This is a genomic window from Mesorhizobium sp. USDA 3734, from assembly GCF_056279665.1.
Map to the genome: position 1 here is coordinate 7,417,559 of NZ_JBWCCW010000001.1, position 56,304 is coordinate 7,473,862.

Below are 56,304 nucleotides of genomic sequence, written 5' to 3' on the forward strand. Positions count from 1 at the left end.
ACAAAAGGAAACAGACGCCGATCAGCGACAGCGGGATGGTGATGATCGGCATCATCACCGAACGGAAAGAGCCAAGGAACAAAAGGATGACGACGACGACGATGGCAACCGCCTCGGCGATGGTCTTGAACACCTCTTCGATCGAGGCGCTGATCTGTCCGGTCGCGTCGTAGACGACCTCGATCGTCATGCCCTTCGGCAGCGTCTCCTGAATCTGCGGCACCAGCTTGGTGAGTGCGGCCGCCGTGGTCAGCGGATTGGCAGCCGGCGTCGGGAAGATGGCGAGGAAGGTGCCGGGCTTGCCGTTGAAGCTCACCCTGGTGTCGGTGTTCTCGGCGCCGAGCTCGACCCGAGCCACGTCGCGCAACCGCACCACGTTGCCGTCGGTCGAGCGCAGCGGCAGTTCGGCGAACGCCTCCGGTGTCTGCAATGTCGAGCGCACGGTGATCGATGAGACGACATACTCGTTCTGGGTGTTGCCGGGCGCCGACAGGAAGTTGGAATTGTTGATCGCCGTCAGCAGCTCGGAGGCCGTCACGCCGCGCGCGGCAAGCTTGATCGGATCGATCCAGACGCGCATCGAGTATTCCTGGGCGCCGAAGATCTGAACGTCGGCGACGCCTTCGACCGTCGACATGCGCGGCCTGATGACGCGCTCGATATACTCCGTCAGCTGCTCCTTCGTCATGTTCGGATTCTGCATCGAGATGTACATCATCGCGAACTGCTGGCCGGTGCCCTTGACGATGACAGGGTCCTTGGAGGCGTCGGGCAAGGTGCCGCGCACGCCCTGAACCTTGGACAGCACTTCGGTCAGAGCGACGTCGGGGTTGGAACCGAGCTTCATCTGCACCGTCACGGTGCTGGAGGACGGGCGGCTGGACGAGGTGACGTAGTCGATGTTCTCGGTCGAGGCGACGGCGCGGGCGATCGGGGCGGAAATGAAGCCCTGGATCAGATCGGCGCTGGCGCCTGGATAGGCCGTGGTGATGGTGATCGCTGTTTCGTCGACCTTCGGATACTGCCGGATCGACAGGTTGAAGATGCCCTGGAAACCCAAGAGCAGGATCATGCAGGCAAGGACCGTCGAAAGGACGGGCCGGCGAATGAAGAGGTCGGAAAAGCTCATTGCTGGTCGGCCTGCTTGTTCGCCGATTTGGTCGGGTCGATGGTGTTGTCTACAGCGACGGACATGCCGTTGAAGAGGCGGTTCTGGCCGGCGGTGACGACCTCGTCGCCGGCCTTCAGCCCCTCGACGATCTCGACCATGCCTTGATTGCGGCGGCCTGGCTTGACGAACACCTGCGACAGCACCAGCGCGGGCTTGTCGCCTTCCGCCGCCGGCTTGGCCGGATCGGCAGGCTTGTCCGCTGGCTTTGCCGCATCGGCGGCAGGCTTGGCTACATCAGCCGGCTTGGCGTCTGCCGGCTTGGCGTCCGCCGATTTGTCGGCCGCCGGCACGGCGGGTTTTTCTCCCGGCTTGGCTGCCTGCGCCGGGGCCGCCTCGGCAAGCTTCGCCGGCTGCACCACGAAGATGTAGTCGCCATAGAGGCTTGTCGTCAGTGCCGTCTGCGGCAGCGTCAGCACGTTCTGCTCTTCGGGCAATTCGACACGCACCTGCACGAACTGGCCAGGGGTCAGCTTGCCGTCGGGATTGGCGACTTCCGCCCTGACATTCACCAGCCGGCTGGACGAGTCGATCTTCGGGTCGATGCCGCGAATGGCGCCGGCAAACGGCCTGTCCTCACCGCCGAAGCCCAACCGAACCGTCTGGCCGATCTTGAGCAAGGCGAGTTGCTGTTCGGGAACCGAGAAATCGACCCGCATCGTGTCGAGATCCTGCAGCGTCACCACGGCGGTGCCGGGCGCCAGATATTGGCCGATGTCGATTTTCGGAATGCCCACGGTGCCGCCGAAAGGCGCCGTCAGCTGCTTCTGTTCGAGCACTGCCTGCAGCTTGGTGACCTGAGACGCCGAGGCCGAGGCCGCCGCACGCGCCGTATCCAGCGTCGAGTCGGAGCCGACGCCACGCCTCGTCAGTTCGATGGCGCGGGCCAGCGATGCCTGATCGAGCGCGGCCTGCGCTTTCTGCGCGTCGAGATCGGCGCGCTCGACGGCGTCGTCGAGCTGCAGCAGAACCGCATTGTCAGCCACTTTCTGGTTGGCATGGAAAAGGATGTCCTTGACGATGCCGGTGGTCTCAACCGTCAGGTCAACACCGCGCACGGCCTTGACCGTACCGATCGCCTCGACGCCCGGCGTCCAGGTCGAAGGCTTTGCGATGGTCGTCGACACGGTTGCCGCCGGCGGCTTCATCGATGCGAAATACTGCTTGATGCCGTTGTCGCGCAGGAAGTTGAAGCCGACGATACCGCCGACCACGACGACGAGCACGGCCAGAACCAGAACGATGATAAAGATACGGAGTATGCGCTTGAACAAGGAAGTCCCCTCAGTCGAAATCCGGCGCGAAGCGCGGACATCGGGACACATATCGACTGCGGGTCCCGATTTCAAATAGTGGCGGTCTTACTGTACCGTCTGGACGGTCTTGTCAATTGGGCCTAAGCTTGCGAAGGGAGGCGCCATGAGAGCCCAACGAACGAACTCGCGCGAGAAAATTCTCGCTGCGGCGGCCGATGTCGCACGGGAATCCGGGCCCGGCAGCCTGTCGCTGGAAGCGGTCGCCAGCCGCGCCGGCGTATCGAAGGGCGGGCTGCTCTACAATTTCCCGACCAAGGCCAAATTGATGCAGGGTCTGGTCGAAGGCTATCTGCGTGAATTCGAGCACGCGCTGGAATCCGCCCGCACGAACGACAAGGACGAAAATCCGCTCGCCGTCTACATCAGGCTGTCGGCCAATGATTGCGAGGAGAAGCAGCCGTCCGCGTCCTGGATCTTCTCGGCGATCGCCGAGGACCCCGATTTCATGACGCCGATAAAGACATTCAAGCGGCAGCTTTTCGAGCGGCTGAAGGGCGAGACGCCGGACCTTAAATCGCTGCTGGTCTGCTACCTCGCCATCGAGGGATTGCGCAGCATGAACCTCTTCGATTCGGATGTCCTGTCGAAAGACGAGCGAGAGCTGCTGGTATCGTCCTTGCTTGAGATTGCCAAATAGGCGTCGACTGCCACGCACTTCGGCTGAAAACATCCGAAGACATTGCGTTCGACATCGTCACACAGGGTTCATTGTGCGGACATAGCGTTCATCCCGGTTCTTTGCTGCGATGCAATAGGAGTGGGACATGGTGGATATAGTTTCTAGCGAGGCGGGCATTCCGAGACCGGATCATCCGCTGGATCAATCGGGCAGCGCGAAGTGGTTCCTGCCGGCCTTCGGCGTGCTGGTGCTCGTCGGCATTGTCTATGTCGGCTACGCGCTCAGCCAGGACTTGGCGGTGGCCAAGACCGTGCCATGGATCTTGCTTGGCATCGCCTTGCTGATCGCGCTCGGCTTCGAGTTCGTCAACGGCTTCCATGACACCGCCAATGCGGTGGCGACGGTCATCTACACACGCTCGATGCCGGCCGAATTCGCGGTCATGTGGTCGGGCGCCTTCAATTTCCTCGGCGTTCTCACCTCCAGCGGCGCGGTCGCCTTCGGCATCCTGTCGCTGCTGCCGGTCGAGTTGATCCTGCAGGTCGGCTCTTCCTCCGGTTTTGCCATGGTGTTCGCGCTGCTCGTTGCGGCGATCCTGTGGAATCTCGGCACCTGGTTCCTCGGCTTGCCGGCGTCGAGTTCGCACACGATGGTCGGCTCGATCATCGGCGTCGGCCTCGCCAACCAGTTCATGGCGCCAGCCGGCAGCGCCACCAGCGGCGTCGACTGGTCGCAGGCGACCAATGTCGGCGTCACCTTGCTGGTGTCGCCGATCATTGGCTTCTTCGCCGCGGCAATCCTGCTCTATGTGATGAAGCTGCTGGTGCGCAATCCGGCGCTCTACGAGGCGCCGAAGGGCAACACGCCGCCGCCATGGTGGATCCGCGGCCTGCTGATCTTCACCTGCACCGGTGTCAGCTTCGCGCATGGCTCCAACGACGGACAGAAGGGCATGGGCCTGATCATGCTGATCCTGATCGGCGTCGTGCCGACGGCCTATGCGCTGAACCGCACCCCCGACATCAACTACCTCGAAGCCTATAAGTCGGCTTCGGTCAGCGTCGAAACGGCGCTGGGCAAATACGCCAAGCCCGGTGTCACCGTCGCTGATGCCAAGGCAGCCGTCCAGGACGCCGTGCGCACCAGGACCTGGAGCGACCAGACGACGGTCGCGCTGCAGACCTACATCCACAACACGACGGCGGGCCTGCAGCCCTATGCCTCGGTCGAAACGGTGCCGACCGACCTGGTCAGCAACGCCCGCAACGACATCTATCTGATCGGCGAGGCGCTCAAGCTGATCGACAAGAAGAAGCTGCTGCCGATGGAGGCGACCGACCTGAAGGCGGTGACCGACTATCACAAGGCCGTCGACAACGCGACGAAGTTCATCCCGATCTGGGTGAAGGTCGCGGTCGCGCTGGCGCTTGGCCTCGGCACGATGGTCGGCTGGAAACGCATTGTCGTCACGGTCGGCGAGAAGATCGGCAAGAGCCATCTGACCTATGGCCAGGGTGCGGCGGCCGAACTCGTGGCGATGGTGACGATCGGCATGGCCGACCGGTTGGGACTGCCCGTGTCGACAACCCATGTGCTGTCGTCGGGCGTTGCCGGAACGATGGCGGCGAACGGCTCGGGCCTGCAATGGTCGACGGTGCGCAACCTGCTGCTTGCCTGGGTGTTGACGCTGCCGTGCTCGATCACGCTCGCCTTCGTGCTGTTCATCATCTTCCGCCAGGTCTTCTGAGCGGGCGACAAGAGTTCTCAAACAAAAGGCAGCGCCGGTCGCCGGCGCTGCCTTTTTCTTCGTTGTTTTCTTTGTTGTTCATTTCCGATGCCTCGGCGGGACAGCACCCCCCTCTGGCCTGCCGGCCATCTCCCCCGCAAGGAGGGAGATTAGCAGTCCATGCGTCCCGCCAGCTTTGAGCTGTTGGAGATTGGCGAAGGCCCAGGTGGCATCGATCTCCCCCCTTGCGGGGGAGATGTCTGGCAGGACAGAGGGGGTGTGAAGGAACTCGGCGTCAGATGATCGACACCGGAGAAGCCTGACCTTAAGTCGGATCTTCGCGATGCAGGTCGTGGATGGCGACACCGTCGACATTGGTCGGCATGGTCAGCCACTGGCGATGGCGCAAGGTGCGCTGCGTGTCTTCCAATCCTGTCTCCCAATGCTCGCGCATCGAGGTGCCCGAGAACTCATAGTCCTTGGCGTGACCCTCATAGCCTTTGTGCTGGTAGATCAGATGCACGATGTTGACAGTGCCGGCGTCCGAATAGTCCTCGATCAGCGCTTCCTCGGCCGGCGTCCGCAACTCCTTCGGCACCCGTTTCAGCGCATCGAGCAGGCGCATCTTGAGGCCATGGATGCGTTTGAAATTGTCGGTGTTCTGCCGCGTGCGGCTCGAATACATGATGTCCTTGTGGCGCGACAGCACGTCCGGCATGCTGCGCGGCAGGACGCCGCGCGCGCTGAACAGGTCGACCTGGAAGACCAGCGAAGAACGGTCCTCTTCCTGGTCGAGCAGATATTGCAGCGGCGTGTTGGAGACGATGCCGCCGTCCCAGTAATATTCGCCTTCGATGCGGATCGACGGGAAGGCGGGCGGAAGCGCGCCGCTGGCCATGATGTGCTCCGGCTCGATGCGGACCTTGTCGGTGTCGAAATAAACGAAGTTGCCGGTCCGGACATTGACTGCGCCGACGCTCAGCCGCTTCTTGCCATCGTTGAGGATGTCGAAGTCGATCAGGCTTTCCAGCGTCTCCTTCAATTCGGCGGTGTCGTAGAAGCTGGTGGCGCCCTCGGCGCCCGGCTGCTCCATCCATGGATTGGGACTGCGCGGCTTGAAGAAGCCTGGCTGCCCCATGACCATGGTCATCCACGAACTGGTGCGATTGCGAATGTCGCGGTAGATGTCGCCTTCGGGCGTATAGGCCCAGATCTTGCGGCCTGAAATCGTCTGCCAGAATTGCTCGAGCCGCTGCAGCCGGCGGCTCGATTCATTGCCGGCGATGATCGCCGCATTGATGGCGCCGATCGACACGCCGGAAAGCCAGCTCGGCTCGCAGCCGGCGTCTGCCAGCGCCTGGTAGACACCGGCCTGATAGGCGCCGAGCGCGCCGCCACCCTGAAACACCAGCGCGATGCGGTCATACTGCGCCGAGATTTCCGCGATGGTGGCGGTGGCCTCCTTCTTGCGATTGCGTTCAAGCACGAATTTTCTCCGGCTGGTTTGTGCTGGCCGCGGACAGGCTGCGATCGCCGAGGTAGTCGTGAACCACCTCGCCCAGCCCCAGCGTCAGATCGGCTTTGAAATGAACGGCGGAGACGATGTCGAGCACCGGCAGCTTCGCCACGTCGGCCATGACATGGGGCCGCAGATCAAGTGCCGCGGGCGCCGTCCAGGCCTCCTTCAATGTGATGTCGGTAAGGTAGTAGCGGACCAGCTCGCAGATGCGTGGGCTTCCGTCGACATGCGGGATGATCTTGATCAGGAAGTTGGGAGCGGCCAGCGCGGCGAGCACGGAATCGTGGTCGGCCTTCCGATGCTTGTAACCCATGGTGCCGGTGGCGCACAGAACGCTGCCATAGTGCAGCGTGCCGACGATCACCTCGCCTTCATGGACGATCTTGGGGTTGGCGAGCTTCTTGGGAAAGCCCCACAGTTCGCGGCCGCCGGCGATCGGCGCGTCGTCGTCGAGATACATCGAATGGACGTAGGCGCCGTGCTCGCCCTTGTAGCGCACCGGGATGACCTGGCCTGTCTCGGTGTAGTCGCCGAAGCCGGTTGAATCCGGCATGCGGATGAATTCGTACTTGACCAGCGGCTCGTCGATTTCCAGCGGCTCCGGCACGACCGCCTCGAGGGCCTCACGTGTCGTGCGGTAGGTGATGATGACATATTCGCGGTTGAAGAAACGGTACGGCCCGGGCGGGAAGGATGGGTTGGTGAGCGGCATCGCATAGGCGCGCTTCACGACATCGGCGATTTGCAAGGCGGGTGCCCCATTCGGTTCAGGAATGACTGCGCGAATGCGCTCCGGATTATGTTGCACGGCACCATGACAATGCCGTGTCAGCCGCCTGACAGCCCTTCCAACAGGCCCGTGGGCGCCGTCGCCACCCTGTAATCGCACCGACATATGGCTGTGGCAGTGTCATGGTGCGGCGCACAAAACCGCCCCGTTCATCCCTCCCACCTCTTGCGAGATCATCATGGGTTTCCTGTCTTCAAAGAACGCCCTCGTCACCGGCTCGACCAGTGGCATTGGCCTGGCCATCGCCCGCGCCTTTGCCGCCGAAGGCGCCAACGTCACCATCAACGGTCTCGGCGATGCGGCTGCCATCGAGCAGGAGCGGGCCGGCATCGAGAAGGATTTCGGCGTCAGGTGCCGCTACTCCGATGCCAACATGATGGACGGCGCGGCGGTGAGCGCCATGGTGCACGAGGCCGAGGCCGCGTTCGGCAGTCTCGACATCCTGGTCAACAATGCCGGCATCCAGCATGTCGCGCCGATCGAGGAATTTCCGGACGACAAATGGGAAGCCATCATCCGCATCAACCTGCTCGCCGCGTTCTACGCAATCAAGGCCGCACTGCCCGGCATGAAGGCGCGCAAATGGGGCCGCATCATCAACACCGCGTCTGCGCATGCGCTGGTCGCGTCGCCGTTCAAATCCGCCTATGTGTCGGCCAAGCATGGCATATCCGGCCTAACCAAGACGGTGGCGCTGGAAGCAGCGCTTGACGGCGTTACCGCCAATGCGATCGCGCCGGGCTATGTCTGGACGCCACTGGTCGAAAAGCAGATTCCCGACACGATGAAGGCGCGCGGTATGACCGAGGAACAGGTCAAGCATGATGTGCTGCTCGCCGCCCAACCGACCAAGGAATTCGTCACCGTCGACGAGCTTGCCGCGCTGACGCTGTTCCTGTGCTCGGACTCCGCCAAGCAGATCACCGGCACGACCTTGCCGATGGACGGCGGCTGGACCGCACAGTAGAGCGTAGTCGAGGCGTTTCGTTTGCCGGCTGATGTCGCGGCGCGCCAGCAAGAGGTACTTCGGTCAGGTCCATGAAAATCATCCAGATCTCCGATCCGCATCTGATGACCCCGGGCGGTCTTCTGTACGGCTCCGACCCGCTCTCCCGGCTGGAAGCCTGCCTTGCCGACATCGGCACAAACCATGCCGATGCCGAATTGGTGGTGATCTCCGGCGATCTCACCAATGACGGCGAACGCGCCGCCTACGCCGCGCTGCGGGAGACACTGGCAGGGCTGGTTCCGCCCTGCCGGCTGATGCTCGGCAACCATGACGACCGGACGCTGTTTGTCGAGATGTTCCCGGAAGCAGTTGCGGAAAACGGTTTCGTTCAAAGCATCGTCGACAGAAGCGAGGGCCGTCTGGTCCTGCTCGACACGCTGGACAGCGGCCATGTCGAGGGCAGGCTGTGCGAGGCGCGCCTGCGCTGGCTGGACGAGAGACTGGAAGAGGCGCGCGACCGACCGGTCTTCCTGTTCATGCATCATCCGCCGTTCAGGATTCATATCCCCGAGCTTGACCGTGTCATGCTCACCGACGCCGATGCGTTGCACGATGTCCTGCTGCGCCACGGCAATGTCCGCCATATCTTCGCCGGACATGTCCATCGGCTGATCGCCGGCAGCTGGCGTGGCATTCCTGTCAGCACGCTGCGCAGCACCAACCATCAGACCGCGCTCGATTTTTCGCCGAGCTGGAGCCTTGGCCACGAGCCTCCCGCTTATGCCGTGATCCTGATCGACGCGGACGGGGTGGTCGTCCACTTCCACGACTTTCCCACCGGCGCGGCCGGGTAGCGCTATCGTTGTCGGCAGCGCCGGCCAGTTAATGCTGCGGGCACGACTTGTCGTGAGTGACCGCTGCCGTCGATCGCGCCGCAATCGTCCTCGTCAGTTATCTGGTACGCGTGCCGTCCCCGCCGAAAATCGATTCCGATTTCCGGAGCCATGGGCTACAACGACTTTGGGTTTTGTACGGGGTCGATATGTTCGCTACGGTCTTTCGCGCTTTCCGCGTCCTTTCCTTCCTCGTTGCCGGCCTCGCCTTCGCGCTGTGCACGCCGGCGCACGCGGTTGAATTCAAGGCGATCACGATCAACGTCGGTTACGGCGCCGGCGGGGGCTATGACCAGACGTCGCGGCTGATCGCACGCCACCTTGGCCGATTTCTACCGGGCAATCCGAATATCGTGGTTCAGAATGTGCCGGGGGGCGGCAGCCTCAAGCTTGCAAAGATGATGGTGGGCAGCGAGCCCGCCGATGGCAGTGTTCTCGCCTCGATCGGCGAGGCGATCGCCTATGCCCCTATCCTTGATCCGACAAACGCTGATTTCGACCCGCGCGCCCTGCAATGGATCGGCTCGCTCATCGACGATCCGGCCTATTGTCTGACGACCAAGAGTTCCGGCATCGACACGATGGAGAAGTTCCTGCTGTCCGATTTCCTGATCGGGGCATCGGGCAGGAGCAGTTCGACCTACATTTATCCGGCCCTGGTCAAGAACGGGTTGAAGGCGAAGTTCAACATTGTGACCGGCTTCGAAGGCACGGCGGACATTCAATTGGCCATGCAGCGTGGTGAGATCGCCGGCTTGTGCGGCGTTTCAAGTTATGTCCTCACCGTCAATCGCGATACGATCAACATCATCGGGACATTCGGAGACGCCACCGTCGCGAGTGGAGAAAAGCCGGAGAGTTTTTCCGAGACGATAAAGGACCCGACGATCCGACAGGCCGTCAGCCTTATCGAATCGAGCTTGCATTTCCATCACCCGCTAGTGGTGCCGCCGGGAACACCCGGCGAGACGGTCGATGCCCTGCGCAAAGCCTATATGGAGATGGCCAGGGACCCGGAATTCCTGGCGGACGCCAACAAGATCGGCGAAACCAACGTGAAGGCTACCAGCGGCGAAGAGATCAGCCGGCTTATCGCGCAGCACCTCAAATCCGATCCGGCGGTGTTCGAGGCTGCCAGAGACCTCATTAAATAGGGTTCCGCTCGGCGGTTTCGCCGCTTGCTCATTCCATGCTGCTGTCCAGCCTTCCTGCGACGGCAGTCGGACATACGCATCATCCCTGCTGAAAACCGATTCCGATTTCCCAGGTCATGGGTTAGAACGGCTGCGGGTCTATACGGGGTTTATACAGTGGCTACGATCTTTCGCGCGTTGCGCGTCCTTTCCTTCTTTGTTGCAGGCCTTGCCGCCGCCCTGTGCACGCAGGCGCAAGCGGTCGAGTTCACGACGGTTACCATCAAGGTCGGCTACGGCGCCGGCGGCAATTACGACCTGTCCTCGCGTCTGGTGGCGCGGCACCTTGGCCGGTTCTTGCCGGGCAATCCGGATGTCATCGTGCAGAATGTGCCGGGAGGCGGCAGCCTGAAGCTGACCAAGATGATGCTGGGCAGCGAACCCGCGGACGGCAGCGTCATCGGTTCAGTCAGTGAAGCGATGCCATTCGCGCCGGTGCTCGATCCGACAAATGCCGACTTCGACGCACGTTCCATGCAATGGATCGGGGCGCTGTCGGATGAGCCATCGGTGTGCGTCACCACGAAAAGCTCCGGCATCGACACGATGGACAAGTTCCTGCAGGGCAATTTTCTGCTCGGAGCATCAGGCAAGAGCAGCCTGACCTACATCTTTGCCGCGCTGGTCAAGAACGCCTCCCAGGCCAAGTTCGGCATCGTTACCGGATTTGAAGGAGCCGCCGACATCACCGTCGCCAGCCAGCGCGGCGAGCTCGCGGGCCTGTGCGCGCTTGCCTACTACAATGTTGCCGACAAGCTCGACGAGTTCAACGTCATCGGGACATTCGGGCCCGGCACCATCCCGCAGGCGCCGACGCTGCCGCGCTTTTCCGACCAGATCAAGGATCCGGTGATCCGCCAGGCGGCGCAGTTGATCGAATCCTCGCGGGAGTTTCACCTGCCGCTGATCGCACCGCCGGGAACGCCGAAGGAGACGCTCGATGCCTTGCGCAAGGCCTATGTCGACATGAGCAGGGATCCGGATTTTCTCGCCGACGCCGCCAAACTCGGTGACTTGACCATCAAGATCACAACGGGCGAGGAAATAGCGGCATTGGTCGCCGACAAGCTCAAAGCCGATCCGGTAGTGTTCGAGGCGGCCAGGAATCTCGTGAAATAGGCGTCTGACGGGAACTTCGGTTTGGATCTGATCCTCACGGCCATCGTCGAGATGGCGCAGCCCTTTCGTTTGCTGATGCTGATGGCCGGCGTCTTCGCCGGCCTCATCGTCGGCGCGGTGCCGGGCATTGGCGGCCTGTTCGGCATGGCCCTGCTCATCCCGATGACCTACAACATGGATGCCTACGCGGCTTTCGCGCTGCTGCTCGGCATGGGCTCGGTCAACACCACATCGGACACGATACCGGCGATCCTGTTCGGTGTTCCGGGCTCGGTCGGCGCCGCCGCGACGGTGCTCGACGGCCACGCCATGGCCAAGAAGGGCGAGGCGGCGCGGGCCTTCGGCGCGTCCTACTCGGCCTCGATGATTGGCGGTGTCTTTGGCGCGCTGGTGCTTGCCGCGGCCATTCCGATCATGCGGCCGTTGGTTCTCTATCTGAAGACCCCTGACTTCTTCGCCATCTGCGCCTTTGGGCTGTCCATCGTAGCGCTGCTCGCTGGCAGCCAGCCGCTGAAGGGGCTCGCGGCGGCGATGCTCGGCATGCTGGCGTCCTTCGTCGGCCTCGATCACATTGCCGGCGCCGACCGCTGGACCTTTGGCCAGATCTATCTATGGAACGGCTTGCCCATCGTTGTGGTGTTCCTGGGCCTGTTCGGCCTGCCCGAACTCGCTTCGCTTCTGATGCGAGGCTCGATCCAGGGCGATTCGGCAATCCCGACCTATTCCGGCATGCGGCAAGGCATGATGGATACGCTGCGCGAATGGCCGCTGGTCTTGCGCTGCAGCGCGATCGGCTCCCTGCTGGGCGCGGTTCCGGGTGTCGGCATCGCCGTGCTGGACTGGATTGCCTACGGCCATGCCGCGCGGCGGCCGGGACCTGGACCGAAATTCGGCGAGGGCAATGTACGCGGCGTCATCGCGCCGGAAGCCGCCAACAACGCCAAGGAAGGCGGCTCGCTGATCCCGACCATCGCCTTCGGCGTGCCCGGCTCGGCCTCGATGAGCATCCTGCTCGGCGCCTTTGTCGTGCACGGCCTGGTTCCGGGGCCCGACATGCTGGGCAAGAACGCCGCGGTCACCATGTCTATGGTGTTCAGCATCGCCGTCGCTAACATCATCGGCGCTGTCACCTGCCTGTTCCTGACGAGGCCGCTGGCGTGCATCGCCCGCGTCTCCGCGGCCGTACTGGTGCCGCTGGTCGTCACCTTCATCGTCGTTGGCGCCTTCCAGACCAATATGAGCGCCCTCGATTTCGCCTTGCTGATCCTGATCGGCATCACCGGCATGGCGATGAAGGAGCTCAACTGGCCGCGCTCTGCCTTCTCGCTGGGTTTCGTACTCGGGCCGAGCCTGGAAAACTACTTCTTCCTCGCCTACCAGATCTCGGGCTGGTCATGGCTGAAGCAGCCATTGGTGCTGATTCTGCTCGGCCTTTCCGTGGCCGGCGTGATCCGGCAATCGGTATCCTGGGTCACGGCGCGAAACAGCACCGGGGCGCTGCCGCCGCCATTGCCCGACCTGATCGCCAGCAGCGCGCTGACCCTGCTTGCCCTGGCGGCCTTTGTCAGCGCGGCGGCATGGTTTCCGTTCGAGGCCGGTATCTTCCCGATGATCACGGCTGGCCTGCTGGCGCTTTTGTCGCTGGCAATATCCGTACAAACGGCCCTGCGGCTGCGGCGGCAGACGCGAGACGGCCAGGCGCCCTTCGCGCCGGCGACCGCCAGCGGTGAATGGGCGCCCTCCGGTGATGGCGCCATGAAAGGCAATCTTGCCGTCATCGGGCTTTGCCTGGCGCTTGCCGTGCTCATTCTCTCGATCGGACATCTGGCAGCCACCTTCATCTTCGTGGCGGGTGCGATCTTTGTGCTCGGCTCGATCTCGCGGCGCTCGCCCATCCTGATTGCCGCGGGCACGACATTCATCGTCTTTGCCGTGTTCGACATCCTTGTGTCGCAGCCCTGGCCGACACCATGGCTGGCGAAGATCGCAGGCTTCTTCTAGGTCGGGGTAGACAGCGTCTCGACAAGGCGGCGCCGCAACAGCTTGCCGTTGTCGCTATAGGGCAGCGACGCCACCAGCCTGATCTCGCGCGGCCGCCGGTCCGGGGCGACGTTGGCGCGCAGGAACGCCCGGAATTCCTCGACAGTGCCATGTTCGGATACGATGAAGGCGGCGATCTCCTGTCCCATCGTGTCGTCGGGAAAACCGGCGACGGCGACGTCCCGAATCTTGGGGTGGCCCCGCAACAGCTTCTCCAATTCCTGCGGCGCGATGTTGACGCCGCCGCGCACGATCATGTCGGACTCGCGGTCGACGATCGTCAGGAAGCCATCGTCGTCGACAAAGCCGATGTCGCCCGGAATACCCCAGTCCGGACCCATGACGTCCGGGTCGACGAACAATCGGTTGCCCGGCAGCAGCACCGCCGAAACCATGGTCGAGGTCCAGGCCTTGATCCGTCCGGGCTCGCCCTTGCCGAGCAATTCTCCGTTCGGCCCCAGCACATCGATGCGCACGCCGGCGAATGGCGTGCCGGTGGTCTCGGGCTTGGCCAGAACGTCAGGCCCCTTCAAAGTCGTGATGTTGCCGGTAAGGCTCGTGGCGTAGCTGATCTGATAGCCGGGAGACAGGTTCCGGTAAGCGGCAATCTTGTCTTCCGCCCGAGCCGGTCCGCCGATGCTGAAAAGCACGTCGAGATCGGGCAAGATGCGGGTCGATCGCTCGCCTACTTCGCGCACCAGCCGTGAAATCACAGGCGGCGGCAAGGCGGTTGCGCTGGCCTTGAACGACAAAAGGGCCTCAATCAGCTCGGATGGCGTGAACAGCGGCGGGAACAAGCTGACCGTGCCGCCATAGAACAGGTATCCCAACATTTGGTGGCGTGTTGCCGAATAGGACAGCGCCATGGGGGTCAGCAGGCGCTTTGCAGTTCCTTCGAGCGCGCTCCGGCGTGCCGCGACCCGACGTCCGAGCGCCTCGTGAGACTGGATATAAGCCTTCGGATCGCCGGTGGTGCCGGACGAAAACATCAGGAAGGCCGGATGTACTTCGCTATCGTCGGCATCGATCGGATCGACGGGCGCCGAGGTGGCCTTCCAGTCGGTCTGGAAAATGGCATTGGGATAGGGGTGGTCCCCGGGCGGGCTGCGGCTCTCGAAAATCAGGGCGAGCCCGAAGTCGCGGGCGTAGCGCGCGCGCTGGATTCTTGGCGCCCGGAAATCGATGACGGCCGGCGTGGCGCCGATCTTCCAGCAGGCGAGGATCGAGAGCACCACGTCGATGTTATCGATCATGGAGAGGCCGACGCGGTCGCCAGGCCGCAGCCCCGATGCCCTGAAATTGGTGGCGAGATGGCAGATCTGCGCCAGGCATTGGCTATATGTTATCTGCTGACGGCCGCTGACTATTGCCACGCGGTCGCCATGGGCGGCGAAGGCCCCCAGTATGTCCTGGCCAAAACTCATTGCTGGTGCTGGACGTCGCGCGCTGCCGTGTTTCTCGCGGCGAGGAAAGCGATGATCTCCGCGTCGATCGCATCCATGTTGGCCTCGCGGAACTTGTTGTGCTCACCCGGCATGACGACGGTTTTCATGGTGGCCACGTCGGATGCCCAGCCCTTGTACTGCTCCACTGTCGTAGCACCCCATTCGGAACTGGCGAGAATGAGGATGTCGCAGGGATAGGACGAGGGCACGAATCCGGCTGCTGCCTGCAACAGCGCGCTCTTGAATGCCTTCTTGCGCAGATGCCGCCCCAACTGCGTCTGTCCAAGACCCACGGCGCTCAGCCCGTCGCGCAACAGGCGCCAGTAGATCACCTTGCGGGCGATCTGGCGGCGCCTGCTCTCGGTCATGCGATCGTCCGGCATCGGTTTCAGCCAGGCCGAGCCGGGCGACGGCGGATCGATGAGCACGAGTGCCGGCCGCTTGCCGGTCGCTTCATGGCTCAGCCGGCCGACCTCGATCGCCAGCAGGCCGCCCGCGCATATGCCGCCGATGACATCGGGATGCTGGCCGGTCACTGAGGTGAGCGCTTCAAAATAGTTGGAGCTGAATTCGGCCATGCTGGAATAGGGCGTCTCGCCGGGCTCGAGCCCCATGCCGCGCACGGCCAGGACAGCGTATTTCTGCTTCAGTCGCTTGCCGAAGCGATTGGCGAACAGGGCTGAGCCGGAAATGCCATGGATCATGGCGATCGGCTCATGGCCGACATTGCCGGATACCGGCACGATCAGCTGACGGGCAGGATGGACCGGCACCAGCGATGCGATCAGCCGGCCGAACTCACGCGGTGTCTGCGCCCCGAGCAGAACCGAGGTCTGCAACTTGACGCCGAACCGCTTCTGCACGGCCAGCACCAAAGTCTCGGCCGTCAGCGAGTCGCCGCCGAGATCGAAGAAGTTGTCGTCGAGCTGAACCGTCGGTATCTGCAGTTCCGCGGCAAAAATGCCGGCGATCGCATGCGCCGGGCCATCGCCCGGCAGCGCGGCAGGCCGCACCCATTGTTGAACGTTCATCGGAAAGCCCCTAACCGATGCCTCTCTATGCGCCTTTTACGCACTGACAGTCCAGCGAACAAGCCCCGGCTGCCTTTTTGCCGGAAGAAGAAGCGTCAAATCGCCTGACTCTTATGGGATCATCCGGGCCTGCGGTGAACCGCCTGACCGCGCGACATCGGGCTTTCCCCAGCGCTTTTTCGCTCCCGCCCGGACTGCCGGGAAAGTGCCCTAAAAGCACACGGATTTGGACATTAGTCTTGACAGAAATACAGATGTTCAATACCCGTCAAGCAATTGAACAAGCCTGCAATGTGGGAGGAATAAGCGGTATGGCTTCCAATGTTTCGTTGACGGGCCTTGCCCGCGATCTTGAGGAACGCGCCAAGTCGGGCAAGCCTATCCGCATCGGCCTGATCGGCTCCGGCGAGATGGGAACCGACATCGTCACCCGCGTCGCCCATATGTCGGGCATCGAGATCGGCGCCATTTCCGAACTGAACCTGCCCGCGGCCAGCAAGGCGGTGGATATCGCCTTCCAGGAAACCGGGCACGCGCGCGAAGTCTCGAACGCTTCGGCGATGACGGCGGCGATGGAGGCCGGCAAGGTGGCGGTCACCAACGATGCCAGCCTTGTCATCAACAATGACCTGATCGATGTCGTCATCGACGCCACCGGGGTTCCCGCCGTCGGCGCCGAGATCGGGCTGCGCGCCATGGAACATGGCAAGCATCTGGTGATGATGAATGTCGAGGCCGATGTCACCATCGGCGCCTATCTGAAAAGCGAGGCCGACCGACTCGGCGTCACCTATTCGCTGGGCGCCGGCGACGAGCCGTCTTCCTGCATGGAACTGATCGAGTTCGTCTCGGCCATGGGTCACCCGATCGTTGCCGCCGGCAAGGGCAAGAACAATCCGCTCAACATCGACGCCATTCCCCCCGACTATGAGGAGGAAGCCAAGCGCCGGCACATGAATGTGCGCATGCTGGTCGAATTCGTCGACGGCTCGAAGACCATGGTCGAGATGGCGGCGATCGCCAATGCCACCGGGCTGGTTCCCGACAAGGCCGGCATGCACGGCCCGGCGGCAACGCTTGGCGAATTGTCCAAGGTCCTGGTGCCGCAGAAGGATGGCGGCGTGCTGTCGAAGGTCGGCGTCGTCGACTATTCGATCGGCAAGGGTGTCGCGCCCGGCGTCTTCGTCGTCGCCGACATGTCGCATCCGCGCATCTCCGAGCGCATGGAAGATCTGAAGATGGGCAAGGGGCCGTACTTCACCTTCCACCGTCCCTATCACCTGACCTCGCTTGAAGTGCCGCTGACCTGCGCCCGCGTCGTGCTCTACGGCAAGGCCGACATGGTGCCGCTGGCCAAACCGGTGGCCGAGGTCTGCGCGGTGGCCAAGAAGGACATGAAGCCGGGCGAGAAGCTCGATGCGATCGGCGAATATTGCTACCGCGCCTGGATCATGACGACGCCGGAGGCGCGCGCCGCCAAGGCCATTCCCTGCGGCCTGCTGCAGGGCGGCTCGGTCACCGCGCCGATCAGGAAGGGCGAGCTCATCACCTACGCGAATGCCGCTCCCGCGGCCGGCTCCAAGATCGCCGAACTGCGCGCCCGCCAGGACAAGCTCGTCTACGGAACCGTGGAGGCGTGATCATGGCCGGAGCCAGCAAAGCCGTAGCGGGCAGTCGCGCCAACCTGCCTTTCGTCTATCGCCAGTACAGCGCCGAACAGCTGAAGCAGGTGCTCTACAAGATGTACCTCATCCGTCGCTTCGAAGAGGGTGCGGAGGACAGCTACACGCGCGGCCTGATCCACGGCACGATGCATTTGTCGATCGGCCAGGAAGCCAGCGCCATGGGCATCTGCATGCCGCTTGGCGAGGATGACCAGATCACCTCGACACATCGCGGCCATGGCCACTGCATCGCCAAGGGCGCCGAGGTGAAGCGCATGTTCGCCGAGTTCTTCGGCAAGACCACGGGCTACTGCAAGGGCCGTGGCGGTTCCATGCACATTGCCGACGTTGCCAAGGGCAATCTCGGCGCCAACGGCATCGTCGGCGGCGGCATTCCGATCGCCGTCGGCGCGGCCCTGTCCTCCAAGATGATGAAGACCGGCAAGGTCGTCGTCTCCTTCTTCGGCGATGGCGCCAACAATGAGGGCGCCTTTCACGAGGCGCTGAACATGGCAGCGGTCTGGAAGTTGCCTGTCATTTTCGTCTGCGAGAACAATGGCTACGGCATGTCGACGTCGACGGCCCGGTCGACCGCGGTCAAGAACATCGCCGATCGCGCCGCCGCCTATTCGATGCCTGGCGTGATCGTCAACGGCAACATTTTTTCGGAGGTCGCCGAGGCGTCCTACAGGGCCGTCGAGCGTGCGCGTGCGGGCGAGGGGCCGACGCTGATCGAATCCAAGACCTATCGCCATCGCGGCCATTCCAAGAGCGACCGCAACCGCTATCGCACCAAGGAGGAAATCGAGGACTGGATGTCGAATCGCGATCCGATCACCTTGTTTGAAAGCGAGCTCAGGGAATTCGGCTTCATCGACGACAAGGGCATCGAGGCCATTCGCGACGCCGTGGCGCAAGAGATCGCCGACGGCATCGAGTTCGCCAAGGCGAGCCCGTCGCCTGACGTTCGCGACACCGGCAATTATGTCTATACGGAGCAGGCGTGATGGACGCGATGGTGCGTGAACTGAGCTACGCCCAGGCGGTCCAGGAAGCCATGGCGATCGCCATGGACATGGACGAACGCGTCTTCCTGATGGGCGAGGATATCGGCGTCTATGGCGGCGCCTTCCAGGTGACCGGCGATCTGGTCGAGCGTTTTGGTACCGAGCGGGTGATCGACACGCCGATTTCGGAATTGGGCGGTGCAGGCGTTGCCGTCGGCGCTGCCCTCACCGGCATGCGGCCGATCTTCGAGTTCCAGTTTTCCGATTTCGCCACGCTGGCCATGGAGCAGATCGTCAACCAGGCGGCCAAGATGCGCTTCATGCTGGGCGGCGAGGTTTCGGTTCCCGTGGTGATGCGCTTTCCCGCCGGTTCCGGCACCGGTGCGGCGGCCCAGCACAGCCAGAGCCTCGAGGCCTGGCTCGGCCATGTGCCGGGCCTGAAAGTCATCCAGCCTGCGACGCCCTATGATGCCAAGGGCATGCTGCTGGCCGCGGTCGCCGATCCCGATCCGGTGATGATCTTCGAGCACAAGCTGCTCTACAAGATGAAGGGCCCGGTGCCCGAAGGCTATTACACCGTGCCGATCGGCAAGGCAGACATCCGCCGCGAGGGTCGGGATCTCACCATCGTCGCCACCTCGATCATGGTGCAGAAGGCGCTCGACGCCGCTGCCGTGCTGGAGAGCGAGGGCATCGACGTCGAAGTCGTCGATCTGCGAACGATCCGGCCGATGGACAAGCAGACCGTCATTGACAGCGTCAAGAAGACGTCGCGGCTGATGTGCGTCTACGAAGCGGTCAAGACGCTGGGCATCGGCGCCGAGGTCAGCGCCATGATCGCCGAAAGCGAAGCGTTCGACTATCTCGACGCGCCGATCGTGCGGCTGGGCGGCGCCGAGACGCCGATCCCCTACAATCCGGAACTTGAGAAGGCGACGGTGCCGCAAATCCCCGACATCATCACCGCCGCGCGCGACCTCGTGAGAGGGGTTCGCTGACCCATGCCGACCGAAGTCATTCTTCCCAAGGTCGACATGGACATGGCGACCGGACAGATCTCGCGCTGGTTCGCCGAGGAAGGCGCCAGGGTCAAGAAGGGCGACGTGCTGTTCGAGATCGAGACCGACAAGGCGGCGATGGAAATCGACGCGCCGGCCAGCGGCGTGCTGCGTGACGTGACTGGTAAGGAGGGCGTCGACATTCCAGTCGGCGCGCCCGTGGCGTGGATCTATGCCGACGATGAAAGCTATGCGCCTATCTCCCCCCTCGAGGGGGAGATGTCGGCAAAGCCGACAGAGGGGGTCGCCTTAGAAGGCACCGCCCTTGAGCCGCGTCCGGTCGAACCGACCCCACCCGACCGGCCTTTGGCCGGCCACCCTCCCCTCGAGGGGGAGGGGAAAACCCGCGCAACGCCTTTAGCCAGGCGTCTGGCCCGTGAGGCGGGCCTTGCTCTTTCCAATGTTGCAGGCACAGGCCCATACGGTCGAATTGTAAAAGCCGATGTCGACGCCGCACTTTCCTCCCCCCTTGAGGGGGAGGTGTCCGCGAAGCGGACGGAGGGGGTCGCCTCAGAAGGCACCGCCTTTGCGCTGAGTCCGGTCGAACTGACCCCACCCGACCGGCCTTTGGCCGGCCACCCTCCCCTCAAGGGGGAGGGGGACGTGCTGAAGCTCTTCGAGGACGGCTCCTACGACCTCGTCCCGCATGACAATATGCGCAAGACCATCGCGCGGCGGCTGGTCGAGGCCAAGACCACCATCCCGCATTTCTACCTGACGCTCGACTGCGAGCTCGACGCACTCCTGGCGCTGCGCACGCAGATCAATGCGGCTGCGCCGGTGAAGAAGACCGAGAAGGGTGATGCGCCGGCCTACAAGCTGTCGGTCAACGACATGGTCATCAAGGCGATGGCCATGGCGCTGAAGGCGGTGCCGGACGCCAATGCCTCATGGACCGAAACCGCCATGGTCAAGCACAAGCATGCCGATGTCGGCGTTGCGGTGTCGATCCCCGGCGGCTTGATCACGCCGATCATCCGCAAGGCCGACGAAAAGACGCTGTCCACCATCTCCAACGAGATGAAGGATCTGGCCAGCCGCGCGCGCAGCCGCAAGCTGAAGCCGGAAGAGTATCAGGGCGGCACCACGGCGGTGTCCAACCTTGGCATGTTCGGCATCAAGGATTTTGCCGCGGTCATCAACCCGCCGCATGCGACGATCCTGGCGGTCGGCGCCGGCGAGGAGCGGGCAGTGGTCAAGAACGGCGAGATCAGAATAGCCACAGTGATGTCGGTGACGCTGTCGACCGACCATCGTGCCGTCGACGGTGCGCTGGGAGCGGAACTGCTGGTCGCCTTCAAGCGGCTGATCGAGAATCCGATGGGCATGCTCGTGTAGGTCCTGTCGGGAGCCGGCGCCAGATGATACGCCGGCTTCCATCAGAAACGACTTGTCAGGCGCCGACCCTTGACCCATGTTCTATCTGGATTGCGATCCAGGGAGGCCAAATATGCCTGCATTCGACCCATCTGACGTCAAAACCCTGTTCGGCAAGGTCATGGGCGCGTCGCCGTCCGATATCAAGCTGGTGGCGCAGCGCCTGCACGACCACGCCTTCGAGCCGCGCATGTCGGCGCAGGAGACCAAGCAACTTGTCGCGAGTCTCGGCTATGACAGCCTGGATGCGTTCTGTGCCGACATCGGCCTTCCCATGCACATCGCCGAGCGCTGGAGCCGTTTTGGCGTTTCCGGCGAGATGAAGCAGGTGTTCACGCTGCTGGCGGCCCAGCGCAAACGGGTGGCCGAGGCGGTCGCCGAATTCGAATCCATGACCCATGTCGGCGTCGAGGATTATTTGCGCGAACGCGGCCTCATCTAAGGTATATTGATATTCAGGTGATGCCGGTCTGCAAACGGCAGCTTCCTGCGCTTCCGGTGCTCACGTACTTCAAGTACGCTTCGCTCCGGTTCTCGGAACCAGCCGTTTTCGACTCGGCCTGACCTGAATCTCAACACACCTTAAGTCTTAGCCGCCCTTGGCAAGAAGCGCCGTGGCGGTATCGCTGTCGGTGATCAGCACATTGGTGTCGACGGCTTTCAGCGCGGCGAGGATCGCCGCGACCTTGCGCTTGCCGCCCGCGGCCAGCACGACATTCGGCACTTGGCCGACCACATCGAGATCGATGGCCATGACGCGGCCGTTGACCTCGTGGTCGACCAGCCCGCCGGCGGCATCGACGAAATAGCACAGCATGTTGGCGACCGCGCCCTTCGCCTTCAGCGAGGCGATCAGCGATGACGGCACGATGCCGTGCCGGAAGATGGTGGCGTCCGGCGACATGTCGCCAACGGTGAGCAGCGCGATGTCGGCGGCGGCCGCGCGTTGGCGTACATCCTGCAGGGTCGGCTGCGCCCAGAGGAGATCGCGCAACGAGGAATCGTCCACCATCACCGGTGCGGTGATCTGGTAGCTGTCGACCTCGAAGACGTCTGCGACCTTGGCAGCAACGATGGAAGGATTGATCCATTGCGAGTGCGGCAGGCTGCCGACGAGCGCCACCACCGAGGCGCGCTTCAGTTGGCGGCGGGCAAGGAAACCCAGGCTGGCATGCAGCGTCGCGCCGCCGCCGATCGCCAGCGTCATGCCGTCCTGCATCTGCTCGCCGAGATAGGCCGCGACGGCATGGCCGATCGCCTTTTCCAGATGGTCATGCGCCGAAGGCGTCGGGATAACGACGGCGGCGTTGAGACCCCAGCGCTTTTCCAGTTCCCGTTCGAGTGCCACCTGCCCGGCGGTCGACGCGTTGATCATGGTGACGACGATGCCGTCGGCGGTGCAGGCGGCGAGCGTGCGCATGACCTTCACCCTGGAGACATCGAGCTTCTCGGCGATCTGCTCCTGCGTGAAGCCTTCGACATAGTAGAGCCACGCCGTCTTGACGTTGAGATCCGACGAGACCATCGACAGGCGAGCCGGTCTGGGTTTTTCCGTGGGCATCGGTCGTCGTCCTCATGAGCCATGGCCTGGCCGGGTTGTTCTCTTCGAAGAAACGGTGGCCGGATGTCAACTGATGCCGGATCTCCGGCGCGCCGATTGTCGCACAGTTCTGTTCATTTGTAATTGACATCGTACATATGAACATATTTTGTGGGTTTCACGCGCTGTGTCATCCACCAGTCATATGCGCCGTGCAGGGAGGAAGAGACGGGGAACTGGCCAGGGGCCGGACCGGTCATGCACAGACAGGACAGGAGGTCTCATGAAGACGCACATCATCAAGCTGCTGGTCAGCCAGCTGGCGCTCGCGGCAACTTTGTTTGCCGGCGTGGCAAGCGCCGAAACACTGACTCTCTACACGTCACAGCCGGAAGCTGACGCGGCCAAGACCGTGGATGCCTTCAAGAAGGCGCAGCCCGGCATCGACGTGACCATCTATCGCTCGGGAACGAGCGACATCCTCACCAAGATGGCGGCCGAGTTTGCCGCCGGCAGCCCACAGCCCGATGTGCTTCTGATCGCCGACGCGGTCAGCATGGAGCTGTTGAAGAAGGACGACCGGCTGCTGCCTTATCCCGAGGCCAAGCTCGATGGCATCGAGGCGGATGCCTATGACGCCGACAAGACCTATTTCGGCAGCAAGCTGATCACCACCGGCATCGTCTACAACACAGCGGCCGCCGAAAAGCCGGAGCATTGGGCCGATCTCGCCAAGCCGGCCTATGCCGATGGCCTGGTCATGCCGAGCCCGCTCTATTCGGGTGCGGCTGCCTACCTGCTTTCGGGCTTTGTCGGCGATGCCACCTATGGCTGGGATTTCTTCCAAGAAGCTGAAGACCAACAATACCGTCAGCGTGCGCGGCAATGGCGCCGTGCTGAAGTCGGTCGCATCAGGCGAGAAGCCTTATGGCATCCTGGTCGACTTCATGGCCATGAACGCCAAGAAGAAGGGCTCGCCGGTCGAGTTCGTGTTCCCTTCGGAAGGTGTTCCGGCGGTGACCGAGCCGGTTGCCATCATGAAGACGGCCAAGAATGTCGAAGGCGCCAAGAAGTTCGTCGACTTCATTCTTTCGGATGAGGGCCAGAAGCTGGCGCTGTCGATGGGCTATCTGCCGGCGCGCGCCTCGGTCGGCCGCCCCGAATGGCTGCCGGAAGGCGTCAAGGTCAAGGTGATGCCGTTCGACACCAAGGCAATCGTTGCCAAGACCGACGCCGACAAGGCGAAGTTCTCGGAACTGTTCGGCGGCTGAGCCGGCAATCCCGGCGGGATGCCGGCCCAACGGCATCCCGCCGGGCAAAACCCGATCGCAGCGGCCGATCGATCCCAGGAAACGCAATCATGTCAACACGGATCAGGGAAAGCCGAGGCCAGGAAATGGCCCTGACGGCGGCGGTAGCCATCGTCATCGTCCTGCTGTCCCTGCTGCCGATGCTGCGCCTGATCAAGGAGATCGTGGCACCCGGCGGCACCCTGTCGACCGTCGCGATAGAAGCCGGGCTCGCCAACCCGGCGACCTGGATAGCGACCTGGCACACACTGGTCGTCGGCGTCGGCGGCACCCTGCTTGCGGTGCTGTCGGGAACGCTGGTGGCCGTCCTCGTCACGCTGACCGACATACGCGGCCGCAGCGCCCTGGTGCTCTGCTACGTCATGCCATTGATGATCGCGCCGCAGGTGACGGCGCTAGCCTGGCTGCAATTGTTCGGCCCGGCAAGTCCGTTCCTCAAGCTCTTTGGCGCAGCACCCCCTCTTGGCACCAAAAACCCGCTCTATTCGACATCGGGCATCATCCTGCTGCTCGGCGTGCAGTATGGCCCGCTGGTCTTCCTGCTGGTGCGCGCCGGCCTGCGCAAGCTGCCGCGCGAACTGGTCGAAGCGGCGCGGGCGGGCGGCGCCGGCTGGTTTACCGTGCTGGTCACCATCGTGCTGCCTTTGATGACGCCGTCGATCATGGCGGCCGCCGCACTCGCCTTCGTCTCCTGCGTCGGCAATTTCGGCATCCCTGCCTTTCTCGGCATTCCCGCCAACTATCTCGTCCTGCCGACGCTGATCTATCAGCGGCTGGCCGGCGGCGGCCCGGCCGTGCTCGGCGAAACCGCGTTCCTGTCGGTACTGATCGGCGTCATCGCCATGGCGGGTATCCTCGCCCAGGAGGTCATGAGCCGCCGCCGCGACTATCGCATCAGCTCCACATCGCTGGCGGCCGAGCCCTATGAGCTCGGCCGTTGGCGACCCACCGTCCAGGCCGGCATGTGGCTGCTGATCGTGGTGGTGCTGTTGCTGCCGCTGTTCGGGCTGGTGCTGACATCGCTGGTGCCGGGCTACGGTATTGCGCTCACCGCCAAGACGGCAACGCTCGACAATTACCGCTTCGTGCTGTTCGAGCATGACGCGGCCAGCCGCGCCTTCTTCAACAGCTTCTGGCTGTCGATCGCTGCCGCCTTTTTCGCGGTCCTGGTTGCCGTGCCGATCGGCTATTTGATCGCCTGGGGCAAGCAGCGCTGGGTGCGGCTGCTTAACCTGTCAGTCGAACTGCCCTATGCCTTGCCCGGCGTGGTGCTGGCGATCGCCTCGCTGCTGCTGTTCCTGCGGCCGATCCCGCTGACGGGCATCCAGCTCTACAACACCGTCTGGATCATCCTCTATGCCTACCTCGCCCGCTTCCTGGTGCTGGCGCTGCGGCCGACCATCAGCGGCTATCACCAGATCGACCGGGCGCTGGAGGAGGCGGCCCAGGTGGCGGGCGCCGGGCTGTTCACGCGCATGCGCACGATCATCTTTCCGCTCGTCGCACCGGCGGCGATCGCCGGCGGCCTGCTGATCTTCATGACCGCGCTCAGCGAACTCACCGTTTCGGCGCTGCTGTGGTCTTCGGGTTCGGAAACGATTGGCGTGGTGATGTTCTCCTTCGAGCAGGGCGGCGATTCCAACTACGCGGCGGCGATGTCCGTCATCACCGTGGCGGTCACCTTCGTGCTGATGCTGGTGACCAATCTGCTTGCCCCCTACCTTCCCAGCGGAGTGCTGCCATGGCGCGATTGAGCCTGGACAATGTGACCAAGAGCTTCGCCAATTTCGACGCTGTGAAGGATGTGTCGATCGAGGTCGGCGACGGCGAGTTCCTGGCGGTGCTCGGTCCCTCCGGCTGCGGCAAGACGACGTTGCTGCGGCTCGTCGCCGGATTTGAGAAAGTGACGTCAGGCGAAATCCGTATCGGCAGCGAGGTCGTGTCGGGCAAGGGCGGTAGCGTCGCGCCGGAAAAGCGGCGCGTCGGTATCGTCTTCCAGAATTATGCGCTGTGGCCGCACATGACGGTGGCCGAGAACATCGGCTATTCGCTGAAGGTCGCGAAGCTGGACAAGGCGATCGCGCGCCGGAAGGTTGAGGACGCACTCGCCCTGGTTAACCTGCAAGGACTGGGCGACCGCAGGCCGGCCAATCTTTCCGGCGGCCAGCGGCAGCGCGTGGCGCTGGCACGTTGTCTTGTCGCCGCACCCTCGCTGGTGCTGTTCGATGAGCCGCTCGCCAATCTCGACGTACATCTGAGGGCCTCGATGGAGGACGAGTTCGCGTCCTTCCACAAGCGCACTGGAACGACCATCGTCTACATCACCCACGATCAGGCCGAGGCGATGGCGCTGGCCGACCGGATCGCGGTGATGGATGGCGGGCGCCTCGCCCAGCTGGCGACGCCGCGCGAACTCTATCATGAGCCGGCAAATGAAATGGTGGCCTCCTTCATTTCGCAAGGTATCCTGCTGCCCGCCGACGTGCTGAGCGCGGAGCAGGCGGGCCACTGCAAGGTCAGGGTTCTCGGCGCTGAACTGGTTGTCCGCTGCCGGCCAGGCGAGAGGCCGCGAACTGGGGCAAAGATCTGCTGCCGATCGGCGGATCTCGACGTGTCGCCGGATGGCCCCGGCTTCGACGGGCTGGTCAAGCGGGTGATTTATCAGGGCGGCTCGGCGCGTATCGAGTTCACGCCTTCGACCAGTCCCGACCTGACCTTGCATTTCGAACAGCCCGACCCGGTCATGCTGGAAAGCGGAGCCCAGGCGCGTCTGCGGATACGCTCCGGCTGGCTCATCCCGGCGGCGGGGGCAGCAGCGTGATGATGCTCGACCTGCTCGGCGGCTTTGGCGAAAAGGGCCGCACCAGCCTCACTGTCAGCAGCGGCGATGATCGCATCCTGCTCGACGTCGGCATCAAGGTCGGCGCCTCGGGGGCGGACTACTATCCGGCGCTGAACGGGTCGATCGCCGACATCGACGCGCTGTTCGTCTCGCATGCCCATGAGGATCATGTCGGCGCGCTGAGCTGGCTGTTGTCGCGCGGCTACGATGGTCCGATCTTCATGACGGCCGAGACCCGCAATGAAGCCCCAGCTACGCTTTCCGGTTATGCCGATCCCGGAGATCTTAGACGGTTTCCTTTTCCCGAAGATCGCATCGAGCTTTTCGAGCCGGGCGATGTGCTCAAGAGCGGCAATCTCGCGATCCGAACGGGACGATCGGGGCATGTCGTGGGAGGTGTGTGGTTTGCCGTTGACGACGGCGAGAACCGCGTCGCCTATTCGGCCGATGTGGTGCCGGACAGCAATGTGTTCGTCATGGACACGATCCCGCAATGCGACCTGCTCGTTCTCGATGCCTCCTATGGCGCCGATCCGGTGCCGGGGACGGAGCGCGCGCGCGAAATCTCGCAGTGGGTAGCGAGCCATTCAGACGGATGTCTTTTGCCGACGCCGCTCTCGGGGCGGTCGCTGGAGCTGATCGCGGCCTTGCCGGGACAGTTTGCCATCCATGCCGGGATGCGTTCGTCGCTGGAAGCGCAGATCGGCGCCACCGCATCCCTGTTGCCGGGTGTTTCAGAGCTCTTGTTTGCTCGCCTGCAAGACGCAGCCGACTGGACCGATGCCGATCCCCTACCGTCGATGCCGTTGCTTGCCGATGACGGCATGGGTGAGGCCGGCCCGTCGTCTCGGCTGCTGCCGCGTGCCGACCAGGCTGGTTTTCCGGTGCTGCTTACCGGGCATCTGCCGTCAGGCTCGCCTGGCGATCTGTTGCACAAGGCCGGCCGGGCGGACTGGGTGCGCATGCCGACCCATCCTACGCTGTCGGGCAATGTCGACATCTGGGAGAAGGCCGGGCGTCCCGCGGCACTCGGTCACTCCTGCGCGGCCGAGCTTCTCGGTGATCTCAAAAACCACATTCCGTCGCTGCGCACGCAATGCCGCACCGGCCAGCGCATCCCGGTGCCGGAGGCAAGAGAACGATGAGAATCCTGGTCTGCAACGACGACGGCATCGAAGCGCCGGGGCTTGCCCGTCTCGTCAAATCCGCAAGCGCGTTGAGCGACGATGTGTGGGTGGTCGCGCCCGACGGCAAGCGCACCGCTGCCGGTTCGTCATTGACGATCGCCAGACCGTTGACGATGCGGCATGTCAGGCCGGGCTGGTATTCCTGTTCCGGCACGCCCGCCGATTGCGTGGTGAGCGCGATGACGTGGCTGTTTGCCGACGCAGAGAAACCGGACCTTGTGCTGTCGGGTGTCAATGACGGGCGCAACGTTGCCGAGGACCTTGCCTATTCCGGCACGCTCGGGATTGCGCGGGAGGCGACCTTCTGGGGCGTGCCGGCGATCGGCTTTTCGCGTGTGAAGGATCCTGATTTCACCGATGGCGACGACCAATGGCTGGGAGCGCTGATTGCCTCGCTTTGGCAGTCGCGCGCCGACTGGTCGACGGAGGGCCATTGGCTGAGCGTCAACCTACCGACGGCGCTGCCGGCCGAAATCCGCCAGCCACACATTGGCCGCGACAAGATCGCCCGCAGGGCCGAGATCGTGGAGAGCGATGGCGAGCGCACGGTCATCACCGTGCCGCGCGGTCGGGCGCATGCAAGCGAGGCGGGGGATGAAAACGCGGCGATCGATGCCGGCTTCGTCAGCATCAACCGGCTGAACTGGTTTGGCGAGACACGGCTGGACGACCGGTTTCTGGACGGGATTCTGGGTTGATCTTCTGCGTGTGATCATCCAGATCACCAAGCTGTCAGCGGCCAAATTGCGCCAATCCAGTCCTTATGCTTGAAGCCGCCGCTATTTCATTCCACATCGGTCAGGATGAAGGACGAGGCACGAGAACGGCGTCGGAATCTGTTGTGGGGCATCCCCGCTTCGCTGATCCTGCATGCGCTTGTCGCGGCGCTCCTGGTATACGGCATACCCACGCCTCCCCAACAGCCGCAGGAGGAGCAGCCGGTCAATGTAGCGCTCGTGCCTCCACCCGAGCAGCCGAAACCCAAACCTGCTCCGGTACCACCGCCAAAGGAAGCCAAAGCCGAAAAGCCGCCGGAACCCAAGGTTGAAAAACCGCCGGAACCGAAAGTCGAAAAGCCATCTCCGCCGGAAAAGCAACCGAGCAAGCCGTCGCCAATCGAGGTGCTGAAGCCTGTTTTTCAGTTCGGCGAGAAGGATACCGGCCCGAGGAAATCCCTGGAAGGGGGCAGTGCTCAGGACAACTCGCCGTCGCCGACCAAGGATGACGCGTCGAAGCCGCCTGTCGTGCCGAAGCAGGCAGAGAACAAATCGGCCGAGCCCACACAGGATACGGAGAAGCCGGAAACTCCGACCCAGGAGATGGACAAACAGCAGGCAGACAAACAAGAGGCGGAAGCGCACGACGCCGACAAACAAGAGCCGGAAGCGTCACCAACGCCATTGGCTGCCGGCGAAGGTGAGATCGAGCTTCCCACGTCGGCAGAAGCGCCGAAGCCCAAACCCGCAAATACGCCGAAACCCGGCCCGTCAAAGGTCTCGAAATCCGGAAGCGGGGGCGCCGGGAAGCCAAGCTCGAAGGAGGTGGCCGTTGCCAAGTCGCGGACTTATTCCGGCCTTCCGGGTGTTCACAGACTCTATTCGCAAGGCGCGACGGGCGATACGTCGGCCACGACTTCGATGTCCGGTGTGCCTCGTGGCAAGCGGGCCGCCCAACTTTGCGCCAGCGCGTTGCAGCAGCAATTGCTGGACGCCTCCTATTTCCCCGAGTTGATCCCAAGTGTTCCGCTAAAGGCCGGCAATATCCTTGACGCTCCGGATGTCGCCTTCCGCACCACAACCACATGGTATCATCTGGGTTTTCGTTGCGAGGTCGACACCGATGCAACGAAGGTCTTGTCCTTCAATTTCCGTGTCGGACCAGTGATTCCGCCCGACCAATGGGTCCGCCTTGGACTGCCTGTTCGCTAGCAGATTAGGCGGGGACACCGAGCCCGGCCAATTGCCGGCTAACTTCATGCCAGTCGGCGCAGACGAAATCGGCACCGGCCGCCGTCAGCCGCGCGGCGTGCTCGGCATAGGTGTGGCCGCCACCGGTGTAGCCGATCGCCGTCATGCCGGCGGCGACCGCGCCCTGGATGCCGAAGGGCGAATCCTCGATGACGATGCAGTCGGCCGGGTTGGCGCCCATCTTGTCGGCCGCAAACAGGAAGATGTCTGGCGCCGGCTTGCCGTTCTTGACCATCGAGGAGCTGTAGATCGCGTCGCCGAAAAACCCTGCCAGTCCGGTCACGGCCAGGCTGTGGTTGATGCGCTCGACGGAGGATGACGAGGCTACGCAGCGGTCGCCGGCAAGCGTCTGCAGAAACGCCGTGATTCCGGGTGTCGGCTTCAATTCTTCGGAGAATAGCACCTTGGTCTCTGCCCAGATGTCGCTGTCCGCCGCCGCCGGAAACTGGTGGCCGGTCAAATCCCTGATCTTGGCGATGATATCGGACTGCTTCATGCCGATGCATTGGGCGATGATGCCGCCATGAACGCCGGGCATGCCGTGCTTTTCATAGACGCGCTCATAGGCCCGTGCGGCCAGCGGCTCGCTGTCGACGAGCACGCCGTCGCAATCGAAAATGATAGGCCTTGATCGCGCCACGCGCTTCCCCTTCGAGTCAATTTCGCACATCGCTATCGGCAAAAAGTCAAATGTTCAATAGCGCGAGTGCTTTTGACGGCTTGCGTCTCTGGAGTGCGAAACCCGGCACGTAGTCAGAGCTGGCGCAGCGCATCGGTCGCACGGGAGGACCCGAGAGCCCGCTGCATGGCCTGCCGGGACTGTGCGCGATCCGGCGTGATCCAGTTCGGTTCGGCGCCAAGGAAGCGGTCGAGGAAGGCCACCGCATAGGCAGGCATCTCGGTCACGTTCTCACGATACGACCACCAGGTGCGCAGGTCGTCGGCGCATTTGTCGATACCAGGTGCCGTGCCGAATTCCTGCTCGTGGACCGCCGAAATCACCGAGACGCAGTAGTTGGTGTAGAGGAAACCCTCCGGCCAGAAGCGGACGATTTCCAGCGTGCCGGCATTCGTTTCCGTCTCGATCAGCTGAGTGAGGCCGGAGATTTCCCTGGCCGGCGCCTGTTTTATCAGTTCGCGCAGCACGAGGCCGGCGGCAAAGACGATGAAGTCGGCGCGATCGATCGCGGCGAAGCGCTTCTGCGCCTCCATGATCTCGACCCAGTCGAGAAAGGCCCTGGTGAGCTTGGCCTCATCGATTTCGAAGCGCACGCCGAATGTGTCCGAGACCACCTTGGCGCTGCCGCGGAAAGTGGCGCGGAACCAGCGCAACTGCCGCAACCGATGGCGAAGGTCGGGCATCAAGGCCAGTTCGTCCCTGAAGGGCAGATCCATATTCCTCGTATCCTGTTTCCCGATCAGGCTAGCACAATGGGGCCGGCGCCGAAATCTGTCAGCGCCCCCTGTGGATGACGGCAGCTGAGGCCAATATCATACATATTGACATTCTCGGAAACAAATGTTCTCACTTTGCTGTTGTCACGCGCCGGTCCAAGGTGCGGGGCAACTGAGGCTTCGGGAGGAGAACCGAATGGCGATTTGGCAGTGGGGACTGCTTCTGCTGGTTATCGTGTGGGCGCTGCAGTCGCTCGGCGTCTGGCTGCAGATGCGGCACTATTCGGATGTCTTCAGGGGCGTCACCGACCAGTACAAGGATGGCTTCGTCGGAGCCGGCAATTTTCGCGGTCGATTGGCCAAGGGCACCATCGCGCTCGTCGTGGTGACACCCGATCTGGTCGTGCGCCGCCTGATGGTGATGAGCGGCCGTTCCGTGTTCACCAAATTCAAGAGACATGAAGAGTTCGAGGGCGTTCCCCTCGATCGACTCCGGTCCAACCCTGCAATCATGGGGGAGGGGGAACCCGGTGTGGCCGAGGCCGTGAAACGGGCGATCGAACAGATCGACAAAACACGGTCGGAGCCGGGAAAGAAGCCGGGTCTGTCCGGCTTGAACGTAGCAAGGGCCTAGAGGACGAGAGGACGCCGCGCACCGACTGGGATCAACCGGCGGGCGGCATAAGGAGGAGAAATGTCTGTATTTTCGTTGTTGGCGCAGCATGCCGACATGGCCGTGCACAATCTGCATGTCGCAGGTGCCATGGTCTCGGATGCTGCATTGCATGGCAAGCTCGCCGTCGAGCATGCCTCTGACCATCTCGTTGTCCTGGCGCAAGCGGACAGCGGACCGATCACCGTCGATCAGTTCAAGGAAAAGCTGAAGGACGTCCAGCAGGAAGAGCAGCTCGGCTGGCTGACCGCGATCGGCAAGTACTTCATCGGCATCTTCCAGAAGGGCGGCGAGGTGTTCGCAGGCTTCGTCACCGGCATCATTCCGACGCTGGTGGTGCTGATGACGGCCTTCTACGCCGTCACGGAACTGGTCGGTGAAGAGCGCGTGCATGGTCTGGCGCGCGGCGCCGGCCGGATCGCGCTGACGCGCTATACGCTTTTGCCGCTGCTGGCGGTGTTCTTCCTCACCAATCCGATGGCCTATACGTTCGGGTCGTTCCTGGAAGAAAAGCACAAGCCGGCCTTCTATGACGCTGCCGTGTCCTATGTGCACCCGCCGCTCGGCCTGTTCCCGCACATCAATCCCGGCGAGTATTTCGTCTGGGGCGGCATTCTCGTCGCGCTGCTGGAGCTGGAGAAGAAGGGCGTCGTCGTCGCCGGCTACCACGTCAAGGTGGCGATCTGGTACGCCATCGTCGGCCTCGTCGTCATCCTGCTCAAGGGCATGCTGACCGAACGCATCACCGCCATCATGGCACGCCGCCAGGGCGTCGAGCTGTAGGGCGGGGAGGACATCATGGCCAAGACATACAAAGCCGTAAGGATCTCCCAGGGCAAAACCGGCTGGGGCGGCCCGCTCGTCATCGAGCCGACCGAACAGCGCAGCAAGGTTGTTTCCGTCACCGGTGGCGGCATTCATCCGGTGGCGCAGCTCATCGCCGATATGACCGGTGCCGAAGCCGTCGACGGCTTCAGAGCGCCGCCGATCGAAAGCGAGATGGCGGTTGTCGTCGTCGATTGCGGCGGCACCGCACGATGCGGCGTCTATCCGCGCAAGCGTATCCCGACCGTCAATCTGACGCCGGTCGGTCAGTCCGGGCCGCTAGCCCAGTTCATCACCGAGGACATCTACGTTTCGGGCGTGAAGCCGGCCAACATCACAATGGCGGACGGATCCGAAACGGTCACGACTGCAGGGGGAGCAGCAGCGATGAGTTCGAGCAACAACAATGCGGCCGCGGCGCCACAGCCGCTGCCGAGCGAAGGTGGGCTGATCGGCCTCATCAGCACGATCGGCCGCGTCATGGGACGCATCGTCGGCATTTTCTTCAATGCCGGCCGCCGCACCATCGACCAGGTCATCCGCAACGTGCTGCCGTTCATGGCCTTCGTGACCATGCTCATCGGTCTGATCCTCTACACCGGCATCGGCGATGTGCTGGCGCAGCCGATGGGTCCGCTGGCCAACAACATCGTCGGCCTGCTGATCATCTCGGCGATCTGCGGCCTGCCGTTCCTGTCGCCCATCCTCGGGCCAGGCGCTGTCATCGCGCAGGTTATCGGCGTCGCCATCATCGGCCCGCAGATCGCCAACGGCACGATTTCGCCGGCAATGGCACTGCCGGCGCTATTTGCCTACAATACCCAGGTGGGCTGCGACTTCGTCCCCGTCGGCCTGGCGCTCGGTGAAGCCAAGCCAAAGACGATCGAAATCGGCGTTCCGGCAGTGCTCATCAGCCGCCAGATCATGGGCCCGGTCTCGGTGCTGATCGCCTGGGTCGTCAGCCTGATCGTATTCTAAGGAAAGCATGAAATGAGGTTCGCCATATGACGGTTCTTCTGAGAACACGGGTCACTGCCATCGGGCCCGAAGTGGCGGACCTTGCCGAAGGGGGCGTGGTCATCCTGTTTGCGGATGGCTCGCCGCCGGAGCTTGCCGAAGTTTCGGTGCTCCACAAGACGGAGCAAGGACCAAGTGACGGAGCGCCCGCCAAGGGCGCTTCGATCACCCTCGGCCCGGTTGCCGCTGTCATAACGGCGGTCGGCTCCAGCGCCTGGAGCAAGGTGCTCGAAATGGGCCATGTCGTCATCTCGTTCAACGGCGCCACCGAGGCCGAAAGGCCGGGCGAAATCTGTGCGTCGCAAGTTGACCCGCAAGCGCTCGTGGCCGCCCTGAGGACGGGCGCGATCATCACCATCGCCGCCTGACAGCATTCGCGCCACAACCTATATTGGGAGCGGCGCCCAAAACCAGAGTATTTGCCATGGAACGCTCGACCATCGTCAGAGTGCATGAAGGTTTGCACGCTCGTCCCGCGACGCGGTTCGTCAAGCTCGCCAAGGGTTTCGAATCCGATGTCGAGTTGGTCAAGGACGGCAAGGCGGTCAGCGCCAAGAGCTCGGTCAAGCTAATGCTGCTGGCGGTCAAGGAGAACCAGGAAGTCACGGTGCGGGCGAACGGCGCCGACGCCATCGAGGCGCTCGAGGCGCTGATCGGCTATCTCGAAAATCCGAGGGCGGGCCTGGATGATGAAGCGGAGTCGCAGAGCCCGGCGAATGATGCCGGGCAGGAAGTGGCACCCGCGCCAGCGCCCGAATCCGCGCCGGCGGTGCTTGGGCGAGCAAACGGCTTGCGCGGCGTGGCGGCAAGCGAAGGTTTTGCCATCGGCCCGGCCTTCGCGCATTTCCCGCCTGATATCGCCGGACAAGGCCGCATGTTGCAGGCCGAGGAGATCACCGGCGAGATCGACAGGTTCCGCACTGCTGTCCGCGCGGTCCAGGCACGCATGGACCATGCGTTGGCGCAGGACAGCCTTTCGGCTGGAGACCGCGGCATCGTCGCCGCGCTCAGGGATATTGCCGCCGACGACAGCCTGACCGGTGAAGCCGAGAGCCTGATCAGGGGTGGCAACGACGCGATTTCGGCCGTCATCACCGCCGCCTCCACCATCGCCGCCGATTTCAGCGCTGTCGACGATCACTATCTCAACGCGCGGGCGGACGACGTTCATGCGGTCGGACGGCAGATCTGCCTCGTGCTGCTTGGACAGGACGATGTCAGCCTCGAAAACATCCCCGAAGGGGCTATCCTGATTGCCGACGATATCGGCGCCTGGGATCTGGCGCGCGCGCCGCTGAAGCGGATCGGCGGCGTGGTGTGCGGCCATGGCGGCGCCACCTCGCACATCGCCATCATTGCCCGCTCGCACGGCATTCCGGCGGTGCTCGGCCTCGGCGATCAGGTCAATGCCTTGCGCACCGCGCGAGAAGTGGCACTCGACGGCAACGCCGGCCATGTGATCATCGACCCCGACGCGGCGACCCGCGCCGATTTCGCCGGGCGCGTCGAAGCGGCGGCAAAGGAGCGCGCCGGGCTGACCGTCTTCAAGACGGTGACGCCGAAGCTGGCCGACGGCAGGATCATCGAGGTCGCGGCCAATATCGGCTCGCTCGAGGAAATCGAGGCGGCGCAGGAGGCTGGCGCGATGGGCGTCGGCCTCTTCCGCACCGAGCTTCTGTTCATGCGCCACATGCATCTGCCCTCGGAAGACATGCAGGCGGAAACCTATGCGGCACTGGCCAAGGCCTTCGCGCCGTATCCGGTCATCGTGCGCACGCTCGACATTGGCGGCGACAAGCCGATCGCCGGCATCGAATTTCCCGACGAGGAGAACCCGTTCCTTGGTTGGCGCGGCATCCGCATGTGCCTCGACCGGCCCGACATCTTCAAGCGTCAGCTCAGGGCGCTGCTGCGGGCCGCCGTGCACGGCAACATCAAGGTGATGCTGCCGATGGTGTCCGATATTTCCGAAGTCACGCGCACCCGCGCACTGGTCGAGGAATGCGCCGCCGAACTGAAAGCCGAAGGCGTGCCGCATGCAACGTTCGATCTCGGCGTGATGATCGAGACCCCGGCTGCCGTGCTGATCGCCCCGGCGCTGGCCAAGGAGGTGGCTTTCTTCTCGATCGGTACCAATGATCTCACCCAGTACATCATGGCAGCCGACCGGCTCAACCCGACCGTGGCCAAGCTCAACGATGTCACCAATCCGGCCGTCATGGCGGCAATCGAAATGACGGCCAAAGCCGGCGTCGCCGCCGGCATCATGGTCGGCATGTGTGGTGAGGCGGCCGGCCGTCCCGACCTCATTGCGACGTTCGTGAAGATGGGGCTGACAGAGCTCTCGATGAGCCCGGCCTCGATCCAACGCGCCAAGAAGACGATCATGGCGATGGCTCTGGAGACTAAACCTGAGTGACCGCTACCGTCAGTTACGGCAAATGGGCAAGCAAGGTGGCGAAAACGGGTGTCAATTCAGCGATCGGGCTCGCCTTGGCGCAGGCCTGAACGATGCGGTCGTGACGGATATCCGCGGCCAGGATGGCGATCTCCAGCATGTCCGGCTCCGGCGCACCGTCCCTGCCGGTGGTTGCCAGGCCGCAGGCCAAAGCGAGCGGCGCCAGGCAACTTATGTCGAGTGCCCGGCCACCCACCACCGCCGGCGTTTCCGGCGCGGTCTCGACAAAGCGAACGGGACGCTGGTTGAGGCACTCGACCAGCAGCGCCGAACAGGTGGCCGCGATTGCCTGCAGTCCAGCACCCGGCGTGGCCAATGCGGCCAAAAGATCGCCATGCCGCTTGCGCATCGTGGCATGGACGGCCGCGAAATCGGCTTCGTGGATGCGGGCATTGTCGATGTTCAGGCCGGCAAGTACCGCTTTGGTCAGATAATACATATCGCGCCGGAACAGGCGCTCTGCATTCAGTTGGCGATCCTCGCCGCCGACCGGGAAATAGGTGCCGAGGCCCTTTACCGTCGTGCCGTCCACCTTGATCGGGCGCTCATGCGGGACGAAGGATTCGGCGATCGACAGCGCTTCGTCGACGGCACTCGCGGCATGGCTGAGCAGGTCTTCGATGCCCTTGCCCGGAAACGGCGGCAGGTGGCTGGTTGCTTCGCGCAGGACACTTGCGTCGCCGCTGCCGTCATGGCGGCTCCGGCGGATGATTTCGCGGACTTCCCGCAACCGGTCCTTCAGATTGACGCGCACATCTTCGGAGATTTGTCGGAGCATCGCGGATCGCCTCGAAATTGCTGCGGATGGCCACCAACCGGGGGCGGCCGCCACCTCTACATTGTTCCTATCGATTGGTAGATCAATAGGCGATACTAGACCAGCATGCAGAATCGGCGACGGCGCGCTCGTCCGTCGCTGCAGGGGGAGAGACAGGCGTGGGCAGGCGACGACAGGGCGAAAGCAAAGACGGCCGAGGCGAGGCAACCGAGCAGGTCGCCAGCGAAAGCCGGACGGATCGGCTCAGGATCCGCGCCGCCTGGATGTACTTCGTCGAGCAGATGACGCAGAACGAGATCGCCGATGTGCTCGGCGTCGGCCGCGTCACCATCGTGCGCATGCTGGCGGACGCCCGCGCGCGCAACGAGGTCAAGATCAGCATCGAGAGCGAATTGTCGGAGATCGTGCGGCTGGAGCGCGCACTGGAAAAGATGTTCGGGTTGCAGCAGGCGCTGGTGGCGCCGCTTTCCACGCCCGACGCCGATCCGATACCGGCGATCAGCGCCAAGACCGGCAGTTTCCTGTCGGACACGATGAAGTCCGGCATGCGGGTCGGCGTCGGCTGGGGTCAGACGCTGTTCTCGAGCCTGCCCTTCATCAGCGCCAAGTCGCTCACCGACTTCAAGGTCATTTCGCTGCTTGGCGGTGTCGGCGTCGTGCGCCGATACAACCCGGCCGAGTTCGCCTGGCGCTTCGCCCAAATCTTCCAGGGCGACGGCTATCTGATCCCGACGCCGGCCGTCGTCGACAGCGTCGAGACCAAGGTCGCGCTGGTCGAGCGCTGCGGCCTGCAGGAGGTTTTTGAAATGGCCAACGTGCTCGATGCCGTTCTGCTGAGCGTCGGCGGCATCGCCTCGGCCACCACCTTCTCTCGCGGCGGCTTTCTCAAGGAAGCGGATCGGGAGGCCCTGCTTGCGCGTGGCGCCGTTGGCGACCTTCTGTTCCATTTCTTCGACCGCAATGGCGATCTGGTCGACCATCCCGTCAACAGCCACGTGATGTCGGTGGATGTCGACCGTTTGCGCGCGGCGCCGATCCGCATCCTCACCTCCGGCGGTGCGGAGAAGACCGAGGCCCTGCTTGGCGCCATGACCCTGATCGCGCCGACGATCCTGATCACCGACGAGGAAAGCGCGCGGCGCATGCTGGAAGCGCACGGGATGGAAGCTCCGCAATAAGGCCGCGCCGGTTGCCGGGATCAGGGGCATCGGCTATCTGACCGTCAAGGCAACTGACGCCTGAATGACGAGCCATCAAACGGAGCCAGACTCATGACAGACCAAACAATCCTCAAATTCGGCGCCGTCGAAACAGCGGACGCCGGCGATCTGGCCGGCTGGATTGTCGTCGAAGGCAAGCCAACCATGCAAACCGCCGTCCAGCACACGACCGAGGATGGCAAGGTAATCTCGGGCACATGGCGGGCGACGCCCGGCACCTATCACGCGACCTACACCGACTACGAGTTCGTGCACATGATCGCCGGCCGCATCATCATCACCCCCGACGGCGGCGCCCCGGTCGAAGTCGGCCCCGGCGACGCCTTCGTGGTGGAAGCCGATTTCAAGGGAACCTGGAAGATCATCGAGCCGGTGACGAAGCATTTTGTCGTCAGGGTTGGCTGAACGGGCTGTTTCCATTTTGCGTGAAAATCACCCGCCATGGTTCGCCATGGCGGGTTTTTCATGTTGGCGGCGACGCCTTGAAGCGTGTCGCGCCTGAACGGATTCAAGCGACCCGCTTTAGGTCTTCGTTTTTATGCATGTCGCACTCCAGACACCGATCTGCCGGGTTTCATGGGGAGACGCATTTGCGGTGAATCAAAGCTCGCCTCGTCCCTTGTGACTACAAATGTCACGAACACTGGCCATCTGCGGCCGACGAACGAGGTCGCGCAGAGGTCATCAGGCGCGTGCGCAGGGCACTTGAGGACAAGGATGCATAGAGGCCGCGAAGCGATGAACTGAAAGCGCGCGAGCGCGTTGGTGTCCATTCGCTGCAGATCGACGAACACAGGCCCGTGTCGCAGTCCGGCGACAGGGCGCCAACAGGCGATGGGAGCCAGACATGACAGAGCACACGACAATACCAGCTTCCGGTGGCCTTCTGTCCGATCGCGAGTTGCACGATATCGACGCCTATTGGCGCGCCGCCAACTATCTGACGATCGGCCAGATCTACCTGCTCGACAACCCGCTGCTGCGCGAACCGTTGCGGCTGGAGCATGTCAAGCCGCGTCTCCTCGGCCATTGGGGCACGTCGCCGGGCTTGAGCTTCATCTATGCGCACCTCAATCGGGCGATCCGGCTCAGGGACGCAAATGTGATCTATGTCTGCGGCCCCGGTCATGGTGGCCCGGCAATGGTGGCGAACACCTATCTCGAGGGCACCTATAGCGAGGTCAATCCGGACATTGCGATGGACGAGCAGGGGATGCGCAAGCTGTTCCGGCAGTTTTCGTTTCCCGGCGGTATCCCGAGCCATGCAGCACCGGATGTGCCCGGCTCGATCCATGAGGGCGGAGAGTTGGGCTATTCGCTTTCGCATGCCTATGGTGCCGCCTTTGACAATCCGGATCTTGTGGTCGCCTGTGTCGTCGGTGACGGCGAGGCTGAAACGGGACCACTGGCAGCCGCGTGGCATTCCAACAAATTCCTCAACCCGGCGCGCGACGGGGCGGTGCTGCCGATCCTGCATCTGAACGGCTACAAGATCGCCAATCCGACCATTCTGGCCCGCATTCCCGAAGACGAATTGCGCGCGCTGTTTGCCGGCTACGGCTATGAGCCGCTGTTCGTGGAAGGCCACGAGCCGGACCTGATGCATGAGCGGATGGCGAGCGTGCTCGACGATGCGTTTGATCGGATCCAGGCCATCCAGCATGCCGCCCGCAACGGGCCCGCGGCGACCGCGTCACGACCAAAATGGCCAATGATCGTGCTGCGGAGCCCCAAGGGGTGGACGGGACCGAAAGAGGTCGACGGTCTGAAGACCGAGGGCTTCTGGCGCTCGCACCAGGTACCCTTGTCAGGTCTTGCGGAAAACCCCGCCCATCTCAAGCTGCTCGAGGAGTGGCTGAAAAGCTACCGGCCCGAGGAGCTGTTCGACGCAGCCGGCACTCCTGTCGCCTCGATCCGCGCCACGGCACCCCGGGCGACGAGACGTATGAGCGCCAACCCGCATGCCAATGGCGGCCTGCTGCGAAGGTCTCTCGATCTGCCGGCGTTGCATGACCACGCTATTGCGGTCGAGCGCCCTGGCGCCATCAAGGCCGAGTCGACGCGGGTTATGGGCGGCTTCCTGCGTGACGTCATGCACTTGAACGAGGCCGCAAAGAACTTCCGGATCGTCGGCCCGGACGAGACTGCCTCGAACCGCCTTCAGGACGTGTTCGAAAAGTGACCGAGCGTGGCTGGATGGAAAAGATACTGCCCGAAGACGTTCATCTGGGGCGCGACGGCCGGGTTCTCGAAATCCTCTCCGAGCACACTTGCCAGGGTTGGCTCGAAGGCTACCTGCTCACCGGACGCCACGGCCTGTTTTCCTGCTACGAAGCGTTTATCCATATCGTCGATTCCATGTTCAATCAGCACGCGAAATGGCTGGATGCCTGCCGCGATATCCCGTGGCGGCGGCCGATCGCATCGCTCAACTACCTGTTGTCCAGCCATGTCTGGCATCAGGAACACAACGGCTTCAGCCACCAGGACCCTGGCTTCATCGACGTCGCCCTCAACAAGAAGGCCGACATTGTGCGGGTTTACCTGCCGCCGGACGCCAACACCTTGCTCTGCGTGACCGACCATGTGCTGCAGACCTGGAACCGCATCAACGTCATCGTAGCGGGCAAACCACCATCGTGGCAGTGGCTGTCGATGGACAGGGCAATCGTTCACTGCAGGGCAGGGGTCGGCATCTGGGACTGGGCGTCAACGGACGATGGGGCAGAGCCCGACGTCGTTATGGCTTGCGCTGGCGACGTCCCGACCCTGGAAACGCTGGCCGCGGTGCAGATCCTCAGGCAACAGGTTCCTGATCTCAGGATCAGGGTGGTCAATGTCGTTGACCTGATGACTCTTCAGCCAAAGGAATATCATCCGCACGGTCTGTCGGATCGCGATTTCGACGCGCTGTTCACCACCGACAAGCCGGTCATCTTTGCCTATCACGGCTATCCCTGGACCATCCATCGCCTGACTTATCGGCGCACCAACCACGACAATATCCATGTGCGTGGCTATAACGAAGAAGGGACGACGACGACGCCTTTCGACATGACGGTGCTGAATGGCCTCGACCGTTTCCACATCGTCCAAAGCGTCCTCGACTGGGTTCCGCAAATGGAGCGCGTGCGCGTCGGCCTGAAGCAGAAGATGGAAGGCAAGCTGCTTGAACATCGAGCCTATATTCGCGCCCATGGGCAGGATATGCCGGAGATCCTCGACTGGAAGTGGAGGCAGGATCCTGATGCGGCGCCGAAGCGTCCAGATTGAGTTGATGCCCGTCAGCAAGCGCATAGGGACGGAAACATGTCGGATGGCTTCATGACCGATGCGATCCTTGTTTTGAACGGGGGATCCTCGAGCCTGAAGTTCGCCGTCTTCGAGGGACGTGAGCAACTACCGCTGTTGCTGCGCGGCAATGTCTCCTCCCTCGGCCATCGACCACGGCTGCGCGTCGAGGCCGCGGCCGGCAGGACCGAGATCGACAGGAGCCTGGGCGAAGCTCCGATCGATATGGAAAAGGCGTTCGCGACGGTCGCCTCCGTGCTCGTCGATAACGATCTCCTGCGTCGCATCGACTGGGTAGGGCACAGGATCGTTCACGGCGGGCGCGATTTCACCGAAGCAACGCGGCTCGACGAACGCACGCTCGAAGCACTGCGCTTGCTCGAGCGCGATGGCGCCCATCCACCAACGGATCAATCTCGAGATTGTCGCGCTGGCCACTGAACTCCTGCCGCAGGCCCTCCAGATAGGGTGCTTCGACACGGCGTTTCATTCGACCCGGCCGGAGCTTGCCAAAATCTACGGGCTGCCGCGGGCGATGACCGAGGCGGGCATCGTTTCCTATGGTTTCCACGGTCTGTCCTACAGCCATATCGCTTCGAAGCTGCGTGACCGCTACGGCGCCCGCGCCGGCGGCCGCACGATCGTCGCCCATCTCGGCAGCGGCGCCAGCCTGTGCGCCATGGACGCCGGACGAAGTATTGCCACAACGATGGGGTTTTCGACCTTGGATGGCCTGGTGATGAGTACGCGTTGCGGTGCGCTCGACCCGGGGGTCATTCTCCACCTGCTGCAGGAACGGCGGCTGTCCGGGGGCGAACTGGTCACGCTTCTCTATGAGCAATCCGGCCTGCTCGGTGTGTCCGGAATATCTGGTGATATGCGGACCCTCGTCGGCTCGGACGACCCTGCCGCCGCTCAGGCTGTCGATCTCTTCGTTTATCGGATCGGACGTGAGATAGGATCGCTTGCCGCTGCCATGGCAGGACTGGACACGCTGGTGTTCACTGCCGGCATTGGGGAAAACGCGCCGTTGGTCCGGGAAAGGATCAGCGCCGCCGCGGCCTGGCTTGGAGTCGGTCTCGACGACGAGAGAAACCGAAGAGGCGAGGAGGTGGTCAGCGCTGCGAATTCCCGCGTCGATGTCCTTGTCATTCCAGCGGATGAAGAACGCGCCGTGGCCACGGAGATGCTCATCTTTCGATCTGCCGCGCCCGCAACGGCCCGGGAGGGACCGCGATAGCTAACCGGCTGATCGCGATCCCAGCTCCCGCCGAACCAGAACAAGCGTCGCATCGTCGGGATCGGTCTTGACGGTGAAACCCATGTCGCGCTCGACCTCGATCGCAGCACGGTTTTCACGGCTCTCGATCGACTCGATCGCTTCGAGGCCGAGTTCTTCGGCATATTTCGCAACATAGGCGAGCAGTTCCCAACCGACGCCGAGATGCTTGCGATCCGCGCGAATGCAGATCGCGACCTCGCCGTTTCGATCGGCCGGATCGCTTGCCAGCGTTGCAACCGCAATCAGCATTCCGTCGGTCGAGAACGCAAGAAAATTATGGATATGGGCGTCGTCGGAACGCGTCATCGCCACCAGCCGCTCGTGCGAAACTTCCTTCACAGCGCCGAGAAAGCGGAAGCGCAGGTCGTCTGGCGTCACATGGGTGAAGAACTCCGCCAGAGTTGGTTCGTCTTCGGGCCGTGCAAGGCGTACTTCGAAGTGAAACCCGGTACGTGTGGTGATTGCGCTATTCGTCGTCATATGCAGATCTCTGATCCTGGGTTGTTCTGATCGGCCGGATGCAGCGGAGCCAAGGGGGATATGGCTTGCTCTGGTACTTCCGTGCCCGCCGTTCGACGATGCCTTGGTCATTCGCTCATGCAGTGGAGCGCGTCGTGCTTGACGATTTCGATGCTGCGCAGGCCGAGCAAGCGGATGACGCCCTTGTCCTTCAGCCGGGTGAAGACCCGTGAAACGGTCTCGATGGTGAGGCCGAGATAGTCGCCGATATCCATACGAGACATCGGCAATTCGACCTGGCGCAAGCCGCCTTGACGCTCCGCCATGTCGACCAGGAAGGCGGCGACGCGTTCGATGGCGTTCTGGCGGCCGAGAACCAGAAGGTGTTCCTGCGCACGGGTCAGACCCTTCAGCGCCAACGGCAGCAACTGGCGCGACATGTCCGCCCCGGCAGTGAGCCGCAAGACGCGGACAGCGGTGGCGTTGATTGCTTCCGCGAAGAAATGATGTGTCGCGTCTGCCTCAAAGCCGAATGTTTCTCCGGCGAGGTGAAAGGCGCTGATCTGCCGGCGACCGTCGGCAAGCAGGCGGTAGATGCGCACGGCGCCGAACTCGACCTGGTAGAAGGCCCCAGCCTTCTCGCCTTGGGCATAAATTTCGGCGCCAGCGGGAAAAAAGCTGATCGGCTGCAGCGGCGCCGGGTCGAATGCGTCCGGCAGGCTTGGCTGCACAGAATGCGACGGCAGTGAAATTCTGGGGCTCGTGTAGGCGTGCATGGCTGTTTTCCCGGTTGATCCGTGACACAGCAATCGCGCGAATCCGCAGATCGCGAAATTCGGTTATGTCCCTACGGGGAACTACCTAGTCAAACACGGAGGTGATCTTCAGTCGCCAAATGCGGCCACGGCCTTCGACGAGCGATTGCGCTAGCGTTGGACCAAATAGACGCCTACCGTATCAGCAACGTCTCCCTGAAGGAGGGATACGGTCATGCAGGATTCCTATCGCGAATATATACATCACGAAAATATCAGGCATTTCGGGCGCAAGCTGATATCCGAAACAGACCCGGACCGCCGCGCCACGCTTGAAAATCTGCTGGTCGAAGAATGGGCCAGATTTGCAACAATCAAAAAGAAACCAGTCGACTGATGCCTTGCCGGATTGATCCACGTCAAGCCGCCGGCCAATCCCGTGCCTATGATCCGGTCAGCTCTTGGAGTTAGCGATGGGGAGCCGATTCGAACTTGTGTCAGGTTCTGGAGCGGCTGATACGCAACGATGTATTTTCCGCAGTTTCTGGTGGGAATGTTTGTCACCTCGACCATCGTCGCGGCGTGGAGCTACGCGACAACGGGCTCGGTCTGGATTGCACTGGGCTGGGCGATTGCCGACTTGGCGATTCTGCAGGTCGGGTACTTCGCCTTTGTCATACGCATCGTTTCCAAAGGTGCGACGGTTGATGCTGAGGCAGCCTCGGCGTCTCTCAGCCATGTTGCGCCGCCCCAAGGAGACGGCACCTCGGTTTAGGCGTCCCCAATGATCGCGACGCAGCCATATCAAATCACTCGCGGCACGCGCCTTCATGTTTCGCCAATCTCTGGGACAAGGTTGAATGCGCATCGCGATCCTGTCTGACATCCATGCCAATCGCGAGGCGTTCGACGCGGTCCTTGAAGCTGTTTACGAACGCGGTGGCCCCGACGAGCTGGTGTTGCTCGGCGATCTGGTTGGCTATGGGCCCGATCCCATCTATGTGATCGAGAAGGCCGCTCAACTGGTGGCTCACGGCGCGCTTTGCATCATGGGCAACCACGACGAGGCAGTAGCCCGGAACCTAAGCAACATGACTGAGAACGCGCGGTTCGCAGCCCGGTGGACCCGCGAACACCTCGCTCCAGCGCATCTCGATTTCCTGGCGCGATTGCCGCTTTCGCTGCAATCCGAGGATCGTCTGTATGTGCACGCCAGCGCCGAGCGGCCGGGAAAATGGTCCTATATACGCGACGTGGACACGGCGGAACGCTGCCTCTCGGCAAGCGGAGCCCGCTTCGTTTTCTGCGGCCACACCCACATTCCCGCCATCTACTACGCGCTGCCCGGGCGCCGGCCGGTGCATTTTCAGCCGCATGACAATGTGGCTGCACCTCTATCCGAGATGAGGCGGCACCTGGTGATTGCCGGCGCGGTCGGCCAACCCCGCGATGGCAACCCGGCGGCGTGCTTTGTTCTTGTCGACACGCAGCGACACGAGGTCACGATGGTTCGTATTCCCTATGATCACGAGGAAACAGCCCGCAAGATTAGAGTCTCCGGCCTGCCTGGATGGCTTGGCATGCGGCTGAAGATCGGTCGCTAAGGAGACGTATTCGATGCAACGGTTTGAGGCAGGGGCAGTCATCGATGGTTTCGAGCTGGTCGAAAAGCTGCCCTCCGGCGGCATGGCCTCGCTCTGGCGGGCGACCAACCCCCGCTACGATTTCCCGCTTGTGCTGAAGATCCCGTTTCTCGACCCGGGCGGGGATGTTTCCGTCATCCTCGGTTTCGAGGCGGAGGAGCTGATCCTGAAACGCCTGTCGGGACCGCATGTGCCGCGTTTTGCGTCATCCGGCAGCTTGGCGCAGGTTCCCTATATTGCCATGGAGTTCGTGGCCGGCACCGGCCTGGCGGATCTCGTAGGCAACACGCCGCTGCCCGTGGACGAGGTGGCAAGGATCGGCACCGATATCGCAACGGCACTCGCCGCCCTGCACCGGCAGAAGGTCGTCCATCTCGATCTCAAGCCCGAGAATATCATTCTCGCCAAGCGCGGCGCGGTGCTCCTCGACTTCGGGCTTGCCCGGCATGCAGAGCTTCCCGATCTTCTCGGCGCGGAAAGCTCGGTGCCGATGGGTACCGCCGCCTATATTTCGCCGGAACAGGTGCTCGGAGAGCGATCCGATTCTGCAAGTGACCTGTTTGCACTGGGTTGCATCCTCTATCAACTGGCTACGGGGCAGGAGCCGTTCGGGCGGCCGGCGACTTTCGCGGGGATGAAGCGCAGGCTCTATCATTCCCCCAGGCCGCCGCGCGATATCAACGACGCCATTCCGCGGTGGTTTGAAGCCATCATTCTGCGATGCATGGAGGTGGACAGGTCTCGACGATATGTCGAGGCGGCGCACGTTCTGTCCGACCTGAGGAACCCCGACCAGGTGGTGGTTGTCGGCCGTAAGCCCCAGGACGAAGGGGTGTGGGCCGCGATCAAGAAGCTGTTTCGCAAGACGGATGACAGATCGCTTGTCGGCAAGCCGACCTTGGCGAGGACGCAGGCCGGACCGTCAATTGTTCTTGCCGCGGTCGATCTGGCCAATGGCAGCGATGCGCTGGCAGGCGAGGTTCTCAGCGAAACCGCCCGCGTGCTTGCCTCGCGCGAAGATTCCTGGCTGGCCTGCGTGACGGTCCTGAAGACCGAAATCATCGGCGAGACGCCGGCGACCGACGAAACAGGGCGCTCGGTCTACTTGAAGCGGCTCGTCGCGCTCAAGGATTGGGCCCATCCACTGCATCTGCCGGAAGACCGCATCAGCTATCATGTGCTTGAAGCGGTCAGCCCCGCCGATGCGATCCTCAACTATGCCGAGCACAATGACGTCGGGCATATCGTCGTTGGAGCCCGGGCATCCTCGGCAATCCGCCGCCATCTCGGCAGCGTCTCGACCAAGGTCGTGGCACAAGCCCTTTGCTCGGTGTCAGTGGTCCGATTGAAGGCAGTCGAGGAACAAGGGCGGCGGTCGCTTTGATGCGCTTCGATCAGGATTCAGGCCTGTCTTGACAAGGATCAATGATGGCTGGGCTCATTGCCCGTCAGATGGCTGATCAATTGAGGACAAGCCATGCAGACGAATGAAACCCCTCGATACGACACTAGCGTCAACACGACCGGTTGCTGCCCGAAGTTCAATCCCGAGGGCTGGGACGGTCAGGAACTGCATTTCAAAGGCAAGCGGTTTGTCAAAGCGAAAACCCACAGCATCATGCATATCCCGATGAACATGGGCAGCGTGTTCGCGCGCGTCAACAAGCACATGGAAGGCGCCGGCGCTTCCGACCCGGATCAGTTCATCGTTCTCAGCAAGGATGTCTCTCCCTGGAGTAGCGAGCATCTTTTTTCTGTGACCAGGCCTGTTCCGGGCGAGGAGATGACCACGCTGAGCGGCGACTTCCTGACGAAATTGTTCGAGGGCCCATACAGCCAGGCACGGAAGTGGCACGAGCAGATGCAACTGATTGCGCGCGATCGAGAATCAGAGACGGGCGATGTGTATTTCTTCTACACGACATGTCCCAAGTGCGCCAAAGCGTACGGCAAGAACTATGTCGTGGGCGTAGCGGCTGTTTCCTGAGGCCTCCGAAGCTCGATCGGTGAGAGCGGAGCGCTGGCTTCGAACCAGGTACCGCATGCCCCTCTGACAATGTTGACGGCGTCATCCAGCTTGCCGATCGCGGCTGGCCTGCCGGTCGCTGCGACAACTTCACCACCGTCGAAACCACGATGCCGAACTGTCTCGCGGCCGACCGGCGGCTCTGCTCTAGATTGCCCGGCATCCACGGAAGCTCAAGAAGCTCAAAGCGGCGTCAATATTGTGTCGCGCCGTATATGTCCGGTGGCTGTGCTGCATAGTAATTAGCAGCCTCTTCGATTTCCTCGCGGGTCATCGCTCGCGCGATGTTTCGCATCTGCTGACTGATATCGTTTCGACGTACGCTGTTGGCGAATGCCTGCAACTGCGCCTTCATGTATGCCGCCGACTGGCCCTCAAGCCATGGGCTGCCCGCCTTGTTATCCAGGCTGCCGTGGCAGGAACCGCACGGTGCAATGCCCCGCAAAGGCGCACCGTTTATCACTACACGAGGCGCTGGCAGATTTTCGACCGGGTGATAGGCCGGCAACCGAGGCAAGTAGCGATAGTAGGCCGCTAGGTCTACCATGTCCTGTTCGCTCAGATGGATGGCAAATGGAGTCATAACGGCATTGGTCCGTGCGCCTGATTTGAAGTCCTTCAGCTGCTTGTAGATTGCAGCTGGATACTGGCCGGCCAAATTGGGCGAGTCTGCCCGACTAACGCCTGTCGGACCGTGACAGATTGCGCACTGCTGAGCGAGTGTAGCACCACGCCCGATGGATTCGCTCGTCGGACGGTTCAGCATTGACGATGTCATGACGACTTCCGAGGTTTTGAAGCCCGGCGGCACCACAGCAGCGCTCGACCGCTGCTGTGGGATGCCTGCAGCACTGCATATCGCATCCCATAATCCGGTCAGCTTGAGATCCGGCTGTGCGTAGGGAAGCAGTATGAACCCGCCGAGTGCTGTGGCGACCACCAGCGCGGCCGCGATTCCGAAACTGGCTTTGAACCAGGAATTTTTCGTTGAGAACAGGCGCTCGGTTGGCATCACTGTGCTCCGATGTAGACCGCCGGAACCGACGTACCTTGGCGCAACACCAGTTGCGCGATCGGGAATCCGTAGTTGGTGATAGTGAGCCCGATCATCAGCGCAATCCAGAGGCCATAGCTGTTCAGGGCCAAGGGCACCGAGATTGGCGGATGGATGGCCGTGCTGAATCGGTAGTCTCCAGCTTCTGTTCTTGCCGCCCGCTGCCCTCGTATGAGCACGAGGATGAAGAGTGCTCCGGAAACCAGTAGAATGAATCCGCCGAAGGTCGACAACGTCACCGACAGTGCCTCCGAAGCCAGTGCCGGGTCCGTGTAGTCGAAATAGGCCATGCGGCGCGGCATGCCGAGGATGCCGACATAGTGCCAGGGAAAGGTGGTCACGATCATGCCGATGAACCACAGCCAGAGCTGCCAGCGCATGAGGCGGAAGCTATCAAGCGCGCGGCCGGTCAGGTGCGGCCACAGGTCATAAGCGATTGCAAAATACATTATGACGATCGCACCGCCGAAGATCAGGTGGAAATGGCCGGTGATCCATTGCGTGTTGTGAATGGAGGCATCGAGTTGGTAGCTCATGTTGATGAGCCCTCCGGCGCCGCCAAACCCGAGCAGGATGAAGGAGAACGCCGCGGCAAGCATGATCGGGTTGTCCCACGGCAGTGCCGCTATCCAGCCAAAGGGACCTCGGCCGCCGCGAAGGCGACCAGCGATCTCGACGGACGCGCAGATGGTGAAGACGGTGAGAAGGGTAGGCAAGGCGACAAGCGCCGTGAATGCCGAATGGATGAACTTGAAGCCAGCACCAACTTGCGGGTCGCCGAAGGTGTGGTGCATGCCGATGGGCATGGCAACCACCAGGAATAGGATGAAAGAGAGCCTGCCCATCGTGTCGCTGTAGAGCTTGCCGCCAATGGCTCGGGGTACGATGGTGTAGTAAGCGATGTAGGTTGGCATCAGCCAGAAATAGACAATCGCATGCAGGGTCCAGGAGAAGAAGATACGGGAAAGCCCCGCGTCGATGGTGGATTTGAACCCAAGCGCAACCGGCAATATTTGCAACAGCAGCTCAAGAGCCGCGCCTACCGCGGTCCAGGCCCAGAGATAGGCTCCTGCAACATTGGCGAACATAGCCAGAGGAACCGGGGTGCCGGGGTTGTTCCGCTTCCAGACGCGCAGGTTGATCGACATCAGCGCGACCCAGATCCAGGATCCGACAACAACCAGAACCACGCCAATATAGTAGAACGGGCTTCCGATCAGCGGCGGATAGAAAGTGTAGAGAACTGATGCAAGGCCGAGCGATACCGGCACCATCGCCGTAACCGAACCAATCACGATCAGCCAGAAGCCGGCCCACGCCCAACGCCGGCCAATGAGCGGTTGCTTGAGTGCGCTCTCGGAGATCGCGTAGCCAAAGCCCATGGCAACGAGTGTCGGGAAAACGTAGCCCATTACGGTCCCGTGAGCCGTAAGCGACCGGTAGTACCATTCCGGATTGGTAATCCAGGTATGCAGTGGGCTTCGGATGAACATCTGCCAGGCGCCCAACAGCAGCGCAAGGCCGAAGACGGCGAAAGCAAGCCAGAAGTGAGCAAGTATCAGGCGCCTGCTACTTAACACAGCTTATTCTCCCTTGCTGGGATGCCATCGCCGCGAAGGTGGCCTTGTCGATGACCTTGACCTTGCCCCACATGCCTTCGTGGCCAAAGCTGCAATATTCCTGGCACGGCATGAGGTATTCGCCAGGCGTGTGAAAGCGCGCGCTCTGCACCGATATGTAACCGGGGACCAGCATGGTGTTGACGTTGGTTCCTTGGATAAGCAGCCCGTGAATGACATCAGCGCTGGTGGCGCGAAAAGTGATTGTGGTGTCGGCGGGAATGAGAATGCATTGCGGCGTGAACGAGTACTGTTGCCCGATGGCGCGAACCGTCACCGACCCATCAGGCTCCAGAGCGCTACCGAGATTGGATTCGACAAACTCGCCTGTCAGATGCAGCGTGCTCGGGTCGGCCGTCTCGACTCGAGCTTGAGGCATGGTGGCCTGGTGAATGCCCGCGAACGCGGCCATGCCGGCAAGGAATACGACGATCAAGACCGCGATCGTTGCCCAGTTTCGCTCGGCACGGGCGGCCGCCGCGGCGTGGTCGATCTGATGCTCGCTCATCGCAATTTCCGGTCAATTACGGGGATGCATGGGGAAGGAACACGAACAGATAGAATGCCAACCAAAGGGCAACGACGATCGTCGTTGCGATCCCGGCCACGAGAAATGCGCCGCCTGGTCCGGAGCGCAGCACACGATCAAGAGCTTCCCCTTCGGTTTCGGCGGGATTTTCGGGCAGCTGATCAGAGTCGATCATATTTCCCTCAATTCAGCGGTGCGGAACGCAGTTCGTTCGCCTCGGAGGCACCGATTGCCGTGCCTCGATTTCCCCATGACGTTCGGATGTAGGTGACGACGGCTGCAACCTCGTTGTCCGATAGCACTCCGGCAAACGGTGGCATGCCATAGGGCATGGGATTGCCTGCCGTGCCGGGAGGATAACCTCCATTGAGGACCATGCGGATCGCGTTCACCGCGGATTCCATCTGGATGGACTGGTTGCCGGCCAGCGGCGGGTAATGGGGTGGCGCACCCTGGCCTTGCGAGCCATGGCAACCTGCGCATCGGGTGTCGTATACTGTCTTGCCGAGGCTCATCAGAAGACTGCCCTCGGTGGGCGGCACTGAAGTCCGGGGCGGCTCGGGTGCGCTGTCCTGGGCAATGCCCTTCAGGTAGACCGCCATGGCGCGCGTGTCATCGTCGCTCAGATATTGCAGGCTGTTGTAGACGACTTCGGCCATCGGACCGTAGACGGCGCCCCGGCTGGAAACACCTGTGCGCAACAGGTCGGAAATTTCCTTGATGCTCCAGTCGCCTAGCCCGGCTTCCCTGTTCGATGTGAGAGAGGGCGCATACCAGTTCTGCATCGGGATCAAGCCGCCCTTGAACTGCTCGGATTCCGGGCTCCCGCCAAGGGCATTGATCGGGCTGTGGCACATGCCGCAATGGCCCAGCCCCTCGACCAGATAGGCGCCACGGTTCCATTCCTCGGATTTGCTCGCGTCCGGTTGGAACTCGCCTTCGGTGAAATATAGGGTTCGCCAGCCCAGGATCAGAGATCGATTGTTATAGGGGAAGCTCAGATCATGAGGTCGGTTCTGCTGCCGCACTGGCTCGATGGATTTGAGGTAGGCGTAGATGGCGTCGCTGTCCTGGCGCGTGACCTTGGTGTAGGAAGCAAACGGCATGGCTGGGTAAAGCAACCCGCCGTCAGGGAACCGACCTGTGTGCATCATTCGGTAGAACTCGTCAGTGGTCCACTTGCCAATGCCCGTCTCGAGGTCCGGGGTTATGTTGGATGTGTACAAGGTGCCGAATGGAGTGGGCATGGCCCGCCCTCCGGCAAACAGTCGGCCCTCAGGAGCCGTGTGGCAGGCGATGCAATCTCCCGCCCGGGCAAGATATTCGCCCTTCAAAATGGTCGGCGAACCTACTGTTGGCGCCTGTTCCTGCGCGGACGCGCTAGTCTGACTAAGCTGGAAGAATCCGACTCCCGAAACGCAAGTTATCGAGAAAAGACCGATAAGGATTTTGACGTTAAGCATTGTCACCTCCTCAATTCGGCTGGCTTCCGCAATCAAAAGGCAGCGTGGAAGTGCCCTGTGGGGCGGGTGACGAGTTCGCCGGCGCGGGTAGCGTCGAAAGCCAGGCCGCTACAGCTTTCACGTCCGCTTCGGTTAGATGGCCGGCTACGATCTGCATGCAGTCCGGAGCAGGAGCCGTGCGGGTGCCATAACGCCAACCGCCGAGCTGTGCGCTCACATAAGCCGGCCGCAAACCAAGCAGGCCAGGTATGGCCGGTTCCATTCCGGTGAGAGACGGCCCGTGGCAACTCGCGCAGGCTGGTATCGAACGCGCCGAATCTCCATGCGCGACCAATTCCTTGCCATGCATCAAAATTTCCTGAGAGACTTCTGGAGTTGCGGGGACGGGAAGCGGCGGGCTTTGTTGGGCAAAATATTCGGCGATGGCCTTCAGATACTGCTCAGGCAGAAACTCCAGCAGGTAGTTCATCGGAGGATAATGCCGGCGCCCGTTCCGAAATGCGCGCAACTGGTTGTAGAGATACCCTGCGGGCTTGCCGGCCAGCCGGGGAAAATAGACGTCGCTGGTACCTTTGCCTTTGTCGCCATGGCAGATCGTACACGCCTGCACGCGAGCTTCCATGGTGTCGGGAGCCTGTAGCGGGTGCTCCTGCGTTAACGCAGGAACGACCATCCCCAGCACGATGACTGTGGATAGCATCGTTCCAGCGCGCGTGAGCACTTCTGCAATCTCCTCCGGTGCTGAGTTGGTTTTAGGGGACCCCCGTGACGCTTACAACTCATTACTTGGAGGAATGTTCCCTCCGTTCAAAAGACGCCAGATCACCTGCCGCTGATTGGCTAAGCTGCAAGCATGCCCCCCCGCAGCCGAACTGAGCTAAATACTGCCGCCTGACAAGAAGCTGTACGCCTCGAAAGCCGTTGTCAGGCTTAACATGGCAGATTGCGATGGCCGTGAATCCTTGGTGGCTATCTCGGTTGATGTGTCGCACAGCAACCACGCGAATTCACGACCGATTCAACCGGGAGGCAATTGAAGCAGCGCGGGTCGCGGTGACTGCCGGGCGGTACAAAGACTCAATGCATCAGACCGAAGCGCTGACTTCGAACCAGGTACCGCGTTCCCCTCTGACAATTTTGACGGCGTCATCCAGCTTGCCGATCGCGGCTGGCCTGCCGGTCGCTGCGACGAATTCGACAGCGGCACTGACCTTCGGTCCCATGGAGCCGGCTGGAAAATTCCGCCCCGATATCTCCTTGGGGGTCACGTGCCGAAGGGCATGAGCGGCTGCTGTCCCATAGTGGACATAGACGGCATCGACATCGGTCAGCATCAACAGCATGTCGGCCTTCAACTGGCGGGCAAGAAGCGAGCTTGCCAGATCCTTGTCGATAACCGCTTCCACGCCGCAAAGACTGCCGTCATCCTGGGCTATCACCGGGACCCCGCCGCCGCCGGTGCAGATGACGATCACGCCGCGCTCGACCAGAAACGAGATCACCGATGCTTCCAGGATTACCAGCGGCTTGGGCGAAGGCACGACGCGGCGCCATTTGTCGCCATCGGGCGCGATCTGCCAGCCGCGTTCGGTGGCAAGCTTGCGTGCGGTTACTTCATCGTAGACCGGGCCGATCGGCTTTGTGGGGTGAGCGAAGGCCGGATCGTGCGGGTCCACCGTCACCTGCGTCAGCAGGGTTGCGAACAGCCTCTGCTTGAGGAGGTTGCCGAGCTCCTGCTCGATCACATATCCGATCATGCCGGCGCTCTCGGCCCCGAGCACGTCGAGTGGGAACGCCCCGTCGCCCGGGCTGGCGGCGGCCTGGAGTGCGAGCAGGCCCACCTGCGGGCCGTTGCCGTGCGTGACTACAACCGAGTGTCCATCGCCGATGAGTTCCGCGAGCACGGATGCGGCGCGTTTGATGTTGGCGCGCTGGTTCTCCGCCGTCATCGGTTCACCACGGCGCAGCAGTGCGTTTCCGCCCAACGCGACGACGATAAGCATCTCAGTTGCCGATCGTGGCGACGAGCAGGGCCTTGATCGTGTGCATCCGGTTTTCGGCCTGGTCGAAGACGATCGACGCAGCCGACTCGAACACCGCGTCCGTGACCTCCATGCAGTCGATGCCGTATTCCTTCGCGATGAACGCGCCGATCTCGGTATCGGTGTCGTGGAATGCGGGCAGGCAATGCATGAATTTGACGTGGGGGTTGCCGGCGGCAGCCATCACATCGCCGGTGACACGATAGGGCGTCAAAAGGCGAATGCGCTCGGCCCAGCCCGATTTGTCCTCGCCCATCGACATCCAGACGTCGGTGTAGATGAAATCAGCGTCCTGGACACAGCCCTTCACGTCTTCGTCGAGGCGGAACCGGCCGCCGCTGCGTCCCGCCAGGTCTCTGACATGGGCGCAGAATTCTTCGTCCGGCCAGAGTTCTCTTGGCGAGGCGATGCGCATGTCGATGCCCACCTTGGCTGCTCCCAGTGCCAGAGATAGCGCGACATTATCCCGGCCCTCACCGACGAAGGCGACAGTCATGTCCGAAAGATGCTTGTGCGTGAATTCACGCATGGTCATCAAGTCGGCGAGGATCTGCGTCGGATGCGCCTCGTCGGTAAGACCGTTGTAGACGGGTACGCCGGCATGCGCGGCAAGCAGTTCGGCCTGGTGTTGGCCAAAGCCGCGATACTCGATCGCATCATACATGCGGCCGAGCACGCGGGCTGTGTCCTTCATGGATTCCTTGTGGCCGATATGGCTGCCGGTGGGACCGAAATAAGTGACGTGGGCGCCCTGGTCATACGCCGCCACCTCGAACCCGGTCCGGGTGCGGGTCGAATCCTTCTCGAAGATCAGAGCGATGTTCTTTCTGACAAGACGCGGTATCTCGTGACCGGCGAGCTTGGCCGCTTTGAGATCAGCGGCCAGCTTGAGAAGAAAGCGGATCTCGTCGGCCGTGAGATTGTCCAGGGTCAGGACGGAGCGGCCATGAAGATTGATCGACATCGGGATTTCCTTTCGGATCAAATCGGGTCGCGGGCAATCGGACAGGTCATGCAGTGCCCGCCGCCGCGCCCGCGACTAAGCTCGGCGCCTTCGACCGTAATCACTTCGATGCCTGCCCTGCGCAGAAGCGTGTTGGTGTAGACATTGCGGTCATAGCCGATGACCACGCCGGGCTCGACAGCAACGACGTTGTTGCCGTCGTCCCATTGCTCGCGCTCGGCCTCGTAGCGGTCGCCGCCAGTGGCGATGATCCGCAGTGACTTCAGCCCGAGGGCTTCGGCAACCACCGCCGTGAACGGCTCTGTTTCCTCCGTCACCTCGACCGACGCCTCTCCGTCGCCTGGCCGCAGTGAGAAGGTGCGCAGCCGATCGACCACTGGCGGGTACATGGTCACCAAATCGCGGTCGCAGAAGGTAAAGACGGTGTCGAGATGCATGAAACTGCGATCCCGCGGCATCAGCGCCGCAATCACGCGCGTCGCCTCGCCGGCCGCGAACAGGCTGCGCGCAAGGTCGCCCACGGCTTGCGGCGTCGTGCGCTCACCCATGCCGACGAGAACTGTTCCACCACCGATCGGCATGACATCGCCGCCCTCCAGACTGGTGCCTGTTCCCAAATCCGGCGAAACAAAGGGAATACCGCTGTCGCGAAAGCGGGGATGGAAACGGTAGACGGCGTCGACATTGGCCGCTTCCGGGCGTCTGGCGGGCCAGTACATGGAATTAACGGAGACCGAGCCGTAAATCCAGCAGGAGCTGTCGCGGGTGAAGAGCTGGTTCGGCAGCGGCGGCAGCACGAAATCCTGGGGGGCGAGCGTCCTTCCGGTCAGGCCTTTGGGCTCGAAAGGAAGCTCCGCCCGGGCAATGCCGCCGACCAGGTAAGACGCCAGCTGCTCCGACGACATCTCGTTGAGCCATCCCCGCATCTCGTCGACCATGTCCAGTCCGACGACGCCGGGATGAACCCGGCGGTCGAGAAGCCAGTCGCGGGCCTTGGTCAGGCTCATTGTCTCAGTCAGGAGCTCCCCGAAGGAATGCACCAGCACGCCGC

At 62.5% G+C, this 56,304-nt stretch carries 52 protein-coding genes and 2 pseudogenes (2 of these 54 only partly in view); 33 read left to right on the forward strand and 21 right to left on the reverse strand.

The window, feature by feature from the left end; genetic code table 11:
* Positions 1–1,129, reverse strand: the beginning of a protein-coding gene (locus tag ACZ89F_RS35615; RefSeq protein WP_476096891.1) for an efflux RND transporter permease subunit. It extends 1,955 nt beyond the left edge of the window; the window shows 1,129 of its 3,084 coding nt (coding positions 1–1,129); the start codon lies at positions 1,127–1,129; the stop codon falls past the left edge of the window.
* Positions 1,126–2,442 (reverse strand): efflux RND transporter periplasmic adaptor subunit, encoded by a 1,317-nt coding sequence (locus ACZ89F_RS35620; RefSeq protein ID WP_476096893.1) that lies wholly within the window; start codon positions 2,440–2,442, stop codon positions 1,126–1,128. The genes ACZ89F_RS35615 and ACZ89F_RS35620 overlap by 4 nt, the downstream gene beginning before the upstream one ends.
* Positions 2,443–2,587: 145 nt before the next feature.
* Between ACZ89F_RS35620 and ACZ89F_RS35625 the strand changes: the two genes are divergently transcribed.
* Positions 2,588–3,121: a TetR/AcrR family transcriptional regulator gene (locus ACZ89F_RS35625; protein ID WP_476096894.1), complete on the forward strand. Its 534-nt coding sequence runs from the start codon at positions 2,588–2,590 to the stop codon at positions 3,119–3,121.
* 127 nt (positions 3,122–3,248) lie between these two features.
* On the forward strand, positions 3,249–4,850 hold the full coding sequence (locus tag ACZ89F_RS35630; protein ID WP_476096895.1) for an inorganic phosphate transporter: 1,602 nt from the start codon (positions 3,249–3,251) through the stop codon (positions 4,848–4,850).
* 304 nt (positions 4,851–5,154) lie between these two features.
* Here the strand turns inward: ACZ89F_RS35630 and ACZ89F_RS35635 are convergent, their stop codons facing one another.
* Both ACZ89F_RS35635 and ACZ89F_RS35640 read right to left on the reverse strand, forming a co-directional pair.
* Positions 5,155–6,315, reverse strand: coding sequence for a patatin-like phospholipase family protein (locus ACZ89F_RS35635; RefSeq protein WP_476096897.1), 1,161 nt, complete (start codon positions 6,313–6,315; stop codon positions 5,155–5,157).
* Positions 6,308–7,096: an acetoacetate decarboxylase gene (locus ACZ89F_RS35640; protein WP_476096899.1), complete on the reverse strand. Its 789-nt coding sequence runs from the start codon at positions 7,094–7,096 to the stop codon at positions 6,308–6,310. The genes ACZ89F_RS35635 and ACZ89F_RS35640 overlap by 8 nt, the downstream gene beginning before the upstream one ends.
* 220 nt (positions 7,097–7,316) lie before the next feature.
* On the opposite strand from ACZ89F_RS35640, the gene ACZ89F_RS35645 reads away from it, so the two are divergent.
* The 5 genes from ACZ89F_RS35645 to ACZ89F_RS35665 all read left to right on the forward strand — a co-directional run bounded on the left by ACZ89F_RS35645 (position 7,317) and on the right by ACZ89F_RS35665 (position 13,293).
* Positions 7,317–8,105 (forward strand): 3-hydroxybutyrate dehydrogenase, encoded by a 789-nt coding sequence (locus tag ACZ89F_RS35645; protein ID WP_476096901.1) that lies wholly within the window; start codon positions 7,317–7,319, stop codon positions 8,103–8,105.
* 71 nt (positions 8,106–8,176) lie between these two features.
* The gene (locus ACZ89F_RS35650) at positions 8,177–8,941 is read left to right on the forward strand and encodes a phosphodiesterase (RefSeq protein WP_476096903.1); all 765 of its coding nucleotides are present in this window, start codon (positions 8,177–8,179) and stop codon (positions 8,939–8,941) included.
* Positions 8,942–9,129: 188 nt separating this feature from the next.
* The gene (locus ACZ89F_RS35655) at positions 9,130–10,134 is read left to right on the forward strand and encodes a Bug family tripartite tricarboxylate transporter substrate binding protein (RefSeq protein ID WP_476096904.1); all 1,005 of its coding nucleotides are present in this window, start codon (positions 9,130–9,132) and stop codon (positions 10,132–10,134) included.
* A gap of 156 nt (positions 10,135–10,290) precedes the next feature.
* Entirely contained in the window at positions 10,291–11,292 is a 1,002-nt protein-coding gene (locus ACZ89F_RS35660) for a Bug family tripartite tricarboxylate transporter substrate binding protein (protein ID WP_476096906.1), read from the forward strand.
* A gap of 21 nt (positions 11,293–11,313) precedes the next feature.
* Entirely contained in the window at positions 11,314–13,293 is a 1,980-nt protein-coding gene (locus ACZ89F_RS35665; RefSeq protein ID WP_476096908.1) for a tripartite tricarboxylate transporter permease, read from the forward strand.
* On the opposite strand, the gene ACZ89F_RS35670 is transcribed toward ACZ89F_RS35665, so the two are convergent.
* Positions 13,290–14,756 (reverse strand): class I adenylate-forming enzyme family protein, encoded by a 1,467-nt coding sequence (locus ACZ89F_RS35670; RefSeq protein WP_476096909.1) that lies wholly within the window; start codon positions 14,754–14,756, stop codon positions 13,290–13,292. The genes ACZ89F_RS35665 and ACZ89F_RS35670 overlap by 4 nt on opposite strands.
* The gene (locus ACZ89F_RS35675) at positions 14,753–15,808 is read right to left on the reverse strand and encodes a thioesterase domain-containing protein (protein WP_476096911.1); all 1,056 of its coding nucleotides are present in this window, start codon (positions 15,806–15,808) and stop codon (positions 14,753–14,755) included. The genes ACZ89F_RS35670 and ACZ89F_RS35675 overlap by 4 nt, the downstream gene beginning before the upstream one ends.
* A gap of 311 nt (positions 15,809–16,119) precedes the next feature.
* On the opposite strand from ACZ89F_RS35675, the gene ACZ89F_RS35680 reads away from it, so the two are divergent.
* The 5 genes from ACZ89F_RS35680 to ACZ89F_RS35700 all read left to right on the forward strand — a co-directional run bounded on the left by ACZ89F_RS35680 (position 16,120) and on the right by ACZ89F_RS35700 (position 21,356).
* A complete protein-coding gene (locus ACZ89F_RS35680; RefSeq protein ID WP_476096913.1) occupies positions 16,120–17,448 on the forward strand; it encodes an NAD(P)H-dependent oxidoreductase in 1,329 nt (442 codons plus the stop codon).
* A 2-nt stretch (positions 17,449–17,450) separates the two neighbouring features.
* Positions 17,451–18,479, forward strand: coding sequence for a thiamine pyrophosphate-dependent dehydrogenase E1 component subunit alpha (locus ACZ89F_RS35685; protein WP_476096914.1), 1,029 nt, complete (start codon positions 17,451–17,453; stop codon positions 18,477–18,479).
* Positions 18,479–19,477 carry an alpha-ketoacid dehydrogenase subunit beta gene (locus ACZ89F_RS35690; protein WP_476096916.1) on the forward strand — a complete coding sequence of 333 codons (999 nt, stop codon included), beginning with the start codon at positions 18,479–18,481 and terminating at the stop codon, positions 19,475–19,477. The genes ACZ89F_RS35685 and ACZ89F_RS35690 overlap by 1 nt, the downstream gene beginning before the upstream one ends.
* Positions 19,478–19,480: 3 nt before the next feature.
* On the forward strand, positions 19,481–20,875 hold the full coding sequence (locus ACZ89F_RS35695) for a pyruvate dehydrogenase complex dihydrolipoamide acetyltransferase (RefSeq protein WP_476096918.1): 1,395 nt from the start codon (positions 19,481–19,483) through the stop codon (positions 20,873–20,875).
* A 112-nt stretch (positions 20,876–20,987) separates the two neighbouring features.
* A complete protein-coding gene (locus ACZ89F_RS35700) occupies positions 20,988–21,356 on the forward strand; it encodes a hypothetical protein (RefSeq protein ID WP_476096920.1) in 369 nt (122 codons plus the stop codon).
* Between the two features lie 147 nt (positions 21,357–21,503).
* On the opposite strand, the gene ACZ89F_RS35705 is transcribed toward ACZ89F_RS35700, so the two are convergent.
* Positions 21,504–22,475, reverse strand: coding sequence for a sugar-binding transcriptional regulator (locus ACZ89F_RS35705; protein WP_476096922.1), 972 nt, complete (start codon positions 22,473–22,475; stop codon positions 21,504–21,506).
* Positions 22,476–22,737: 262 nt separating this feature from the next.
* Between ACZ89F_RS35705 and ACZ89F_RS35710 the strand changes: the two are divergent.
* From ACZ89F_RS35710 to ACZ89F_RS35735, 6 genes and pseudogenes are all read left to right on the forward strand, one after another.
* Positions 22,738–23,725: pseudogene (locus ACZ89F_RS35710) on the forward strand (ABC transporter substrate-binding protein).
* Between the two features lie 89 nt (positions 23,726–23,814).
* A complete protein-coding gene (locus ACZ89F_RS35715) occupies positions 23,815–25,518 on the forward strand; it encodes an ABC transporter permease (RefSeq protein ID WP_476096924.1) in 1,704 nt (567 codons plus the stop codon).
* Positions 25,506–26,585, forward strand: coding sequence for an ABC transporter ATP-binding protein (locus tag ACZ89F_RS35720; RefSeq protein ID WP_476096926.1), 1,080 nt, complete (start codon positions 25,506–25,508; stop codon positions 26,583–26,585). The genes ACZ89F_RS35715 and ACZ89F_RS35720 overlap by 13 nt, the downstream gene beginning before the upstream one ends.
* The gene (locus ACZ89F_RS35725) at positions 26,585–27,751 is read left to right on the forward strand and encodes an MBL fold metallo-hydrolase (protein WP_476097461.1); all 1,167 of its coding nucleotides are present in this window, start codon (positions 26,585–26,587) and stop codon (positions 27,749–27,751) included. Before ACZ89F_RS35720 ends, ACZ89F_RS35725 begins: the two co-directional genes overlap by 1 nt.
* Positions 27,748–28,491, forward strand: a complete 744-nt coding sequence (locus ACZ89F_RS35730) for a 5'/3'-nucleotidase SurE (protein ID WP_476096928.1) — start codon at positions 27,748–27,750, stop codon at positions 28,489–28,491. Before ACZ89F_RS35725 ends, ACZ89F_RS35730 begins: the two co-directional genes overlap by 4 nt.
* 105 nt (positions 28,492–28,596) lie before the next feature.
* On the forward strand, positions 28,597–29,721 hold the full coding sequence (locus ACZ89F_RS35735; protein ID WP_476096929.1) for a DUF930 domain-containing protein: 1,125 nt from the start codon (positions 28,597–28,599) through the stop codon (positions 29,719–29,721).
* A 4-nt stretch (positions 29,722–29,725) separates the two neighbouring features.
* Here the strand turns inward: ACZ89F_RS35735 and ACZ89F_RS35740 are convergent, their stop codons facing one another.
* Together ACZ89F_RS35740 and ACZ89F_RS35745 are read right to left on the reverse strand one after the other, a co-directional pair.
* Positions 29,726–30,400 (reverse strand): HAD family hydrolase, encoded by a 675-nt coding sequence (locus tag ACZ89F_RS35740; RefSeq protein WP_476096931.1) that lies wholly within the window; start codon positions 30,398–30,400, stop codon positions 29,726–29,728.
* Between the two features lie 113 nt (positions 30,401–30,513).
* The gene (locus ACZ89F_RS35745) at positions 30,514–31,155 is read right to left on the reverse strand and encodes a hypothetical protein (protein WP_476096933.1); all 642 of its coding nucleotides are present in this window, start codon (positions 31,153–31,155) and stop codon (positions 30,514–30,516) included.
* A 196-nt stretch (positions 31,156–31,351) separates the two neighbouring features.
* Here ACZ89F_RS35745 and ACZ89F_RS35750 point away from each other — a divergent pair, with 196 nt between their 5' ends.
* Genes ACZ89F_RS35750 through ptsP form a run of 5 tightly spaced genes read left to right on the forward strand, consistent with a single transcriptional unit; the run spans position 31,352 to position 36,089 of the window.
* Positions 31,352–31,789 (forward strand): transcriptional regulator GutM, encoded by a 438-nt coding sequence (locus ACZ89F_RS35750; RefSeq protein WP_013529327.1) that lies wholly within the window; start codon positions 31,352–31,354, stop codon positions 31,787–31,789.
* 60 nt (positions 31,790–31,849) lie between these two features.
* Positions 31,850–32,611 carry a PTS glucitol/sorbitol transporter subunit IIC gene (gene srlA / locus ACZ89F_RS35755; RefSeq protein WP_013529328.1) on the forward strand — a complete coding sequence of 254 codons (762 nt, stop codon included), beginning with the start codon at positions 31,850–31,852 and terminating at the stop codon, positions 32,609–32,611.
* Between the two features lie 15 nt (positions 32,612–32,626).
* The gene (srlE, locus tag ACZ89F_RS35760) at positions 32,627–33,631 is read left to right on the forward strand and encodes a PTS glucitol/sorbitol transporter subunit IIB (protein ID WP_126070768.1); all 1,005 of its coding nucleotides are present in this window, start codon (positions 32,627–32,629) and stop codon (positions 33,629–33,631) included.
* Positions 33,632–33,657: 26 nt separating this feature from the next.
* Positions 33,658–34,038: a PTS glucitol/sorbitol transporter subunit IIA gene (locus tag ACZ89F_RS35765; RefSeq protein WP_476096935.1), complete on the forward strand. Its 381-nt coding sequence runs from the start codon at positions 33,658–33,660 to the stop codon at positions 34,036–34,038.
* A gap of 56 nt (positions 34,039–34,094) precedes the next feature.
* On the forward strand, positions 34,095–36,089 hold the full coding sequence (ptsP, locus tag ACZ89F_RS35770) for a phosphoenolpyruvate--protein phosphotransferase (RefSeq protein ID WP_476096936.1): 1,995 nt from the start codon (positions 34,095–34,097) through the stop codon (positions 36,087–36,089).
* A 13-nt stretch (positions 36,090–36,102) separates the two neighbouring features.
* Here the strand turns inward: ptsP and ACZ89F_RS35775 are convergent, their stop codons facing one another.
* A complete protein-coding gene (locus tag ACZ89F_RS35775; protein WP_476096938.1) occupies positions 36,103–36,906 on the reverse strand; it encodes a hypothetical protein in 804 nt (267 codons plus the stop codon).
* 158 nt (positions 36,907–37,064) lie between these two features.
* Between ACZ89F_RS35775 and ACZ89F_RS35780 the strand changes: the two genes are divergently transcribed.
* The 5 genes and pseudogenes from ACZ89F_RS35780 (at position 37,065) to ACZ89F_RS35800 (ending at position 42,657) form a co-directional block, all read left to right on the forward strand.
* Positions 37,065–38,084, forward strand: coding sequence for a sugar-binding transcriptional regulator (locus ACZ89F_RS35780; protein ID WP_476096940.1), 1,020 nt, complete (start codon positions 37,065–37,067; stop codon positions 38,082–38,084).
* A gap of 93 nt (positions 38,085–38,177) precedes the next feature.
* Entirely contained in the window at positions 38,178–38,531 is a 354-nt protein-coding gene (locus tag ACZ89F_RS35785) for a cupin domain-containing protein (RefSeq protein ID WP_476096941.1), read from the forward strand.
* Positions 38,532–38,973: 442 nt separating this feature from the next.
* Positions 38,974–41,399: pseudogene (locus ACZ89F_RS35790) on the forward strand (phosphoketolase family protein).
* A gap of 51 nt (positions 41,400–41,450) precedes the next feature.
* A complete protein-coding gene (locus ACZ89F_RS35795; protein WP_476096943.1) occupies positions 41,451–41,858 on the forward strand; it encodes a hypothetical protein in 408 nt (135 codons plus the stop codon).
* A complete protein-coding gene (locus ACZ89F_RS35800) occupies positions 41,806–42,657 on the forward strand; it encodes an acetate/propionate family kinase (protein WP_476096945.1) in 852 nt (283 codons plus the stop codon). The genes ACZ89F_RS35795 and ACZ89F_RS35800 overlap by 53 nt, the downstream gene beginning before the upstream one ends.
* On the opposite strand, the gene ACZ89F_RS35805 is transcribed toward ACZ89F_RS35800, so the two are convergent.
* Both ACZ89F_RS35805 and ACZ89F_RS35810 read right to left on the reverse strand, forming a co-directional pair.
* The gene (locus ACZ89F_RS35805) at positions 42,658–43,179 is read right to left on the reverse strand and encodes an N-acetyltransferase family protein (protein WP_476097462.1); all 522 of its coding nucleotides are present in this window, start codon (positions 43,177–43,179) and stop codon (positions 42,658–42,660) included.
* Positions 43,180–43,286: 107 nt separating this feature from the next.
* Complete coding sequence (locus ACZ89F_RS35810) at positions 43,287–43,934, reverse strand: helix-turn-helix domain-containing protein (protein WP_476096947.1); 648 nt, start codon at positions 43,932–43,934, stop codon at positions 43,287–43,289.
* Positions 43,935–44,148: 214 nt separating this feature from the next.
* Between ACZ89F_RS35810 and ACZ89F_RS35815 the strand changes: the two genes are divergently transcribed.
* From ACZ89F_RS35815 to ACZ89F_RS35835, 5 genes are all read left to right on the forward strand, one after another.
* On the forward strand, positions 44,149–44,310 hold the full coding sequence (locus ACZ89F_RS35815) for a hypothetical protein (RefSeq protein WP_476096949.1): 162 nt from the start codon (positions 44,149–44,151) through the stop codon (positions 44,308–44,310).
* A gap of 129 nt (positions 44,311–44,439) precedes the next feature.
* A complete protein-coding gene (locus ACZ89F_RS35820) occupies positions 44,440–44,688 on the forward strand; it encodes a hypothetical protein (RefSeq protein ID WP_476096951.1) in 249 nt (82 codons plus the stop codon).
* A gap of 85 nt (positions 44,689–44,773) precedes the next feature.
* Positions 44,774–45,517, forward strand: a complete 744-nt coding sequence (locus ACZ89F_RS35825) for a metallophosphoesterase family protein (RefSeq protein ID WP_476096953.1) — start codon at positions 44,774–44,776, stop codon at positions 45,515–45,517.
* A 13-nt stretch (positions 45,518–45,530) separates the two neighbouring features.
* Positions 45,531–46,940 (forward strand): protein kinase domain-containing protein, encoded by a 1,410-nt coding sequence (locus ACZ89F_RS35830; RefSeq protein ID WP_476096955.1) that lies wholly within the window; start codon positions 45,531–45,533, stop codon positions 46,938–46,940.
* Between the two features lie 93 nt (positions 46,941–47,033).
* The gene (locus ACZ89F_RS35835) at positions 47,034–47,543 is read left to right on the forward strand and encodes a hydrolase (RefSeq protein ID WP_476096956.1); all 510 of its coding nucleotides are present in this window, start codon (positions 47,034–47,036) and stop codon (positions 47,541–47,543) included.
* 232 nt (positions 47,544–47,775) lie between these two features.
* Here ACZ89F_RS35835 and ACZ89F_RS35840 read toward each other — a convergent pair whose 3' ends face one another.
* The 9 genes from ACZ89F_RS35840 to ACZ89F_RS35880 all read right to left on the reverse strand — a co-directional run.
* Positions 47,776–48,594: a c-type cytochrome gene (locus tag ACZ89F_RS35840; protein WP_476096958.1), complete on the reverse strand. Its 819-nt coding sequence runs from the start codon at positions 48,592–48,594 to the stop codon at positions 47,776–47,778.
* Positions 48,594–50,216, reverse strand: coding sequence for a b(o/a)3-type cytochrome-c oxidase subunit 1 (locus tag ACZ89F_RS35845; protein ID WP_476096960.1), 1,623 nt, complete (start codon positions 50,214–50,216; stop codon positions 48,594–48,596). The genes ACZ89F_RS35840 and ACZ89F_RS35845 overlap by 1 nt, the downstream gene beginning before the upstream one ends.
* On the reverse strand, positions 50,206–50,763 hold the full coding sequence (locus tag ACZ89F_RS35850) for a cupredoxin domain-containing protein (RefSeq protein ID WP_476096962.1): 558 nt from the start codon (positions 50,761–50,763) through the stop codon (positions 50,206–50,208). Before ACZ89F_RS35850 ends, ACZ89F_RS35845 begins: the two co-directional genes overlap by 11 nt.
* A 16-nt stretch (positions 50,764–50,779) precedes the next feature.
* Positions 50,780–50,959 (reverse strand): hypothetical protein, encoded by a 180-nt coding sequence (locus tag ACZ89F_RS35855; RefSeq protein WP_476096964.1) that lies wholly within the window; start codon positions 50,957–50,959, stop codon positions 50,780–50,782.
* Positions 50,960–50,966: 7 nt separating this feature from the next.
* Complete coding sequence (locus ACZ89F_RS35860) at positions 50,967–52,247, reverse strand: c-type cytochrome (protein ID WP_476096966.1); 1,281 nt, start codon at positions 52,245–52,247, stop codon at positions 50,967–50,969.
* A gap of 10 nt (positions 52,248–52,257) precedes the next feature.
* Entirely contained in the window at positions 52,258–52,920 is a 663-nt protein-coding gene (locus ACZ89F_RS35865; RefSeq protein WP_476097463.1) for a c-type cytochrome, read from the reverse strand.
* 412 nt (positions 52,921–53,332) lie between these two features.
* Positions 53,333–54,250 carry a carbamate kinase gene (gene arcC, locus ACZ89F_RS35870; protein ID WP_476096968.1) on the reverse strand — a complete coding sequence of 306 codons (918 nt, stop codon included), beginning with the start codon at positions 54,248–54,250 and terminating at the stop codon, positions 53,333–53,335.
* A 1-nt stretch (position 54,251) separates the two neighbouring features.
* Entirely contained in the window at positions 54,252–55,253 is a 1,002-nt protein-coding gene (gene argF / locus ACZ89F_RS35875) for an ornithine carbamoyltransferase (protein ID WP_476096970.1), read from the reverse strand.
* A 17-nt stretch (positions 55,254–55,270) separates the two neighbouring features.
* Positions 55,271–56,304, reverse strand: the 3' portion of a protein-coding gene (locus tag ACZ89F_RS35880; protein ID WP_476096972.1) for an arginine deiminase. 181 nt of this gene lie beyond the right edge of the window; 1,034 of the gene's 1,215 nt are visible here — the last part of the coding sequence; its start codon lies off the right edge, out of view; its stop codon occupies positions 55,271–55,273.

Excerpts from the sequence above, each read along its gene's own strand:
- ACZ89F_RS35625 (WP_476096894.1), top strand. The coding sequence starts at position 2,588 with ATGAGAGCCCAACGAACGAACTCGCGCGAGAAAATTCTCGCTGCGGCG.
- ACZ89F_RS35630 (WP_476096895.1), top strand. The coding sequence starts at position 3,249 with ATGGTGGATATAGTTTCTAGCGAGGCGGGCATTCCGAGACCGGATCAT.
- ACZ89F_RS35645 (WP_476096901.1), top strand. The coding sequence starts at position 7,317 with ATGGGTTTCCTGTCTTCAAAGAACGCCCTCGTCACCGGCTCGACCAGT.
- ACZ89F_RS35650 (WP_476096903.1), top strand. The coding sequence starts at position 8,177 with ATGAAAATCATCCAGATCTCCGATCCGCATCTGATGACCCCGGGCGGT.
- ACZ89F_RS35655 (WP_476096904.1), top strand. The coding sequence starts at position 9,130 with ATGTTCGCTACGGTCTTTCGCGCTTTCCGCGTCCTTTCCTTCCTCGTT.
- ACZ89F_RS35670 (WP_476096909.1), bottom strand. The coding sequence starts at position 14,756 with ATGAGTTTTGGCCAGGACATACTGGGGGCCTTCGCCGCCCATGGCGAC.
- ACZ89F_RS35675 (WP_476096911.1), bottom strand. The coding sequence starts at position 15,808 with ATGAACGTTCAACAATGGGTGCGGCCTGCCGCGCTGCCGGGCGATGGC.
- ACZ89F_RS35680 (WP_476096913.1), top strand. The coding sequence starts at position 16,120 with ATGGCTTCCAATGTTTCGTTGACGGGCCTTGCCCGCGATCTTGAGGAA.
- ACZ89F_RS35685 (WP_476096914.1), top strand. The coding sequence starts at position 17,451 with ATGGCCGGAGCCAGCAAAGCCGTAGCGGGCAGTCGCGCCAACCTGCCT.
- ACZ89F_RS35690 (WP_476096916.1), top strand. The coding sequence starts at position 18,479 with ATGGACGCGATGGTGCGTGAACTGAGCTACGCCCAGGCGGTCCAGGAA.
- ACZ89F_RS35695 (WP_476096918.1), top strand. The coding sequence starts at position 19,481 with ATGCCGACCGAAGTCATTCTTCCCAAGGTCGACATGGACATGGCGACC.
- ACZ89F_RS35700 (WP_476096920.1), top strand. The coding sequence starts at position 20,988 with ATGCCTGCATTCGACCCATCTGACGTCAAAACCCTGTTCGGCAAGGTC.
- ACZ89F_RS35705 (WP_476096922.1), bottom strand. The coding sequence starts at position 22,475 with ATGCCCACGGAAAAACCCAGACCGGCTCGCCTGTCGATGGTCTCGTCG.
- ACZ89F_RS35715 (WP_476096924.1), top strand. The coding sequence starts at position 23,815 with ATGTCAACACGGATCAGGGAAAGCCGAGGCCAGGAAATGGCCCTGACG.
- ACZ89F_RS35720 (WP_476096926.1), top strand. The coding sequence starts at position 25,506 with ATGGCGCGATTGAGCCTGGACAATGTGACCAAGAGCTTCGCCAATTTC.
- ACZ89F_RS35725 (WP_476097461.1), top strand. The coding sequence starts at position 26,585 with ATGATGCTCGACCTGCTCGGCGGCTTTGGCGAAAAGGGCCGCACCAGC.
- ACZ89F_RS35730 (WP_476096928.1), top strand. The coding sequence starts at position 27,748 with ATGAGAATCCTGGTCTGCAACGACGACGGCATCGAAGCGCCGGGGCTT.
- ACZ89F_RS35735 (WP_476096929.1), top strand. The coding sequence starts at position 28,597 with ATGAAGGACGAGGCACGAGAACGGCGTCGGAATCTGTTGTGGGGCATC.
- ACZ89F_RS35745 (WP_476096933.1), bottom strand. The coding sequence starts at position 31,155 with ATGGATCTGCCCTTCAGGGACGAACTGGCCTTGATGCCCGACCTTCGC.
- ACZ89F_RS35750 (WP_013529327.1), top strand. The coding sequence starts at position 31,352 with ATGGCGATTTGGCAGTGGGGACTGCTTCTGCTGGTTATCGTGTGGGCG.
- srlA (WP_013529328.1), top strand. The coding sequence starts at position 31,850 with ATGTCTGTATTTTCGTTGTTGGCGCAGCATGCCGACATGGCCGTGCAC.
- srlE (WP_126070768.1), top strand. The coding sequence starts at position 32,627 with ATGGCCAAGACATACAAAGCCGTAAGGATCTCCCAGGGCAAAACCGGC.
- ACZ89F_RS35765 (WP_476096935.1), top strand. The coding sequence starts at position 33,658 with ATGACGGTTCTTCTGAGAACACGGGTCACTGCCATCGGGCCCGAAGTG.
- ptsP (WP_476096936.1), top strand. The coding sequence starts at position 34,095 with ATGGAACGCTCGACCATCGTCAGAGTGCATGAAGGTTTGCACGCTCGT.
- ACZ89F_RS35775 (WP_476096938.1), bottom strand. The coding sequence starts at position 36,906 with ATGCTCCGACAAATCTCCGAAGATGTGCGCGTCAATCTGAAGGACCGG.
- ACZ89F_RS35785 (WP_476096941.1), top strand. The coding sequence starts at position 38,178 with ATGACAGACCAAACAATCCTCAAATTCGGCGCCGTCGAAACAGCGGAC.
- ACZ89F_RS35795 (WP_476096943.1), top strand. The coding sequence starts at position 41,451 with ATGACCGATGCGATCCTTGTTTTGAACGGGGGATCCTCGAGCCTGAAG.
- ACZ89F_RS35800 (WP_476096945.1), top strand. The coding sequence starts at position 41,806 with ATGGCGCCCATCCACCAACGGATCAATCTCGAGATTGTCGCGCTGGCC.
- ACZ89F_RS35805 (WP_476097462.1), bottom strand. The coding sequence starts at position 43,179 with ATGACGACGAATAGCGCAATCACCACACGTACCGGGTTTCACTTCGAA.
- ACZ89F_RS35810 (WP_476096947.1), bottom strand. The coding sequence starts at position 43,934 with ATGCACGCCTACACGAGCCCCAGAATTTCACTGCCGTCGCATTCTGTG.
- ACZ89F_RS35815 (WP_476096949.1), top strand. The coding sequence starts at position 44,149 with ATGCAGGATTCCTATCGCGAATATATACATCACGAAAATATCAGGCAT.
- ACZ89F_RS35820 (WP_476096951.1), top strand. The coding sequence starts at position 44,440 with ATGTATTTTCCGCAGTTTCTGGTGGGAATGTTTGTCACCTCGACCATC.
- ACZ89F_RS35825 (WP_476096953.1), top strand. The coding sequence starts at position 44,774 with ATGCGCATCGCGATCCTGTCTGACATCCATGCCAATCGCGAGGCGTTC.
- ACZ89F_RS35830 (WP_476096955.1), top strand. The coding sequence starts at position 45,531 with ATGCAACGGTTTGAGGCAGGGGCAGTCATCGATGGTTTCGAGCTGGTC.
- ACZ89F_RS35835 (WP_476096956.1), top strand. The coding sequence starts at position 47,034 with ATGCAGACGAATGAAACCCCTCGATACGACACTAGCGTCAACACGACC.
- ACZ89F_RS35840 (WP_476096958.1), bottom strand. The coding sequence starts at position 48,594 with ATGCCAACCGAGCGCCTGTTCTCAACGAAAAATTCCTGGTTCAAAGCC.
- ACZ89F_RS35850 (WP_476096962.1), bottom strand. The coding sequence starts at position 50,763 with ATGAGCGAGCATCAGATCGACCACGCCGCGGCGGCCGCCCGTGCCGAG.
- ACZ89F_RS35855 (WP_476096964.1), bottom strand. The coding sequence starts at position 50,959 with ATGATCGACTCTGATCAGCTGCCCGAAAATCCCGCCGAAACCGAAGGG.
- ACZ89F_RS35860 (WP_476096966.1), bottom strand. The coding sequence starts at position 52,247 with ATGCTTAACGTCAAAATCCTTATCGGTCTTTTCTCGATAACTTGCGTT.
- ACZ89F_RS35865 (WP_476097463.1), bottom strand. The coding sequence starts at position 52,920 with ATGGTCGTTCCTGCGTTAACGCAGGAGCACCCGCTACAGGCTCCCGAC.
- arcC (WP_476096968.1), bottom strand. The coding sequence starts at position 54,250 with ATGCTTATCGTCGTCGCGTTGGGCGGAAACGCACTGCTGCGCCGTGGT.
- argF (WP_476096970.1), bottom strand. The coding sequence starts at position 55,253 with ATGTCGATCAATCTTCATGGCCGCTCCGTCCTGACCCTGGACAATCTC.